This window comes from Pseudomonas sp. MYb541, from assembly GCF_037479595.1.
GTDB lineage: Bacteria > Pseudomonadota > Gammaproteobacteria > Pseudomonadales > Pseudomonadaceae > Aquipseudomonas > Aquipseudomonas canadensis.
Window position 1 is genome coordinate 1 of the sequence record NZ_JBBGYS010000004.1, and the last position, 56983, is coordinate 56983.

A 56983-nucleotide genomic window follows, 5' to 3' on the forward strand; every position below is an offset into this window, starting at 1 on the left:
GTGGGGCGAATTATAGACATCCAGAATCTGCCGTCAATGCCTTTCTTCATATTTCTGTCATATAAGTCAGAAAAGCCCCAAAACCGCGAAAGCCGGCCCCTAGGGGCCGGCTTTCAGCTTGCCTTAAGACAAGCTAGGGAACGCAAACTGCGACGCTTCATGGCTGGCCCGCTGCGGCCAGCGCTGGGTGATCGCTTTGCGACGGGTATAGAAACGCACCCCATCCGGCCCATACGCATGCAGGTCACCAAACAGCGAACGCTTCCAACCACCAAAGCTGTGATACGCCACCGGCACCGGCAGAGGAACGTTCACGCCGACCATGCCCACTTCAATCTCGTCACAGAACAAACGCGCCGCTTCACCATCACGGGTAAAGATACAGGTGCCGTTGCCATATTCGTGATCGTTGATCAGCTGCATCGCCGCTTCCAGGCTATTCACCCGCACGACGCACAGCACGGGCCCAAAGATCTCTTCCTTATAGATGCGCATCTCTGGCGTCACACGATCAAACAGGCTGCCGCCGAGGAAGAAACCCTCTTCATGTCCGGCAACACTCAGGCCACGACCATCAACCACGAGCTGGGCACCCGCCGCCACGCCGTCTTCTATATAACCACTGACTTTGTCTCGGGCTTGCCCTGTCACCAGCGGCCCCATATCCAGGCCGCAGGACGTGCCCGCACCGATTTTCAGCGCCTTGACCTGCGGCACCAGCTTGGCAATCAACGCATCCGCTACCTGGTCGCCCACGCACACGGCTACCGAGATCGCCATGCAGCGCTCGCCGCAAGAACCATAAGCAGCGCCCATCAACGCGCTGACGGCGTTATCCAAATCCGCATCCGGCATCAGCACCGCATGGTTCTTCGCACCACCCAGTGCCTGCACGCGTTTGCCACGCTTGGTCGCTTCCGAATAGATGTACTCGGCAATCGGCGTCGAACCCACGAAGCTCAACGCTTTCACTTCCGGCGCTTCAATCAGCGCATCCACTGCGCCCTTGTCGCCGTGCACCACACTCAGCACACCTTTAGGCAGACCGGCTTCCTGCAAAAGCTGCGCGATCAACAGTGTGGAGCTCGGATCACGTTCCGATGGTTTCAGGATGAAACAGTTACCGCAGACAATCGCCAGCGGATACATCCACAACGGCACCATCGCTGGGAAGTTGAACGGCGTAATGCCAGCAACTACGCCCAGTGGTTGGAAATCCGACCACGCATCAATATTCGGTCCTACGTTACGGCTGTACTCGCCCTTCAGAATTTCCGGCGCAGAGCACGCATACTCGACGTTTTCGATCCCCCGCTTCAGTTCGCCCGCGGCATCTTCCAAGGTCTTGCCATGCTCTTCGCTGATCAACTGCGAGATACGCGCTTCGTTCTGCTCCAGCAATTGCTTGAAACGAAACATCACCTGGGCACGCTTTGCCGCTGGAGTATTACGCCAGGCCGGGAACGCCGCCTTGGCCGAGTCGATTGCTTGTTGAATGGTTTCACGGCTGGCCAACGGCACTTGGTGGATCACCTGGCCGGTGGACGGGTTGTACACGTCGGCACTGCGACCGCTGTCGTTGACCAACTCACCGTTGATCAAATGCTGGATAAGGCTCATGCGGGGCTCCTGAAAAGTTGTTCTATATAGAAGGAGAAATCAGTCGATCTTGTTCAGCACTTCGCCGACCGCATCGAACAGGCGATCCAGGTCCTGTGGCTTGCTGTTGAAGGTTGGCCCGAACTGCAGGGTGTCACCGCCAAAACGCACGTAGAAACCGGCTTTCCACAAAGCCATACCGGCCTCGAATGGGCGCACGATCGCATCGCCGTCACGCGGGGCAATCTGGATCGCACCGGCCAGGCCGTAGTTGCGGATATCGATCACGTTCTTGCTGCCCTTCAGACCATGCAGCGCATTCTCAAAGTGCGGTGCGACCTCAGCGACGCTCTGCACTAGGTTTTCCTTCTGCAACAGGTCCAATGCCGCCAATCCAGCGGCGCAGGCGACCGGGTGCGCCGAGTAGGTATAGCCATGGGGGAATTCCACCGCGTACTCGGGCGTGGCTTGGTTCATGAAGGTCTGGTAGATCTCGCTGCTGGCAATCACCGCACCCATCGGGATCGCGCCGTTGGTGACTTGTTTGGCGATGCACATCAGATCCGGGGTCACGCCGAAGCTGTCAGCACCAAACATCGAACCGGTACGGCCGAAGCCGGTGATCACTTCGTCAAACACCAGCAGGATGTTGTGCTGGTCGCAGATCTCACGCAGACGCTTGAGGTAACCCTGTGGCGGGACCAGCACGCCCGCAGAACCTGCCATTGGCTCGACAAAGACAGCGGCGATGTTCGATGCGTCATGCAGCTCGATCAGCTTGAGCAGCTCATCCGCCAGCGCGATACCGCCCAGCTCCGGCATGCCACGGGAGAAGGCGTTGCTCGCCAGCAAGGTGTGCGGCAGATGGTCAACATCCATCATCGCCTGACCAAACATCTTACGGTTGCCGTTAACGCCGCCCAGGCTGGTGCCGGCGATGTTAACGCCGTGATAACCACGGGCGCGACCGATCATTTTGGTCTTGGTCGCCTGGCCTTTCAGGCGCCAGTAGGCCCGCACCATCTTCACCGCGGTATCGGCACACTCGGAGCCGGAGTCGGTGAAAAACACATGATTCAGGTTGCCAGGGGTCAGGTCAGTGATCTTTTCCGCCAGTTGGAAGGACAACGGATGACCGTATTGGAAGCCTGGCGAGTAGTCCAGAGTGCCCAATTGCTTGGCCACCGCTTCCTGGATTTCCTTACGGGTATGCCCGGCGCCACAGGTCCACAGCCCCGACAACGAGTCATACACCTTGCGCCCCTTGTCATCGGTCAACCAGCTACCCTCGGCCGCCACGATCAGGCGCGGGTCACGCTGGAAGTTACGGTTGGCGGTGTACGGCATCCAGTGCGCGTCCAGCTTCAATTGGCTGGCCAGGGACGATGGGGCGTTTTCGGGCATGTTCATCAGCAAAACCTCGCAGGGCAAAAGGCAGCGTCGGGATTGAAAAGCGTTGTTGCAGCTAAATTGCCATGACGATAAAGTCGGTGAAATTCAACTCTTCTAACCTTCAGTCAGGCCTTCACTAAACTATGAGCAGCCGTCGACCCGATCCCCTGGCCCAAGTCAGCGACTTCGATATCCGCCTGCTGCGCATCTTTCGCAGCGTGGTCGAATGCGGCGGTTTCTCAGCGGCGGAAACCGTGCTGGGCATCGGGCGCTCGGCGATCAGCCAGCAAATGAGCGATCTCGAACAACGGCTCGGATTAAGACTGTGCCAACGCGGCCGCGCCGGCTTCTCGTTGACCGAAGAGGGCCGCGAGGTCTACCAATCCGCCCTGCAATTATTAAGTGCCCTGGAAAGCTTCCGCACCGAGGTCAACGGCTTGCACCAGCACTTGCGCGGCGAGTTGATCATCGGCCTCACTGACAACCTCGTCACGCTGCCCCACATGCGCATCACCCATGCGCTCGCACAGCTCAAAGAACGCGGACCGGACGTGCAAATCCAGATCCGCATGATCGCCCCCAACGAAGTCGAGCAAGGCGTGCTCGACGGCCGCCTGCATGTGGGTGTGGTGCCCCAGGCCAGCGCCCTGTCGGGATTGGAATACCAGCCGCTATACAGTGAGCGTTCACTGCTCTACTGCGCCGTTGGCCACCCGCTGTTCTACGCCGACAACAAGCAGTTGGGCGACGCACGCATCGATGCCCAAGACGCGATCGCCCCAACCTTCCGCCTGCCCGCCGAGATTCAGGCCCATTACCAGGCCCTCAACTGCACCGCGAGCGCTTCGGACCGCGAAGGCATGGCCTTCCTGATTCTCACCGGCCGCTATATCGGCTACCTGCCCGACCATTACGCCAGCCTGTGGGTACAACAAGGACGACTGCGTGCGCTGAAACCGACTACACGTTTTTACGATTTAAGTCTCGCATCGGTCACGCGCAAGGGCCGACGCCCCCATTTGGTGCTGGAAAGCTTCCTGGAAAGTCTCGCGGCAACCCGCTAACTCGGCCTCGCAGCTAAAAGCTGAGCAGTTGGACAGCTTTTTGCAATAACCCAAGGACATAGACCTTGAGTTTGCCCGCCATGCCACCAGAAGCATCCAACAGCAGCGACCTGATCTACGGCCTCAATGACCGCCCAAAACCCGCCCCGGCTTTTCTCGCCGCACTGCAACATGTGCTCGCTGCATTTGTCGGCATCATCACCCCGCCGCTGATCATCGGCTCCACCCTGGGCCTCACTGCCCATTTGCCCTACCTGATCAGCATGGCGCTGATGGTCTCCGGCGTAGGCACCTTCATTCAGGCGCGTAGGCCATTTGGAATCGGCGCCGGGATGATCTGCCTGCAAGGCACCAGCTTTGCCTTCCTCGGCGCAGTGCTGTCGGCCGGATTCCTGGTGAAACAACGCGGTGGCAGCCCGGAAGACATCATGGCGATGATCTTTGGGGTGTGCTTTTTCGGCGCTGTAGTGCAGATCGTGCTGAGCCGCTTTATCGGCCAGTTGCGTCGAGTCATCACGCCCTTGGTGACTGGGATTGTCATCACCCTGATCGGCATCAGCTTGATCAAGGTCGGTATCACTGATCTCGGCGGCGGCTTCAACGCCCCCGACTTCGGCGCGCCCACCAACCTTGCGCTGGGCGTGTTCGTCGTTTTGACGATCATTCTGCTCAACCGCTCCAACACACCTTGGGTACGCCTCTCTGCCATCATCATCGGCTTGGCCCTCGGCAGTCTCGCCGCCTGGTTCAGCGGCAAACTCGTGCCTCAAGCCCTGCCCGACCTGCCTCTGGTCAGCCTGCCCATTCCGTTTCGCTTCGGTTTCAACTTCGACTGGAGCGCTTTCCTGCCGATTGCGCTGATTTATCTGATCAGCAGCATCGAAACCGTCGGCGACCTCACCGCCAACTGCATGATCGCCCGCCAGCCCATCAGCGGCCCTTCTTATATAAGCCGGCTTAAAGGTGGCGTACTCGGCGATGGCGTGAGCTGCATGATCGCTGCGACATTCAGCGCCTTCCCTAACACCACCTTTGCGCAGAACAACGGCGTGATCCAACTTACCGGCGTGGCCAGCCGTTACGTCGGCCTATACATCGGCGTGGTGCTGTTTTGCCTCGGCTTGTTTCCATTGATTGGCGCGATACTGCAACAAATCCCCAAACCCGTATTGGGCGGCGCCACCCTGGTGATGTTCGGCAGTGTGGCCGCCGCCGGCGTGCGTATCCTTGCCCAGGCACCGTTGGACCGGCGTAGCATGCTGATCATCGCCACCTCGTTTGGCGTCGGCCTGGGCATCGCAGCGCAACCGAACCTGCTGCACCTGATGCCGACGCTGGTACAGAACCTGTTCGACTCCGCCATCACCAGCGGCGGGTTGACCGCGATTGTGTTGTGCCTGTTATTACCCGAAGCCAAAGCAACCGCGACTGCCGCAAACCACACTCCGGAAAGCGACACCCTGGAACCGCTTTGACGGTTTTATTGCATCAGGACTTGTCTGAGGCTTGAGGGTGGGTTATCTGTGCACACGTCGCCTCTATCGATCAGCACGGAAACCTCCATGAGCCTCGAAGTTCCTGCCCACAGCAACCACGCCGGTAAGCCCGCCAGCCGCATTCGGCAAAAGAACGAACAAGCGATTCTCCAGGCTGCTGAAGATGAGTTCGCCCGCCATGGCTACAAAGGCACCAGCATGAACACCATTGCTGCCAGTGCCGGGTTGCCCAAGGCCAACTTGCATTACTACTTCACCAATAAGCTGGGCCTGTACATTGCGGTGCTCAGCAACATCCTCGAACTGTGGGACAGCACCTTCAACACGCTGACCGCCGAAGATGACCCGGCCGTCGCCCTCACCCGCTACATCCGTACCAAGATGGAGTTCTCGCGCCGCCAACCCCAGGCCTCGCGAATTTTCGCGATGGAAATCATCAGCGGCGGCGAATGCCTTACCGAATATTTCAGCCAGGACTACCGCGCCTGGTTCAGTGGCCGCGCCGCAGTGTTCCAAGCCTGGATAGACGCCGGCAAGATGGACCCGATCGACCCCGTGCACTTGATCTTCCTGCTGTGGGGCAGCACCCAGCACTACGCCGACTTCGCCACCCAGATCTGCCGCGTCACCGGTCGCACCAAGCTGACCAAGCAGGATATGGAAGACGCCGGCACCAACCTGATCCACATCATTCTCAAAGGCTGTGGCGTCAAGCCCGCCTATTAAACGAAGCGACTTATGCCTTTCACGCTCACCGGCCTTTGCGAGTTTCGTGAAGAAATACGCAAAAGCCGATTCATTACCCTCGCCGGCCCCATCACCAGCCCACAAGATGCCCAGGCGTTTTTCGAGCAGCACAGCGACTTGAACGCCACGCACAACTGCTGGGCCTGGAAGCTCGCTGACCAATACCGCAGCAATGACGACGGCGAACCCGGTGGCACCGCTGGACGGCCGATTCTGGCGGCCATCGAGGCACAAGGGTTTGATCAGGTCGCGGTGCTGGTGATCCGCTGGTACGGCGGCATCCAATTGGGCACCGGCGGCCTGGCCCGCGCCTACGGCGGAGGCGCCAATAAATGCCTGCAAAATGCCGAACGCATCGAACTGATCAGCCGCGTGCCCTTGAGTTGCGCCTGCGCTTTCGCCGAGCTGAATCTGGTTAAACTGCGCGTCGCTGAACTGGGCGGGCTGGTGGTCGAAGAAACCTTCACCGCCAACGGCGTCGAGTTGCAGCTCGCCTTGGGCGAAGCACATATCGATACCCTGCAAATTCAACTCGCCGACCTCAGCCGTGGGCGTATCCTGCTACAACGCTGAACACCCTGAACCGCGACTCTTAAAGGAAGCTTTTCATGTCTACGCCAAAAACCGCATTGATCATCGGCGCCTCGCGCGGACTGGGCCTTGGCTTGGTCAAGCAACTGTTGCAGGACGGTTGGGACGTGACGGCCACCGTGCGCGATCCGAGCAAGGCCGATGCCCTTAAGGCCGTCGGCCCAGTAAAGATCGAAAAACTCGACATGGACGACCAGCAAGCCGTGATCGCCCTGAGCCAACGCCTGAAGGAACGGATCTTCGACCTGCTGTTCGTCAACGCCGGCGTCAAGGGCCCCGCCAATCAAGAGCCGGGCCACGCCACCTTGGCAGAAGTCGGCCAACTGTTCTTCACCAACGCCGTAGCGCCGATCAACCTGGCCCAGCGTTTTGTCGGGCAAATCCGTAAAGACAGCGGCGTATTGGCCTTCATGAGTTCGGTACTGGGCAGCGTGACCATCCCCGACGGCTCCGACCTGGCGCTGTACAAAGCCAGCAAGGCGGCACTCAACTCCATGACCAACAGCTTTATTACCCAGCTCGGCGACCATAAGTTGACCGTGCTGTCGTTGCACCCAGGCTGGGTGAAGACCGACATGGGCGGTGAAAACGCACACATCGACGTCGACACCAGCGTGCGCGGCCTGGTGGACCAGGTGAACGCCTACACTGGCAAAGGCGGCCATCATTTCATCGATTACAAAGGCGACACCATCGCCTGGTAAATTAGCCCCTGTGGGAGCGGGCTTGCCCGCGAAAAACGCCAAGGCACCGCGTTAATCCAGAAAGCTCGCGATATTGTTGACGTTTTTCGCGAGCAAGCTCGCTCCTACAGAGGTAGACTCATTACCTCGCCCTCACCGGCGACCCTGGATCAGCAGACAGGGCAACACTGAGCTGGCAAACCTGAACCCATCATTCAGAGGAGCCGGCCAATGCCTGCGACCCGTATCTGGTTAAAAAACCCCCTCGCGATTTTCACGGCCAACGGCCTCGACGCCCGTGGCGGCCTGGTGCTGCAAGACGGTGTGATCAGCGAAGTGCTAGCCCAAGGCCAAGAACCCGCGCTGCCCTGCGCCCAAGTGTTCGAGGCGCGTGAGCATGTGGTCTTGCCGGGGCTGATCAACACTCACCACCACTTTTATCAAACCCTGACTCGCGCCTGGGCGCCGGTGGTCAATCAGCCATTGTTTCCCTGGTTGAAAACCCTGTACCCGGTCTGGGCACGACTCACCCCGGAAAAGCTCGCTCTCGCCAGCAAAGTCGCATTGGCCGAATTGCTGCTCTCGGGCTGTACCACAGCGGCGGACCACCACTATTTGTTCCCCGACGGCCTGGAAAACGCCATCGACGTACAAGTGGAAAGCGTCCGCGAGTTGGGCATGCGCGCCATGCTCACCCGTGGTTCCATGAGTTTGGGTGAAGCCGACGGCGGCCTGCCACCGCAACAGACGGTGCAGCAGGGCCAAGTCATCCTTGAAGACAGTCAGCGTCTGATCCGCGAATACCACCAGCGTGGTGACGGCGCGCAAATCCAGATCGCCCTAGCGCCCTGCTCACCGTTTTCCGTCACCCCGGAAATCATGGAAGCCAGCGCCGAACTGGCCAACCGCCTGGATGTACGCCTGCACACCCACCTGGCCGAAACCCTCGACGAAGAAGATTTCTGCCTGCAGCGCTTCGGCCTGCGTACCGTGGACTACCTCGACAGCGTCGGCTGGCTCGGCCCACGTACCTGGCTGGCTCATGGCATTCACTTCAACCCGGATGAAATTGCGCGCCTGGGCGCTGCAGGCACCGGCATCTGCCATTGCCCAAGCTCGAACATGCGCTTGGCGTCCGGCATCTGCCCGACCCTGGACCTGCTCGCGGCCGGCGCGCCTATCGGCCTGGGTGTGGACGGTTCCGCGTCCAACGACGCGTCGAATATGATCCTTGAAGCGCGCCAGGCTTTGTACATCCAGCGCCTGCGTTACGGCGCGGAAAAGATCACCCCGGAAGGCGTGCTGGGCTGGGCAACCAAAGGATCGGCGCAGTTGCTGGGCCGTACGGATATCGGTGAATTGGCCGTCGGAAAACAGGCCGACCTGGCGCTGTTCAAGCTCGACGAGCTGCGCTTCTCCGGTAGCCATGATCCGATTTCGGCGCTGCTGTTGTGCGGCGCCGACCGTGCGGACCGGGTGATGATTGCAGGCAAATGGCGCGTGATCGAAGGCCAGGTCGAAGGCCTGGACCTGAAAGGCCTGATCGCCGATCACACCCAGGCCGCGCGGCAGTTGATCGCTGGCTGATTACAACCCCAACAGCGACAGCATGATAAAGGTCGCAAACAGCACGAAATGGGTCATCCCTTCGATGGCGTTGGTTTCGCCATCGTTGAGGTTGATCGCGCTGACGATCAGCGTGATAAACACCATCACCGTTTGTACCGGCGTCATCGCCATCTGGAACGGCTGGCCGGTGTAGAGCGCCATAGCCTCCATCACCGGCACCGTCAGGATCACCGTCGACAGCGAAGCACCCAACGCAATGTTGACTACCGACTGCATGCGGTTGGCCAACGCGGCGCGCAATGCTGTCAGAATCTCCGGCGCTGCCGAAATGGCCGCGACCACAATCGCCGTAATCACCGGCGGCGCCCCCGTGCCTTCCAGGCCAAGGTCCAGGGTCTTGGACATCACCTCGGCCAGCGCACCGATCACAATCACCCCAAACACCAGGGTACCGATGGAGAACGCCAGGTTGACCGGCGGCGCCTGCTCGTCTTCCGGCAACTTCTTGCGGCGTTTTTCCGGGTAGCTGTAGCTGAAGAAGTAACTGTGCGGCCCAACCTGCATGCGCAGGAACAGGGTGTACAACACCACCATCGCGCCAATGGTGAAGGCCGAATAGATTTTCCAGTCGGCTTCGGGGATGAATTCCGGCACCACCATCGACACACCCATGGCGGTGAGGATCATCACGCTGTAGGTGCGGGCCGAATCATCGTTGTAGGACTGTTCGCCATGCTTGATGCCGCCCATCAGCGCTGCCAGGCCGAGGATGCCGTTGATATCGAGCATCACCGCCGAATAAATGGTGTCCCGTACCAGGGTGGGCGACGGCTCGTTGCTCATCATGATCGCCAGGATCACCACTTCCACCAGCACAGCGGCGAGGGTGAGGATCATGGTGCCGTAGGGGTCACCGACCTTTTCCGCCAGTTGCTCGGCATGATGGGCCACGCGCATCGACGCCACCACGATAAAACCGATCAGCACCACGCCGGCCAACAACGCCGTGATCTGCCCGCTGTGCAGCATCCAATGCTCCAACGGGTAGGCGGCGATGGCAGCAATCAGCGCCAGCAGCATGAATTTTTCTTGCTTGAGGGATGTGAGCATTCCGGGCCTTTTAGTGCGGCAAATCAGTCATTGATGGGGTACAGACTGCGTCACGCCGCTAACGTTTCGTTACACCTTAGTTCACGCGGCCCTTGCGCGAATACAACGAAAACGATCCTGCTGGTCAGGTTTTGCCGATTATTTCGGCCATGGCCTGTAGAATGCCGCCATTGCACCTGATGAGAATTTAGAAAATGTACGATTGGCTCAACGCCCTGCCCAAGGCTGAACTGCACCTGCACCTGGAAGGCTCGCTGGAGCCTGAGCTGCTGTTTGCCCTGGCCGAGCGCAACAAGATTGCGCTGCCGTGGAACGACGTCGAAACCCTGCGCAAGGCTTATGCCTTCAACAACCTGCAAGAGTTTCTCGACCTGTATTACAAGGGCGCCGATGTGCTGCGCACCTCCCAGGACTTCTACGACCTGACCTGGGCCTACCTGCTGCGTTGCAAAGAGCAGAACGTGATTCACACCGAACCCTTCTTCGATCCGCAGACCCACACCGACCGTGGCATCCCGTTCGAAGTGGTGCTCAACGGCATCGCCGCCGCATTGAAAGATGGCGAGCAGCAACTGGGCATCACCAGCGGCTTGATCCTCAGCTTCCTGCGCCACCTGAGCGAAGCTGAAGCCGAGAAAACCCTGGACCAAGCTCTGCCATTTCGCGATGCGTTCGTGGCCGTGGGCCTGGACAGCTCGGAAATGGGTCACCCACCGAGCAAGTTCCAGCGTGTGTTCGACCGTGCCCGCCACGAAGGTTTCCTCACCGTGGCCCACGCCGGCGAAGAAGGCCCGCCCGAGTACATCTGGGAAGCCATCGACCTGCTGAAAATCCAGCGCATCGACCATGGCGTGCGCGCTATCGAAGACGAGCGCCTGATGCAGCGCATCATCGACGAGCAGATCCCGCTGACCGTGTGCCCGTTGTCCAACACCAAGCTGTGCGTGTTCGATGACATGGCCCAGCACAACATCCTCGACATGCTTGAGCGTGGCGTGAAGGTGACGGTGAACTCGGATGACCCGGCCTACTTCGGCGGTTATGTCACCGAGAACTTCCACGCGCTGTACACCTCGCTGGGCATGACCCAGGACCAGGCCAAACGCCTGGCGCAGAACAGCCTGGATGCGCGCCTCGTAAAGCCGTAACTGAGTAGAAAAGGATTGGCCATGTCATGCAGACATGGCCAATCGGGTGATTTTCCTGTGTCCTGCGGCGTTGACCCGTAAAGCCTGGGAGTCATTGACCACGCTGATCCAATTGGACTGTAGAAACAGTTGCAACAACCCCGCCCCCAACGCGCCGCCCAGGTGAGGTTGGGGCTGGCTCCAATCGAAACAATTACACACCAGCGGCGACGCCAGGGCTTGGGTAAAAATCCCCAGGTTTGCCAGGCGCTGCGCGCCCTTGACCGTGATATCGGCGCGCTGCTCATGGCGCTCGATCCAACACGCGTCCAAAAGATGCTGATACAGCTGCGCGCCCAATTCCCCGCCGAGGTGGCCATGGCACAACCGCGCATGGCGTAACAACGCCGGGGCAACTAGGGCCGGGGCAACCAGGGCGGGCGTTAGAGCCTCCGGCCCACGGCGTGCGGCGCACGCCATGGTGGTCCTGGCCAAGGCATCAATAGCGGCGCTGACATCAGGCGCCGCGACACGGAACAAGCGCTTGCCACGCTGGGCTTCGACTCGCAGCACGCCACTTGCCGTCAGTCGCGCCAGATGCGCGTTGGCAGAGGTCGGTGACAACCCGGCAAGTGCTGCCAACTCGACGGGCGACTTGGCCGAGCCATCCATCAAGGCCCACAGCATGGCGGTACGTTTGGGTTCGGCGAGCAAGCTGGCGATCTGACTGATGCAAGGTGCAGCTTCCATCTTTTCACTCCCTGTCGATTTATTTTTCTGCTGAGGTAGGCACCGAAGTATAGGGGCGCAAACCGTCGGTTCCATCGCGTCTGACAGCGTAGAGAGGGACAGGAGCTGAGTGAAATTTCCTACTTTGATGGAGTCCGTTACGTCGCACTGGATCGCACTGGCAATTGGGCGGTCAATGTCGTACAGCGGGAAGCGAGCATTTCCCGCAGCAGATTGATGGGCTTGCTCAGTTGCGCACGATGGGCACACAACAGATTGAGCGGCGTGCGCTCACCCCGCAGCTCCGGCAGGATAAGCCGCAAGCGCCCGGCCAGCACGTCGGTACTCACATCCAGCCAGGACTTGTAGGCAATGCCCACACCCGCCACCGCCCAGCGGCGGACCACATCGGCATCGTCACTGAAGCGGTCGCCGGTGACGGTCAGGCTGATCTCGCGCTTGCCGTCGTGAAAGGTCCAATGATCGTGGACCCGGCTGCCAAGCATGTACAACAGGCAATTATGCTGGGCCAGTTGCTCCAGGTGCCGAGGCTCGCCATAACGTGCGAGATAGCTGGGAGAGGCACACAGCACACGCACATTGTCTGGGGCGATGGGCAGCGCAATCAGGCTGGAGTCTTCAGGCTCACCATAGCGCAAGGCGATATCCACCGGCTGGCGGAACAGATCGGCAATCCGATCACCCAGCAACAGCCGCACGGTGAGTTGCGGGTAGTCACGCTGGAACTCATCCAACCACGGCAATAGCTGATTGCGCCCGAAATCCGACGGAGCCGACAATTGCAGCACACCGCTGACATGGTCCTGCCCGCTGGCCAATAAGCGTCGCCCTTCATCCAGCGAGCTTAAGGCCGCACGGGCATATTCCAGGAAGCCCTCGCCTTCGGCCGTTAGCCGCAGGCTGCGAGTGGAGCGCGCCAGCAAGCGTGTACCCAGTTGCTGTTCGATCCGCTTGAGTGCCGCACTCGCCACCGCAGGCGACAGGTCCATCACCCGTGCCGCAGCGGACAAGCTGCCAAGGTCTGCCGCACGCACAAACAACTGCAAATCATCAAAACGCAGCATGCACTTGCACTCATTATCAAAGTTTTGTTGAAACAGACTGCTGTTTTAGCGGGTTTTATCTGCGCAGGAAATAGCCAATCATCTGTGCATCCGTTCATTACGTGTCTGGAGTTGAATATGACCACCGCCTTTAACGTCATCGCCACGCTGATCGCCAAACCCGGCCAACAGGCCACCCTGGAAACCTTGCTGCGCGGCCTGTTGGAACCCACTCGCCTGGAGGCCGGTTGCGAGCAGTACGACCTGCACCAGGATCTGCAACACCCGGAAACTTTCTACATGCTCGAACGCTGGAGCGACGACGCGGCGCTGGCCGACCACGACCAGAGCGCACATATCCAGAGCTTTCGCGCCAAGGCCGCTGATGTGCTCGAACACTTCGAGCTCAAGCGCCTGAAATTTCTCGCCTGATCCCCCCTTTTCTGGAGCCATCATGAAAGCCATTGCTTACTACGCCTCACTGCCGATCAACGATCCAAACGCCCTGCAAGACATCGAACTGCCTGCGCCTGTCGCCGGCCCGCGTGACTTGCTGGTGGACGTAAAAGCCATCTCGGTCAACCCGGTGGACACCAAGGTTCGCCAGAACGTCGCTCCGGAAAATGGCGCCGCCAAGGTACTGGGCTGGGATGTGGCCGGTGTGGTCAAGGCCGTCGGCAGCGACGTGACGCTGTTCAAGGCCGGCGACAAGGTGTTCTACGCCGGCTCCCTGGTGCGTCCAGGCGGCAACAGCGAATTGCACACCGTGGATGAGCGCATCGTCGGGCATATGCCGAAAAGCCTGGGTTTTGCCGAAGCCGCCGCGTTGCCGCTGACCGCCATCACCGCCTGGGAATTGCTGTTCGAACGCCTGCAAGTGCAGGAAGGGACACAAGACCTAGGCCAGAGCCTGCTGATCGTCGGCGCTGCCGGTGGCGTGGGGTCGATCCTGACCCAACTGGCCAGCCAGCTCACCGCCTTGAAAGTGATCGGCACTGCTTCGCGTCCGCAAACCCAGGAGTGGACCAGGGCCCTCGGCGCCGACCTGGTGATCGACCACAGCCAACCGCTGAGCGAAGCGCTGAAAGCCGCTGGCCATCCGCAAGTGACCCACGTCGCCAGCCTGACCCAGACCGATCATCACTTGGACCAGTTGGTGGAGGCCTTACAACCTCAAGGCAAACTGGCGCTGATCGACGATCCCAAGGCGTTGGACGTCAGCAAACTCAAGCGCAAGAGCCTGTCGCTGCATTGGGAGTTCATGTACACGCGTTCGATGTTCGAGACCCCGGACATGATCGAACAGCACAACCTGCTCAATCGCGTAGCCGAACTGATCGACGCCGGCACCTTGAAAACCACGGTAGGTGAGCACTTCGGTGTGATCAATGCGGCGAACCTGCGCCGTGCCCATGCACTGCTGGAAAGCGGCAAGGCCAAGGGCAAGATCGTGCTGGAAGGCTTCTGAAAAAACAGCTGTCAGAGTCGTCCATTATTCATGTAAGTAATGGACGACACCGCTAGTCAGACAGTTGACCTTTGTCATATCTCTGAGCGTATTCGGGTTTATATTGGCCGCCTTTGCCACGATTCTTTTACGTGAGGAAGTCAGCAATGAAAATCCTGATAAAAGCGTTAGCAAAATCCGCAGGCAATAAATGGCAAGTCCGTCTCGACCAGGACGCCTTCACCTTCCGCACCGAGGCAGAGGCCCGTGCCTTTGCCGACACCCTGCAAGCCCGTATCCAGGCGCCCCACCGTTTTCCAAGCAGCCAGCAACGTTCCGCCGCTGGCTGATCCGCTGTTCAGACCTGCGCCTGCAAGGCCCGTTTGCGTTGCAGGCGCTGGGTCGACATTGCGATCGTCACCGCCAACACACCGCACAAGCTGATGACCATCGCCATCGGCATCGCCGTGCCGTCGTGCAAAACTCCGACCAACGACGCCGCTCCCGCCGCCACGCCAAACTGAATGCAACCGAGCAACGCCGAAGCGCTACCGGCCCGTGCACCCTGCCCGCTCATGGCACAGGCCGACGTATTCGGCAAAATGCAGCCCAGGCTGGCGATGCAAATAAACAGCGGCACCAGTAATGGCCACAACGCATCGGTGCGCAGCGCCGCGATACCCAGCAAGCTCAACGCGGCCACCAGATAGACCCACACACTGCGCGACAACAGGAACGCCGGGCCACGCTTGGACAGCAACCGCGCGTTGACCTGCGCCACCAGGATAAAGCCCGCAGCGTTGGAGCCGAACAGCCAGCCGTAATGCTCGGCAGGCACGCCGTAGAGCTGGATGAAGACGAAAGGTGAACCGGCGATGTAGGCAAACATCCCGGCAATCGAGATACCACCGGTGAGGGCGTAGCCGAGGTAGACCCGGTCCGACAGCAGCGCAGCATAGCGACGCAGCGACCCGGACAACGGCTGGCGCGGCTGATGGCCCGGGAAGGTTTCCGGCAGCCCGACGGCCACGGCGATGGCCGCCATCACGCTGAAGATCGACAGGGCGAGGAAAATCGACTGCCAGCCCCATATTCCCACCATCAGCCCACCGGCCAGCGGTGCAAGGATCGGCGCCAGGCCGGTGACCAGCATCAACTGGGAAAACACTTTGGCTGAGCCGACCGCGTCGCATTTGTCACTGACCACTGCGCGGGAGATCACCATGCCAGCGCAGCCACCAAGGGCCTGCACAAAACGCGCGCCGATCAGCCATTCCAGGGAAGGTGCAAAGGCGCAGGCAAATGAAGCCAGGGTAAACAGCGTGACCCCACTGAGCAGCGGGCCGCGTCGGCCAAAGCGGTCAGCCAGTGGGCCATAGATCAATTGGCCGATGGCCAGGCCACCGAAATACACCGCCAGCGTCAGTTGGATGTGTTTTTCGTCGGTCGCGAAGGCCTTGGCCATGGCCGGGAAGCCGGGCAGGTAAAAATCGATCGCCAAGGGCGCGAAGGCGCTCAAGGCACCCAGAATCAGGATTATGCGGAGGTTCATCGGGCACCCAAGTGAGACGGCAGCCCGATAGTCTAGCCGCGCTTGGGTGCATTGAACACGATAGCTCGCTAACTATTTACCTGTATCAGGCAAGCTTGGCGCTGTAGCCCTCTTCGGTGATCGCCTCGATCACCTGTTCGGCAGACAAGCGGCTTTCGACGCCCACTTCCTTCGCGGCCAAGTCGACCGTCACACTGGCCGCCGAATCCTGGTTCTGCACTGCCTGGGTCACCGCTCGAACGCAATGGCCGCAGGTCATTCCTTCAACGCTGAATACTTGCATGACATGACTCCTTTGATGAGGTTGGACCCAGTCTCGACCTTGCCACGATGGCAAGGTCAAGTTCCGGGAATTTCTGCCGGGCTGGTATTTGGCCGCTTCAAAGGCCAAGCTTCACCCATCTTTGATTCACACCACGGAGCATTCGCCATGCGCTGGTCGTTTTTTGCCCTTGCTGGCCTGATGAGCTTGTCGGCCGCTGCGCCCCAAGCCTTCGCCGCAGAAGACTATGCGGTGCTGATCATTTCCCGGGAACGCCTGGAAGTGCCGACCAACTGCGAAATCGGCCTGTACCTGAATGACCAACTCGCGGGTAGGCTGTTCCAGGAACAGGCCACATCGTTCAACTTGCCGGCGGGCAATCTGTCGTTGCGCCTGAAGCTGCTGCCGGGCCAATCCCCTGGCTGCCTGCCGGGGATGTTGGCGCCGCCGGCGCAGAACATCACGCTCAAAGTCGGTGACGTGCGCAAACTGCGCATTGCCCAGGGCCCGGATGGGATGTACCTGAAAGCTGCCAAATTGGAATATTAAAGGCGCTTGACCTTCCCCACAGGTCAAGGTTGATCCTAAGGGCAACTTCTCTTGGAGGACTGCCCCATGAATGGATCCACCACCTTTGACCTGCCGATCAGCGGCATGACCTGCGCCAGCTGTGCCGGCCGGGTCGAGCGGGCGCTGGGCAAGGTGCCGGGGGTGCAAAGCGTCAGCGTCAACCTGGCCAATGAACGCGCCCATATCGAAGTGCTCGGCCAGATGGACCCCGGCGTGTTGATCGCCGCTGTCGACAAGGCCGGCTACACCGCCACGTTGCCCCAGAGCGAAACAGCCACCGACGCGGACCAAGCCCAGCGCCTGCACCGCGAACGTTGGTCGCTGGTGCTGGCGATCCTGCTGGCATTGCCATTGGTGCTGCCGATGCTGGTGGAGCCGTTCGGCCTGCACTGGATGCTGCCCGCCTGGGCGCAGTTCGCCCTGGCCACCCCCGTGCAGTTCATCTTTGGCGCACGCTTTTATGTCGCCGCCTGGAAAGCCGTGCGTGCCGGTGCTGGCAATATGGACCTGCTGGTGGCGATCGGCACTAGCGCCGGTTATGGCTTGAGTATTTATGAATGGCTCACCGCGCATCCTGGCATGGCACCGCACCTGTACTTCGAAGCCTCGGCGGTGGTGATCGCTCTGGTGCTGCTCGGTAAATATTTGGAGAGCCGCGCCAAGCGCCAGACCGCCAGCGCTATCCGCGCCCTGGAAGCCTTGCGTCCGGAGCGGGCGATTCGGATGATTGAGGGCCGTGAAGAAGATGTCGCCATCAATGCCCTGAAACTCAATGATCTGGTGCTGGTAAAACCCGGCGAACGTTTCCCGGTGGACGGTGAAGTGGTCGAGGGGCAGAGCCATGCGGACGAAGCCCTGATCAGTGGCGAAAGCCTGCCCGTGCCAAAACAACCCGGCGATAAGGTTACCGGCGGCGCCATCAACGGCGAAGGCCGGCTGCTGGTGCGCACCCTGGCCCTCGGCGCCGAAAGCGTACTGGCGCGAATCATCCGCCTGGTGGAAGACGCCCAGGCCGCCAAGGCTCCGATCCAGAAACTGGTGGATAAAGTCAGCCAGGTCTTCGTCCCGGCCGTGCTGGTGCTGGCGTTGGTGACTGTGGTGGGTTGGTGGCTGTATGGCGCGCCCCTGGAAACCGCAATCATCAATGCCGTCGCGGTCTTGGTGATCGCCTGCCCTTGCGCCCTGGGCCTGGCCACGCCAACTGCGATCATGGCCGGCACGGGTGTTGCCGCGCGCCACGGTATTCTGATCAAGGATGCCGAAGCCCTGGAACGCGCTCATGAAGTAAGCGCGGTGGTCTTCGACAAGACCGGCACCCTCACCTCCGGCGCGCCGAAGATTGCGCACTTGGCAGCCGTGGATGGCAACGAAACCTTGCTGCTGCAACAAGCCGGAGCGTTGCAACGTGGCAGTGAGCACCCGTTGGCAAAGGCCGTGCTGGACGCCTGCAAGGAACAAGGTCTGACAGTGGCGGACGTGACCGCCAGCCAATCCCTGACCGGGCGTGGCATCGCCGGCACGCTGGACGGTCTGCAACTGGCTCTGGGCAATCATCGCCTGCTGGAAGAAACCGGCTTGAACGCGGGCCATCTGGCCGACTCCGCCAAGGCTTGGGAGGCAGAAGGCCGCACCTTGTCCTGGCTGATCGAGCAAGGCGCACAACCCCGAGTGCTTGGGCTGTTCGCCTTTGGCGACACGCTCAAACCCGGTGCGCTGGAAGCGGTGGAGCAACTCAAGGCCCAGCACATCAGCAGCCACTTGCTCACGGGTGACAATCGCGGCAGTGCCCGCGTGGTGGCCGAGGCATTGGGCATCGACGATGTGTACGCGCAAGTACTGCCTGCCGACAAAGCCGCCACCGTCGCCGAGCTGAAAAAAACCGGGGTTGTCGCAATGGTCGGCGACGGCATCAACGACGCCCCGGCCCTGGCCGCCGCCGATATCGGCATCGCCATGGGTGGCGGCACCGACGTGGCCATGCACGCCGCCGGTATCACCCTGATGCGCGGCGATCCGCGCCTGGTACCTGCGGCACTGGAGATCAGCCGAAAGACCTACGCCAAGATCCGCCAGAACCTGTTTTGGGCCTTTGTGTATAACTTGATCGGCATTCCCCTGGCCGCCTTTGGCCTGCTCAACCCGGTACTGGCCGGCGCGGCGATGGCCTTGTCCAGCGTCAGCGTGGTGAGTAATGCGTTACTGTTGAAGACGTGGAAGCCCAAGAACCTGGAGGATCAGCGCCCATGAACATCGGCCAAGCCGCACGCCAGAGCGGGTTGAGTGCCAAGATGATTCGCTACTACGAATCCATCGGCCTGCTCAAAGCCGCGCATCGCACCGACAGTGGCTATCGCGTGTACGGCCAGGATGACTTGCACACCCTGGCGTTTATCAAACGCTCGAGGGATCTGGGGTTTTCATTGGATGAGGTCGGCAAACTGCTGACCCTGTGGCAGGACCGGCAGCGGGCTAGCGCCGATGTAAAGGCGTTGGCACGCCAGCATATCGATGAGCTGAACCAGAAGATTCTTGAGCTGGGACAGCTGCGCGATACCTTGCAGGACCTGGTAGAGCACTGCCAAGGCGATCATCGGCCGGATTGCCCAATCCTCAAGGAATTGGCGTCCGGTAGCTGTTGCGCCTGAGGGAGTCTATCTGAATACATACAAACCAAATGTGGGAGCGAGCAAGCCCGCTCCCACATTTTTAGATCTCCATGTATCTGGAGATCACTGCATCCACGGTGGTGGCGGTGGCTCGTCCGGCACCTTGCTCGGCGGCGCATCATCCGCCGCGCGGATCGCCTGGCGACGCTCTTCATCGAGCCGCGCCGCTTCGATCTCGCGGATCACACCGCCGACATCCGCCAGCTCTTCCGGCTCGTCGAACTCGCCGGTCAATACACTGGCCGGGTGCAGGGTGCCGGCTTCGTAAAGCGCCCACATCTCCTTGGCGTACTTGGTCTTCTTCAACTCCGGAGCAAAGCGCCCAAAGTAGGAGGCCATGTTGCCTACATCCCGCTCCAGCATGCTGAAGGCGTGGTTGTTGCCCGCCGCATCCACCGCCTGGGGCAGGTCGATGATCACCGGACCGGTCGGCGTGAGCAGCACGTTGAACTCGGACAGGTCACCGTGCACCAGGCCGGTACACAGCATCAGCACGATCTGGGAAATCAGGAAGGCGTGGTATTCGCGCGCCTGGTCCGGTTCCAGCGTGACGTCGTTCAGACGCGGTGCTGCATCGCCATACTCGTCGGCCACCAGTTCCATCAGCAGCACACCTTCGAGGAAGTCGAACGGCTGGGGCACGCGAACGCCCGCACCGGCCAGGCGGAACAACGCCGCCACTTCGGCGTTCTGCCAGGCATCTTCGGTTTCTTTCTTGCCGAACTTGGAGCCCTTGGCCATGGCCCGGGCCTGCCGGCTGTTACGGACCTTACGGCCCTCCTGGTATTCGGATGCCTGACGAAAACTTCGTTTGTTCGCCTCCTTGTAAACCTTGGCGCAACGCAATTCGTTGCCGCAGCGCACCACATAAACAGCTGCTTCTTTACCACTCATGAGTGGGCGCAGCACTTCGTCGACCAGACCGTCTTCGATCAGGGGTTCAATGCGTTTAGGAGTCTTCATCAGCTTTTATTGTGGGTCCTTTATTACCAAATACGCGTATGGCACTCGTTATACGGCAATCAGCGCGTCGGTGGGAGGGGCTACCGACCGTTGATCACTTAAGAATGCAACCAATAGGCCAGTTTCAGCGCTCTATGATCGCTGTAACCCCTTGCCCGCCCGCCGCACAGATGGATATCAGCCCGCGGCCTTTGCCCGCCGCATCCAGCAACTTGGCCAGATTGGCGACGATACGCCCACCCGTGGCGGCAAACGGGTGCCCGGCGGCCAGGGAGCTGCCTTTCACATTGAGCCGGCTACGGTCGATGGCGCCCAAGGGTGCGTCGAGTCCCAGGCGTGTCTTGCAGTAGTCCGCGTCTTCCCAGGCCTTGAGCGTGCACAACACTTGGGCAGCGAAGGCTTCGTGGATCTCGTAGTAATCGAAGTCCTGCAGCGTCAGACCATTCCTCGCCAGCAAGCGCGGCACCGCATACACCGGCGCCATCAGCAGGCCTTCGGCGCCGTTGACGAAATCCACTGCCGCCGCTTCGCCATCGCGCAAGTACGCGAGGATCGGCAAACCGCGCTCTTTAGCCCAGGCTTCACTGCCCAAGAGCACCAGCGAGGCGCCATCGGTGAGCGGCGTGGAGTTGCCGGCGGTGAGCGTGCCCTTTTCGCTGCGCTCGAAAGCGGGCTTGAGGGTCGCGAGTTTTTCCAGAGTCAGGTCTGGCCGCAGGTTGTTGTCGCGGGTCAGGCCCAGAAACGGGGTGAGCAAATCGTTATGCCAGCCTTCGGCATAGGCGGCGGCCATTTTCTGGTGGCTTTCCAGCGCCAGCTGGTCCTGCTCGGCGCGGGGAATTTGCCAGGTCTGCGCCATCAATTCGCAGTGTTGCCCCATGGACAAACCCGTACGTGGTTCGCCATTGCGCGGCAGTTCCGGCTTGAGGTGATGAGGACGAAGTTGTAACAGGACTTTTAATTTATCCGCCACGGATTTGCTGCGGTTGGCCTGCAGCAGGATCTTGCGCAGGCCTTCATTCACCCCGATCGGAGCGTCGGAGGTGGTGTCCACCCCGCCAGCAATCCCGCATTCAATCTGACCCAGGGCGATCTTGTTGGCCACCAGCAACGCCGCTTCCAGACCGGTGCCGCACGCCTGCTGGATGTCATAGGCCGGCGTTTGCGGCGACAGGCGCGAGCCCAGCACGCATTCGCGGGTGAGGTTGAAGTCGCGCGAATGCTTGAGTACTGCGCCAGCGGCCATCTCACCCATGCGCAGGCCGTGCAGGTTGTAGCGTTCGATCAGGCCTTCCAGGGCGGCGGTCAGCATGGCCTGGTTACTCGCCGTGGCGTAAGGGCCATTAGAGCGAGCGAAAGGAATGCGGTTACCGCCGATGATCGCCACACGGCGCAATTGAGTCATGGAAAGCTCCCTGAAGGTTGTGGGTGGAATCATTCAGCCTAGCCTAGGCTCAATCGAACGACTGCCGCCCCGGGGTGGTCAACCCTTTGAACCCCAGCCTTCGGAGAGCGTTCCATGTCTGACCGTTATATCGACTTCGCCAACTCAAGCCTCGGCCATCGCCTGGTCGCCGCCATTGGCCTGCCGTCACCGGTACGCCTGGAACGCTGGCAAGCCGGGCGCCTGCGTCCAGTGGAAGGTGCTTTGCTGCTGGGCGGCGGCGCGCTGGCGAGCAACGTGCAGGCGTTTGCCCACAAGCTCACCGACGCGATTTATACCTACGGCGCGCAGACGTCGACGTGGATTCCCGGTCACGGTCCCAAGCTCAAGGCCGTGGTGTTCGACGCCAGCGACTTGCAGCACACTGATCAACTCAAGCAACTGCGCGAATTCTTCCAGCCGCTGCTGAAAAACCTGGATAACAGCGCCCACCTGGTGATCCTCGGCCGCGCGCCGGAAAGCCTCAGCGACCCCTTCGCCGCCAGTGCCCAGCGCGCCCTGGAAGGCTTCAGCCGCTCGCTGGCCAAGGAACTGCGCAATGGCGGCGTGCTGCAATTGCTTTATGTGGGCGACGGTGCCGAAGACCAACTGGAAGGCGCGCTGCGCTTCTTCCTCTCGCCCAAAAGCGCGTATATCTCGGGGCAAGTCATTCGCCTGGACGCTTGCGCCACACCCGTCGAGGACTGGACGCGGCCCCTGGCCGGGCGCAAAGCGCTGGTCACTGGCGCAGCCCGAGGCATCGGTGCCTCCATCGCCGAAACCCTGGCCCGCGACGGCGCCGAGGTGATTTTGCTGGACGTGCCCCAGGCCAAGGCCGACCTCGAAGCCCTGGCCGCGCGCCTGGGGGCACGCACTGTCACACTGGATATCTGCGCTGCAGATGCCGCCAGCCAATTGGTCGAACAGCTGCCTGATGGCCTCGACATTCTGGTACACAACGCCGGGATCACTCGCGACAAGACCCTGGCCAACATGACCCCGGAATACTGGGACGCGGTGCTGGCGGTCAACCTCAATGCGCCGCAGGTACTGACCAAGGCGCTGCTCGACAGCGGCACCCTGCATGACAACGCCCGCGTGGTGTTGCTGGCGTCGATCAGCGGCATCGCCGGCAACCGTGGGCAGACAAACTACGCCGCAAGCAAAGCTGGATTGATCGGCCTTGCGCAGGCCTGGGCACCGCTGCTCCAGGAGCGCGGCATCAGTATCAACGCCGTGGCGCCCGGCTTTATCGAAACCCAGATGACTGCGCATATTCCGTTTGCCTTGCGTGAGGCCGGACGACGCATGAGTTCGCTGGGCCAGGGCGGCCTGCCGCAGGACGTCGCCGAAGCGGTAGCCTGGCTCGGCCAACCGGGCTCCGGGGCCGTTAGCGGTCAAGCGCTGCGGGTGTGTGGGCAAAGCCTCTTGGGAGCATAAACATGCAATGGAAGACGCTAGGCACTACGCCATTCCTGCCGCCGTTGTATTGGCGCGCCGCGCTCAAGCGCAAGATCACCGGCAACACGTTGCCCGAGCAGGGGTTGCGCTGTCGGGTGAGCATCAACGTCGAGCAAGTAGCGGCGTACCGCAAGGTCTGCGGTTTTGCCGACAGCCCGATCCTGCCGGCGACTTATCCGCATATCCTGGGGTTCGGGTTGCAGATGCAGTTGCTCACCGACAATAGTTTTCCCTTCCCGCTGCTGGGGTTGATTCACCTGAGTAACCGCATCCGTATCCATCGCCCGCTCGGGGGTGTAAGCGAGTTGTCCATCGCTGTCCACACGCAGAACCTCAAGCCCCATCCCAAGGGCGCGACCTTTGATCTGATCACCACCGTCGAGGACTCCCTCGGCCTGCTGTGGGAAGCCGAAAGCCGCATGCTTTGCCGAGGCGTAAAGCTCGAAGGTGAACCCGAGGATGACGCCCAGCCTTCCCCCACTCAGGTCAGCGAACTGACCCGCTGGAAAGCCCCCGCCGATATCGGCCGCCGTTATGCGCGGGTCTCCGGCGACTACAACCCGATCCACCTCAGCGCCCTCACCGCCAAGCTGTTCGGTTTTCCCCAGGCCATCGCCCACGGGCTGTGGAACAAGGCGCACACCCTTGCCGCCCTCGGCGAACACCTGCCCGCCGCCAATATCGAGATCAGCGTCGAGTTCAAAAAACCCGTGCGCCTGCCCGGTGAAGTGACGTTGTTGACCAGCGCCGCCGGCTCCAGCGGTGAGTTGTGGTTAAAAGGCGCGGGCGATATTGAACATATGGTAGGCAAGTGGTGGCCGATCGCCTGAAAGAAACCGATTAATTGTATATATATACCCTAAGTAATAGCGGACTTTTTTACGTCCGCTTTTTTATTCAAGTCATTGATTCAAAACATATATACATCTTGATACATCCTTGCCTTATACCCTTGGTATTAGTTACTTAACCGGTACACCCGTGCCGTATATAAATCGTTAATACCAAGTAGAGCATTGAGCGAACGCACCGCCGGGGCTGTTATAGCCATACGGACAAACACATTGCTACCCCGAGAAGTAGCGAGTGTTTGAAGACAACCAAGGTTGTACAGGTGCAAGGAACTCAATCATGAAAACTCAAGTCGTGTTTTGGAAAGCAAGTACCGCGCTGGCCCTGGCCGTAGCACTGGCACTCGGCGGCTGCAGCAGCGGTGGTGGTGGGCACAAATCCAGCGTGGCATCGTCCTCACCCGATGCGGGTGCAGGAACAGGTGGCGGTACGGGTGGCGGCACAGGTGGTGGCACCGGCGGCGGTACGGGTGGCGGCACAGGTGGTGGCACCGGCGGTGGTACTGGTGGCGGCACAGGCGGCGGTACCGGTGGCGGCACAGGCGGCGGTACTGGTGGCGGCACCGGCGGTGGCACCGGCGGCGGCACCGGCGGCGGAACAGGTGGTGGCACGGGTTCGACAACCACTCCCCTGGTGACTGGCCAGATTGCCGGCACTCTGGGCGGTACTGTCGGTAACGTGGGCGCTGCGGTCGGCGACCTTGGCGACACCTTGAACAACGTTCCCATCGTTGGCACTACGGCTGGCGGTCTCGTCACTGCTACCGGCAACGCCGTCACCAGCATTGGCACTGGCGTCACTGCCGGACTGGGCTCTCTGGGTACCAACAGCAACTCCCTCGGCATTACCGTGGCGGGGGTCGGTAACGGCGTTGCCGACCTGGGCGACGGTCTTTCGACGACCGGCAAATCCCTGTCGACCACACTGGGCGGCATTCCGGTGGTGGGTGGTTTAACCGGCGGCGTCGGCGGTGCTGCCGGCGGCGTGGTCGATAAGGTGGGCCAGACCGTCACCATGCTCGGCGATACCTTGAGCACTGCCAGCACCACCGGGCCGCTGGGTTCTCTCACTAACACGGTCGGCGGTAAAGTGTTGGTGCCTGTGGTCTCGCTGGTGGAAAACACCACGGGCAACCTCGGCAAGGCCACCGGCCTTGGCAACCCGGTCAATGGCCTGCTGGATAAAGTCGGCTCCACTGTGACCGGCCTGGGTGGTCAGGTTGCCAGCGCAGGGGGCACCGGCAACCCGGTGACCAATATCGTCGGCGGTGCATTGACCGGCGTCGGTGGCGTGCTCGACAAGTCCGGTGGCTATGTCGCCCCAGCGGGCGGCGCTTCGAAACCCGGCCTGCCTGAGTTGGTGGGTGGCCTGGTAGCCAACGTCGGTAATGGCCTGAATGCCGGCAACACCAATGGCGCCGTGAGCGCGGCAGGCGTGACCGGTGGAGCATTGGGTGGCACTGTCGCTTCCCTCGGCACAATCATTGGCGGCAATGGCGTCGCCAATACTGCAGCGACGTCGCCCGTTGCCGGCTTGGCGACCAACGTCGGCGCGGCCCTTAACCCAGTGACCTCCGGTGTCGCCAGCCTGACGCAAAACATCGGAAACACCACGGGCATCGGCGCTCCGGTCAATGGCCTGGTGACTCAAGTCGGTGGCGCCGTCAGCGGTATCGGTGCCAACCTGACGGCGGCCAACGCCAACCCGATCACCAATGCCCTCGGCGGCACCGTCAGTGCGGTTGGCAGTACCGTAGGCTCGGTCGGTGGGTTGGTCACAGGCGGTACCGGCACCAGCGGCGGTCTGCTTGGCGGACTGAACGTAGGCGCCAACACCTCGGCGGGTGGCAGTGCGAATACAAATACCGGCGGCGGCCTGGGCGGTTTATTGAACGGCCTGACCGGCAAAAAATAGAATTGCACCTGGCCGATTAGACGGCCTCCCCTACAGCGCCTACGCTTGGTTGAGACGAGAGACCCAATAAGTCTCTCGTCTTTTTTATGGGGCCTGGAACATGCCCCACCCGAACCGAGTCCCAGAACCGGGCGGGCCCGAAACGCTGCTGCAGTTGACCATGGAGTGTCCTATGCGCGTGTTGACGCCGTTGTTATTGCTTACTCTCAGTGCCTACGCCCAAGCCGAGACCCTTCCCAGCTTCCTCAACAGCAACGACACCATCCGCAACCTGCCAGTGCCCAACCTTCCCGCCGACGCCTATCGACCGGCCACGCCACAGACCCAGGTGCCCGAAACACCATCTACTCAGGGCCAGCCGCTGTTGATGGACACCAAGGTCACGATTCGCAAGCTGCAGATCGAGGGTGGCACCATCTACCCGCTCGACGAGACCGCCAAGGCCTACGAACCGTTGTTTGGTCATGAGACCAACCTGGCGCAACTGATCGAAGCCACCCGTGGGGTTACCCGTCGCTACCAGCAGGACGGCTACCTGCTGTCCTACGCATTCCTGCCCCAACAGAGCTTCGAAAATGGCCTGGTGCGCGTGATTCTGGTGGAAGGCTATATCAAGGACTACCAGCAAACTGGCGATATCGGCTCGGTCTCGGCTTACGTCGACAAACTGGCCAATAAACTCCTGGCCGAACGCCCGCTGACCCGCAAGACCTTCGAGCGCTATACCACGCTCATGGGCCGTATCCCAGGCGTCACACTGCAAGCGCAAGTACCCGCGCCGGGAACCACCGACGGTGGCACACACATGCAGATCACTGCCAGCCGCAAGCCCTTCACCAGTAGCATGAGCATGACCGATGACAGCCGCGGAGGCCTGCAGGCCCTGCTTACCGGCACCAGCAACTCCCAGACCTCAATGGGCGAGCAACTCAACGTCAGCGGGCTGTTCCCGCCTGGCGAAGATAAAGAGCACTACTACCGTGTGGGCTACAGCCAGTTCATCAATGCCGAAGGCACCCAGCTGGCGCTCGCCGCCGAACGCTACCGCGCCGACCCCAAAACCAACGTGCAACTGGACGGCGGCTTCGAGCTCAAGCCGCACCAGTCCATCGATCGCTATTCCATCGGCCTCAGCCACCCGCTGATAGCCTCACCGAATGAATCGCTGACCCTCGGCACGCGCCTCTACGCAGTGGACCAAACCACAAGCTACAAACTCTTGGGCTACCCCCAGCGTTTCGACGTTGAAACCAACCTGCGCGCCCTGGCCTTCGAGGGTGACTGGCGCAAGTCCGACACCCGCCAACTGCGTATCCTCAGCGCCGGTCTGTACCAGGGCATCAACGGCATGGGCGCCAGAACCCACAGTGATTTCGAAGGGCTCAAGCCCGACCTGGACTTCTTCCGCCTGCGCCTGTCCGGCGTACAAAGCGACAAGTTCTTCGATAACTGGCAAGGCGTCCTGTCGGGAGCGTTTTACTGGAGCAATGACACCCTGCCGGACAGCGAACGCGCCACGTTCGGTGGGCAGAACTTCGGTCGTGGCTACCCTGACGACCAGGGTTCCGGTGACAAGGGCTGGGGGCTGGCGTATGAGGTCAACTACAGCTACAACCGCGCTGGCGACTGGGTGAGGATTCTGCAGCCCTATATTGTGTTCGACCGCGCCAAGACCTGGTTCAACGATCTGCCTGTCAGAAGCAGCGACCTGTCATCGGCTGCACTCGGGCTGCGCTTCGGGGACAACAAGTACTACAACATAGCCCTGGAAGCGGCCAAGCCGATGTCGGATATCGCGCTGGACAGTTTCAACCGGCGGCCACGGTATACGTTGAGCTTCAGTTATCAGCTCTGATCCTACCCTTTAGGCGCTAGTGGGGCGCCTAAAGCCTGGTTTTCGGGAGGGGAAACAGATTGTTCAACGTATCAATCAACCGAACCAGATAGATCGGCTTGCGAAACAGGTCCAGCACTTGCAGGCGCAGCATGTCGCTCACATCGTCCATTTCGGCGTGGCCCGACATCACAATCACCGGCAGGTGTGAGCGTGAGGTGTGTTCGCGCAGGCGCTTGATCAAGGAGATACCGCTTTCCTCGGGCATGCGCAGATCGGTGATGACCAAGGCGATGTCGGGGTGAAGTGTCAATTCTTGCAGGGCGAAGGTGACGGAGGTGGCGGTAAAACAGACAAATCCCTCGTTTTCGAGGGATTCGGCGAGTTCGATCAAGGCGTCCTCTTCATCGTCCACCAATAGAATTTGCTGGCGTGAAGACGCGCTCATGGCATCACCTTCAAGAGGGGATCATCATAACGGCCACCACAACTAAATCATGTTCCGGTCGGCATATTAGTGGTCATATTGGTGAAAATGGTTTTTACCTTAGTTCCAAGCCCCGTCCCGGCACCCACTATAACGAGCGCTACCAACGCTACGACAATGGCGTATTCGATGCCTGAGGCTCCTTCTTTGCGACTGAAGAATAGTTGGGTTTGGACATACAGCTTCAACACCAGGTCAAGGAACATAAGACTTCTCCCTAAAACGCCACTGGAAGCCGGAACGGCTCTAGTACCAGATAATCGCGGCGTGCCATTAGAGCATTGTCAACAAACCCCAGCCTCACAACTGTAATAACGAATTAATCATAAAGTATTAGTCGTAACGTCAGCCCCTATAAACGCGCCGTATAAAGGCAGCGTTTATAAGCTCACATAATTTTTCTCCAGGGTAATGGCATTTCGTCCTAGCTGAGCTACCTTCAAATAGCCAAATCGTTAGATGTTCATCACAGCCAGGTTGCGGATTAACCCATTCGAATTAATCGGGTGTGCAGTGCAACGGGAAAGGGAGAGCCGTCATGAACAGTCGCATCAGCATGGTCCTGGCCGGCTTGTTGCTGATCGGGGCCTTGATCGCCGGGTACTGGGGGCTTGTTTTAAGCCGCGCTCCGGAGCCTGTCGCAGCCCCCGCCGTACCTGTCGTTTCCGTTGATAACACTGTCGCTGCGGTGGAAGACCAGACCCGCCAACCGGTGGTGGTGCTGGCGCATGACGTGCCCGCTTTTGTGCCACTGACCGACGCCGACCTGATCCTGGAAAAACTGCGCACCGCGCCCGCCGGCAGCCTCACCCAGCTCGATCAAGCCATCGGTCGCATCCCCCTGCGGACCTTGGGCGCAGGCACTTGGCTCACCGAAGAAAGCTTCAGCGGCGGCGGCCCGCTCGCCCGCATGATTCGCCCGAATGAGCGCGCCCTGGCCGTGGCCGTGGATGAGGTGAGCGGCGCTGGGGGCCAACTGACGCCAGGCGATTACGTGGATGTGCTGCTGTTCCTGCGCCAGGATGTCGGTAACGTCGAGCAGTCGGCGCAGATCGTCCTTCCGGCCATGCGCCTGCTCAGCGTCGGTGACCAGTTGGGCCTGGCCAACGATGGCAAACCCGCTGTGCCACCCCCGGTCACGCCTGAAGAACGCGCCCAAGCCGCCCAACGTCGATACGGCGCACGCACCGTGGTGCTGGCCGTGCCGGAGCCACTGCTAAGCCGACTGATGCTCGCGGCGCAAGCCGGCGTGTTGCGCCTGGCGGTACGTAGCGCCGAGGAACAACTGCTCAGTCGCTACTGGGCTGGCGAAAGCGACGCATCAGAGAGACTGGAAAGCGCCAACCGCAACCTCTACCAATTCACCCAATTGGCCTTGACCGGCCCGCCCAAACGCGTGGTCCAAGCCAGCACCACTGGGCCTGGCGTACGCCGTGGCGTTGAAGTGATTCGCGGTGCCCAAGCGGCACCACAAACTCCGTGATCGAGCAAGGATGCCTTGAATGAGCCATCGCTACGCACCCCTGTTCACGCACATGGCCTGGGCCCTGATGCTGTCGAGCCTGCCGGTCGGCATGGCCTTGGCAGCGCCGGGCAACTGCGGTGCCCTGGGTCAGTTACCCGCCGTGGTCGAGGTGGGAGAAGGCCTGCAACAAGAGCTGCAATCACCGGTGGCCATTACGCGCCTGGCCATCGGCGACCCGAAAATCGCCGATGTGCGGGTCAACGGTGACCGGAACTTTCTGCTGACCGGTGTTTCGTCCGGCGCTACCAGCCTGATGGTATGGACCGCCTGTGCCAGCGCGCCGCGCCAAAGCATGGTGTTCGTCAAGGGCAAGGCCACGTCGGCGCTGACCAGCGTGTCGCTGCCGCCGTCGGAAGACCCGTTGTTGCCCAGCCAGGTGCAGACCGATATCCGCTTTGTCGAGGTCAGCCGTACCAAGCTCAAGGAAGCCAGCACCTCGCTGTTCGGTCAGGGAGGTAACTTTCTGTTTGGCAGCCCCGGCAATGGCACGGCACCTGTTGCGCCGGCCAATAGCTTTCGCGGACAGGGAGTGAATAACGGTTTTTTCAATATCGGCTTCGGCGGTGGCCGCATCTCGGCCATGATCAATGCCCTGGAGCAAAGCGGCTTCGCCTATACCCTGTCGCGTCCCAGCCTGGTGGCGCTCAGCGGACAGAGTGCAAGCTTCCTTGCGGGCGGTGAAGTCCCCATTCCAGTGCCCAGTGCCGGCAGCGACAGCATTTCCATCGAGTACAAAGAGTTCGGCATTCGCCTGACCCTGACCCCGACCGTGATTGACCGCAACCGCATCACCCTCAAGGTGGCGCCAGAAGTCAGCGAACTGGACTACAGCAACGCGGTGCAGATCGAAGGCATTCAGGTGCCGGCGTTGACCGTCCGCCGTACCGACACCAGCGTGTCCCTGGCCGATGGCGAAAGCTTTGTGATCAGCGGCCTGATCAGCAGCAACAACCGCTCCACCATCAGCAAGTTTCCGGGGCTGGGCGACATCCCGATCCTCGGGGCGTTTTTCCGCGACTCCAATATCAGCCGCGAAGAAAAAGAGCTGCTCATGATCGTCACGCCGCATCTGGTGCAACCGTTGGCGGCCAACGCCCAACTGCCCTCCTTGCCCGGCGAGAAACTACGCAGCTACGACCCAAACTGGTATCGGCTGTTCTTCCTGGAAAACGGCAACTTTGACCGTCGCAGTGGACTTTCCCAATGAGCGATAGCCTGAGCCAGACCTTTCTCGCCATCACCCGCAACACCACTGACCTGGAGTGGCTGCAGGGCGCCCTGGCGCCGCTTGGCCAAGTCGTCAGCGCCGGCACCGGCAGCCTGGACGAACTGCTGGCGCTGGTGGATGTGACCTTCGCCAACCTGGTGTTCGTCGGCCTGGACCGCGAAAACGTCGTGGCCCAGAGCGCATTGATCGAAGGCGCCCTGGAAGCCAAGCCGATGCTCGCCGTCGTCGCCCTGGGCGATGGCATGGACAACCAGCTTGTGCTGAACGCCATGCGGGCCGGCGCCCGCGACTTCGTGGCCTACGGCTCGCGCTCCAGTGAAGTGGCGGGCCTGGTGCGACGCTTGAGCAAGCGCCTGCCCACCGTCACCAACAATGCACAACTGGGTGGCCTGACCGTGCTCTTTGGCACCCAGAGCAATGCCGATGGGGCGATGCTGGCCACCCACCTGGCGCTGGTCGTGCAGAAAAGCGGCCAGCAAACTTTGTTGCTCGACCTGGGCCTGCCGCGCAGCGACAGCCTGGCCTTGCTGGGTCTGCAAAGCACCTTCAATTTCGGTGACGCGTTGCGACACTTGCGCCGCCTCGATACCACCCTGATCAACAGCGCCTTTACCCCCGCCCTGGACGGGCTGCGCATCCTGGCCTACGCCACCGGTGACGAACCGCTCAAACTCACCAGTGCCGCCGAGCTGTTCATGTTGCTCAGTGCACTGCGCCAGCACTTCCAGCACATCGTCGTGAACATTACCGGGCAACCCGACAGCGAGGCCCTGCGCACCTTTGTCAGCCACTGCGACAAACTGCTGTGGTGCACCGACCAGAGCGTACTGGACTGTCGCCGCAACCTGGCAATACTCAACCGCTGGCGCGAAAAAGGCATGAAGCTGGATCACGCCAAACTGGTGGTGGACCGCTACATCAAGGCCTGCGCACCCGATACCGAGGCCCTGGAAAAAAGCTTCGGCCTTGAGTGCATCGCCGTACTCCCGCTGAGCGCCGAGCTGCGCCTGAATGTGAAAAACCAAGGCCAGACCCTGTTTGCCCTGGCCCCCCGTGAACCTTTGACCCAAGCCGTGCGCACCTTGGGCGAGCGCCTGGCAAAACGCTCCGAGGGCCTGGCGAAGCCGTCGATGCGCTGGTTTGAACGCTTCCTGGGGTCAGGACGATGAACGGCGAAAAACTGTTTGGCGGCCCAGCCCGCGCCGCTGGCGGCAACAGCGATCACGATGGCCTGAAGCTGGTGCTGCACCGCTACATCATCGACGCCATCGAGGAGTCGGGTAAAAACCTGCTCGAAGGCACACGCCAGTCCCTGGCGCAATTTGTCATCGACAAGGTTTCCGAATACATCACGCGCATGCGCCTGGCGATCTCGCGTTATGAGATAGAGCGCCTGGCCGAAGAGATCGTCGACGAACTCACCGGTTTCGGCCCGCTGGAAGTGCTGCTGCGTGACCCTGCGGTGACAGAAATCCTGGTCAATGGGCCGCACCGTGTGTTTATCGAACGCGATGGTTTGCTGCACCAAAGTGACCTGCGGTTCATCGACGACCACCATGTGGAGCGCGTGATGCAACGCATCCTCGCGCCATTGGGCCGGCGCCTGGATGAATCCTCGCCGATGGTGGATGCGCGCTTGCCCGACGGCAGCCGGGTCAACGCAATCATCCCGCCGATTGCCCTGGACGGGCCGTGCCTGTCGATTCGGAAATTCCGCAAGGACATGCTCAAGAGCAGCGACTTGGTTGCCATGCAAACCATTGATCAAAGCATCTTCGAGTTCTTCCAGGAGGCCGTGGGCAAGCGCTGCAACATCTTGATCAGCGGCGGCACCGGCACCGGCAAGACCACGCTGCTGAACATCCTCAGCCAGTTGATCAACCCCCATGAGCGCCTGGTGACCATCGAAGACGTCGCTGAACTGCAACTGGGCCACCCCCATGTGGTTCGCCTGGAAACCCGCCCGCCCAACGCCGAAGGCCATGGCGAAGTACGCTCCAGCGACCTGATCCGCAACGCCCTGCGGATGCGCCCGGACCGCATCATCCTCGGCGAAATCCGTGGCGTGGAAGTGCTCGACGTGATGACCGCCATGAACACCGGCCACGACGGTTCCATGAGCACCGTGCATGCCAACAATGCCCAGGATGCGTTGCTGCGCCTGGAAACCCTGGTGGGTCTGACCGGCCGTGTGGTCGCGGAAAAAACCCTGCGCCAGATGATCTGCGCCGCGCTGGACGTGATTATCCAACTGACACGCATGCCCGATGGACGCCGCTGTGTGAGTGAAGTGGTGGAAGTGGTCGGCGTGCGCGAAGACGTGTATGTCACCAACACCCTGTTCCGCCTGGACCGGCGCACCGGCTTCGGTTTCCTGCGCGAAGCCATCAACCCGGCCGGCGACAAACTGCGCCGCGAATCGGCCTTGCAATCCTAGGGAGCGCCAGATGATCGGACCTGTGTTGCTCCTTATCTGCCTGCTGCTGATCGGCCTGTCGTTCTGGCAATTTCAGCACGGCCTGCGCAAGGCCCAGACGGACCGCGTGCTCGAACGTCTCGGCGACGGTCAGCCCGAAGTACAGGACACCGACACCCGTTGGACGGGCCTTGAGCGGATGTTTCAACGTGCCGGGCTGGGCAAACCCACGGACCGCCTTGGCCTATGGCTGAGTGCCTGGGTGACCGGCGTACTGTTGGGCTGGCTGTTCGCCGACGGGTTGGGCCTGATCACAATGATCGTCGGACCGCCTTTGTTTCTGAGGGTGTACATCAGTTGGTGTTATCAACGCCGCGTGCAACGTATGGTCGAGCAACTGCCTCAATTGCTCGACCACAGCGTGCGCAGCCTCAAATCCGGCAGAACCTTGGCCGACGCAGTACTGGGCGGTGTCGAGAGCACTGAAGATCCGCTCAAGGAAGCCATGGGCCGCGTTCAACGCAATGTGCGCATGGGCGTCAGCCTGCCGGACTCGGTCAGCGACTTTGCCGAGTTCTATGAACAGGATGAATTCCGCCTGTTCGCCCTGGGCCTGAAGGTCAATCACCGCTACGGCGGCAATGCCAGTGAGCTGCTGGAAAACCTGATCAAGATGATCCGCGAACGGGAACAGGGCGCCCGTCAACTCAAGGCCATGACGGGTGAAACCCGCATGACCGCGTATGTGCTGGGCGGGCTGCCGATACTGATCGTGGGGTATTTCATCCTGGTCAATCCCGATTACCTGATGAACATGTGGAACGACGATACGGGACGCATCATGCTGTTCAGCGCGCTGGTCATGGACATCAGCGGCACCTTGCTCATGTGGCGCATGCTGAGGAGTGTCTGAGATGGCGCTGCTGGCCTGTGTCTTGTTGTTGCTCGCCGCCTTGGTATTGTTCGGCGGCCAATTGCTCGAGAATCGCCGACGTGACCGCCGGGTGGCTGAGCGCCTGCAAGGGCGTATGGGCGGCGATGCCAAGCTTGGCACGTTCATGCGTCAACTCGGCGCCAGCACCCTGGCCCAGCGTTCGGTCAGCCTGGACAACGAGACCCAGATACTGCTCAACCGCATTGGTTGGCGCAAGGCCAGCCAACGTTCGCTGTTTGCGGCCTTTCAGATCGGCTTGCCCATCGTGTTCCTGGGCCTGACCGTCATCGGCCAGCAGGTTTTTTTCCCTGAAATGGACCCCGCGTGGATTGCGCCCCTTTTTGGCCTGGGCATTGGCTACCTACTGCCCAAACGCGTGCTCGCCGCCGCCGCCAAACATCGTCAGCAAACTATCGCCAAGGAAATCTCGACCTTCATTCCGCTGCTGCGCATCCTGTTCGAATCGGGGATGGCGGTTGAACAGTCATTGCGCGTCCTGGGCACCGAAGCCCAGCGCTTGCTGCCCGCGCTGACGCATGAGCTGCGCCTGATCCTGGCGCGGGTCGATTCCGGCCTGGAACTGGGCGAAGAACTGGGCAAGACCGCGCGTTTGCTGGAAGTCGATGAGTTCACCGACACCTGCATCATCCTTCAACAATTGATCCATCAGGGCGGCGGCGCGATGAAGTCCTTGCTGGCCCTCAAGCAACTGCTCGACGACCGACGCCTGACCCGCCTGCAGGAATACATTTCAAAGATGTCAGCAAAAATGTCGGTGGTGATGATGGTGTTTCTGTTCCCCGCTTTGCTGATCGTGCTCGGCGGCCCGGCCTTTATCGGCATCGCACGGGCGATGGCCAACTTTTGAGGAGACCTTGATGAGAGTAATGATTGCCGGCTTGGCCATGCTGATGCTCGGCGGCTGCGCCACCAATGGCCAATCACCCTGGGCAGCGTTGACCTCACCGGGCAGTTGCGCCAAGCCAAGCTCGGAACAGGAACTGGCGCTCAACCTGTCTGATGATTTGGCCAACGAAGGCAAGCTGCACGCCAGCCTGGCCAACCTGCAAAGCCTGCCCGAAGCCTTGCCCCAAGTGCGCCAGCGCAAGGCCCGCACTTACCGCCTACTCGGGCGCAGCGAAGCTGAACCGTTGTACCGCAGCCTGCTCGGCACCTGCATGACCGCCGAAGGCGAGCACGGCCTGGGGCAATTGGCGGCCGCGAAGGGCAACAGCGCCCTGGCCATGGCCCACCTGCAGCGGGCGGCGCAGCTGGCGCCCACTGATGAGAAAATCCGCAATGACTTGGGCGTGGTTTACCTCAACCAATTGCGCGTGGAAGAAGCCCGCTTTGAATTCATGACGGCCATCGAACTCAAGCAGGGCGACCCGTTGGCCGCCGTCAATCTGATCACGCTGTTGATCTACCAGGACGACTGGGGGCAAGCGGCCAAGGTCGTCAGTCAGCTGGGCCTGAGCCGCGAGCAAGTCTCCGATGCCCAGGCCCGCGCAGAAAAACTCAAGGGCGCCCGGACGGCGGCGCGCAAAGTCGCGACCGTGCGCGATGCCCTGCCGGTGAGCCTCAAGTAAGGAGTGATCGATGAAAGCACATTACCTGATCGGCCTGGTGCTGTTACCGCTGGGCGCCATGGCCATCGAACCCGGCCCGTCGTCCCCGCAGCAGGCGGAAACGGAAAACTGGATGGTCTTGCAGATCAACGGGCGAGCCGCTTCGCCGACGCCACAAAGGGCCACGCCCGCGGAACGGGAGCAGGCCTCGCAGCGTTGGCTGGACACTTACAAATATCCGATTCCAGAGTTTTTCGAAACGGGCACCAGTGGGGACTCTAAAGGCGGCCAGAGTCAATGAGGTCCTGGCGCTTCAGTGCGCCGTCACTCGCTGGCGCATCGCCGAGTTGCTCGGCGACAAGGCCAGTGCCAGTTGGGTACGGTTATGCATATGGGTCAGGCGCAGTACTTGGGACACGTACAGCTTGACCGTGTTCTCGGTGATCCCCAGTTCGCAGGCGATCTGGTAGTTGGTCTGGCCCTTGCCCACCAGGCGCGCTACATCCAGTTGGCGTGGCGAGAGCTGGTTGAAGATGCTCGGAATTTCCACCGGGCCGGCTTCTTCGGCGACCAGGTCGGCCTCATCCGCCACGCCGGCACCTGGGCTGCGGCGCACTTTGTCGAGGTCCTGGTACAGGTCGTTGATGGATTCGGAAAGGTATTGCAGCTTCTGGTTCAGGTGCCCCAGTTGCAGCTCCTTGCGTCGCTCTTCCAGCGCTGCTTCCTGGCGTTGTAGACCTTCGAGCAACTCGTCGAGATTGATCGGCTTCTGGTAGTAGTCCGAGATCCCTGCACGCAGGGCCTTGATCACGTCCTGTTTATCGGCGCGCCCAGTGAGCATGATCGCCTCGAATGCCCGCGCCTTGCCTGCCACCTTTTGCATGGCCTTTACAAGCTCGATGCCGTCCATGTCCGGCATGTGCAGGTCGCAGAGCACCAAGCCGATCTCGGCGTCTTCGCTGAAGCGCTGCAAGGCGTGTCGGCTGGACTCACAAGGGACGCAGCGATAACCACTGCTTTCAAGAAATTCGCAGAGCTCTTCCACGATCAATGGCTGATCGTCGACCACGAGCACTTTTACCGCCGAGGTAAGCTTGTTCACGCGTTACTCCATGCCTGGCCAGCCAAAAGATTGACCTATCCTTTTTGACGAAGAATCCTACACATCCACTCAATAAACGTAGACCTACTTTCCGACTATGTACATAGCGATAGAGGCCTAGTGCGACTAATGGATCCAAAACCAGTACAGCACAAATCCTGTCAATACAAAGGGGGCAAAAGGCTGCTTTGTTGACACGCCCGGTGAAGGTACCTCTCGGTGCGCGCTAAACCTTTGATGGATAAGCACCCAGGCGCCCTGGAACACGGCGGCACCGATCAACGACCATAACAAAGCATCCAGATTGCTCGACAGGGCCAGGGCGGCCAACAGCTTCACATCCCCCGCGCCAAAGCGGCCCAGTGCATAGCCCGGCAAGGTCAGCAGCAGTGCCACGGCAAAGGCCCAGCCTCCGTCGCCAGCGGGTGCCCCCAACCAGGTCGTGCCCCTCCACAACAGGTATATCAACGCCAACAGCGCCACTCCAAGGGTCAAGCTGTTGGCGATTTGCCGTTGACGCATGTCCTGCAACGCACAGAGCCCCAGCCAGAGCAGTATCACCACGCTATGAATCACGTAAAAAACATCCCTTTTCGCTGATTGATTCTATGCTGATATCAAGTAGTAGCCGTCAGGGTAGACGCAGTCATGAAAACAGGCCTCCCTAGAAAGCAAAAAGGTGCAGCGGCGATTGAGTTCGCCCTGGTCTTCGGGATCTTTTTTGCAGTGTTCTATGGGTTGATCAGCTATAGCCTGCCGCTGCTGATGTTGCAGTCGTTCAACCAGGCGGCGGCTGAGGGCGTGCGCCAGGCCATGTCGGTGGACCCGGTAGCTGCCGGTTCCGCTTATACCAACCAGGTGACCACCCTCGCCAAAACCACCGCCTTAAAACAGTTGCAATGGATCCCGACCAGCTTCCAGTTTACCGATGACCTGGTCACCGCCACCTACGCCGGCACCGGCACCACGCTGAAAGTCACGATCAAATACCCCTCCAGCCGCCTCTATTCGGTGTTCCCGGCGCTGGTGTTGCCGGTCATTGGCACCGTGCCGAATCTGCCGGCCAACCTGTTCGCCAGTTCGAGTCTGCAGCTTTGACCTCGGGGGACAAGCTCTTCGGGCGACTGCTCGGCCGCAGCGGCGCGCTCACGCTCGACATGCCCGGCGCCCCCACGCCAGGGCTGCACCTGCAACTGGACGCTCTGGGCCACGTGCTGGGGATCAACGGCACCCTGCGCTCACTGCTCGCGCCGCATGAAGCCCGACCGCTGCTGCGCGAGCTGTTATGCGCCAGCAGCGCCTTGAGCATCGAAGGCCCCCCCGCCGACTGGCAACGCCAGAGCCTGGACCTGGACTTTCAAGGCGCCGCCGGCCAGATCCTGCACACCCGTGGCTGGGTCGAACCCGAGGGCGATGGCTGGAGCTTGCGCCTGCAGGACGTCAGCGACTTGCTGGCCAGCCGGCAACTGGCCCAGCACCGCGAACAGAACCATCAACTCGCCTGCCAGATGAGCGAACAACTGCGGGTATGCAGCCTGACCCGCCTGCCCGAGGTGTTCAACGAGCACCTGCGCAGCCTGGCCCAGCGCTGGCGAATCCCCTGCGTGGCCATGGCCTTGCTCGATGAAGAAGACCAGGGCTGGCGGATCTACAGCCACTACGCCGCCCACGATGCGCCCACCTTGTGGCAGACCGGCCAGTCCTTGGGCATCAGCCTGGACAGTGCCAGTGGCAATACGCCGTTGAGCCTGGCCCAGGAGCGCAGTGACAACCCGCGCCTGCAGAGCATTTTCGGGAATGCCGATGGATTCCTGGTGCCTTATCGTGACAGCCAGGGCGTCGCCGCTTGGTTGCTCTGCGGGTTCTACAGCGGCCAGCAACACACTAGCGAACGGGACTGGTTGAACCTCACAGCCGCCCTCGCCGCCCCGCTGCTGAGTCGCCTGCGCGAGCAACGCAACCACCAACAGCTTGACCGCATGGAAGCCCTGCAAGGCCTGCTCGGCACCGGCTGGTGGGAACTGCTGCCAGCCACTCAGGAGATCCAGTTGGCCCCGCAGTTGCTGCACAATCTCAGCCTGGAAGACGGCCCGACCCGCCAGCCGCTGGACCAGTGGCTTGAACTGATCCATCCCGCCGACCGCCAGGCGCTCAACAGCCGTCTGCACGACCTGCAAGCCCTGGGCAAGCCGCTGCTGACTAGCGTGCGCTTGCAACGTACCGACGCCGAGCACAACCCGGTGTGGTATCGCGTCCAGGGCCAGGTATTGGGCGTGGGTGACAACAGGCGCTGGATCGGCTTCATGCTCGACATCAGCGACATCAAGAACCAGCAACTGCAAGCCGCCGCCGCCCATGCGCGCCTGGACAACCTGATCGCCAGCTCGCCGGCGGTGATCTACGTGCAACGTTATGTCGGCGGCGCCCTGCTCCCTGCGTTCTTCAGCGACAGCTTGCTGCCGCTGCTGGGTTGGACTCTGGCCGACTGCACCCCTGACAACCTGGCGTCACTGATCCACCCCGAAGACCGCGAGCTGTACTTCGAGCGCAGCCGCCAATTGCTGCGCGAAGGCAGCGTACGCAGCCGCTACCGTCTGCGTGATAAACAAGACCATTACCATTGGCTGCTGGACGAAGCCAAGCTGTTGCGCGACGACCTCGGCCTGCCGGTCGAAGCCGTCGGTTTATGGCTGGATGTCACCGAGGCGACCCTGGCGGCCGAGCAGATCAAACAGAGCGAAGAACGCTACCGCATCCTGGTCGAAGACTCTCCGGCGATGATCTGTCGCTATCGCCCTGACCTGACCCTGACCTTCGGCAATACACCGCTGGCCAACTACCTGGAATGCCTGCCGGCGCAATTGCCGGGGCTGAACCTGGGGCACTGGCTGTCGGACGAACAACGCCAGGCCTTTGTGCAGCGCATCGAACAACTGACCCCGGAATTCCCGGTCAGCACCGCCGAGATCAGCCTGGAATTGCCCGGCCGCGAACATGCCTGGTGGGTGTGGTCGGACCGTGGCGTGTTCGACGAACAGGGCACACTGGTGGAGGTGCAAGCGGTGGGCCGCGACAACACCGAAGTGCGCCGCTCCCAGCAGCAACTGACCCAAAGCGCCAAGATGGCCACCCTTGGCGAAATGGCCACCGGCCTGGCCCATGAGATCAACCAGCCGCTGAACGTGATGCGCATGGCCATCGTCAATGTGCTCAAACGCCTGAGCAACGGCGATGCGCAGATCGACTACCTCACCGAAAAGCTCCAGCGCATCGATACCCAGGTACAGCGCGCGGCGCGGGTGGTGGACCACATGCGCGTGTTCGGCCGCCGCTCGGAAATCGAACAACAGCCCTTCGAACCGTCGCAGGCAGTGGAAGGCACCTTGTCGCTGCTCGGTGAAGGCCTGCGCGGCAAGGGCGTGGAGCTGCGCATCACACCTGCGGACTTCAAGGTGCAGGTCAAAGGGCATGTCGACCAGCTTGAGCAAGTGCTGATCAACCTGATGGTCAACGCCCGTGATGCGCTGTTGAGCAAGCGGGAAAAGGATCCCGGGTTCCGCCCGTGGATCGCCCTGCACTGCGAGCATGACAGCCGGCATGTGCGCATCTGGGTTGAAGATAACGGTGGCGGCATTGACCCACGGCTGCTGGAGCGGATTTTCGAGCCGTTCTTCACTACCAAGCCCATCGGCGTGGGCACGGGGTTGGGCTTGTCGGTGAGCTATGGGATCGTGGAAAACATGGGCGGACGCCTCAGCGTCGCCAATGGCGAGCACGGCGCGAGGTTCTGTGTGGAGTTGCCGGTGAGTTAGATCACCAGATAGGCGCGGCCCATGTGGCAACTGAGATTGGCGCCGACTTCGGCGTTGCCCAGGCTGATGCCCAACGCCGAGAGCAGTGTGTTGACGATAGGATCGAGTATCGGCGACAGGACGTTTTGGACTAGGCCCACCACCGAACTGATGATGGTCGCCAGCGCGTTGGTAACGGTGCCATTAGCCGGGTTGGGTGTACTGCCGCTGGGCGGCACGTAGGTGACCTGCAGACCGTTCAGGGTATTGCCCAGGCTTAACACGATATCGGCGGTGCCGGGTGGTTTTTTGTAGATCGTTGCCGCGTTGATGTCATTCACCGGATTAAACACCAACGTATTGGTTTGCGCGCCTATGGTGGACAACGCTCTCAGATTCAGGCCGCCGCCAACGCCGGGTGTGCGCGGACCACACACCAACGTCAGCAGGCAAAAGCGTTGGCCAAAGTCGATCAGCCTCACCGGCTGCACATTCACTGGCGCAGACGATGAAAATGCCGACACCGGATCAACATAACCCACGCCCAAGGTGGCGATTGAAGTGGTGGCCTGCACCGTCAACGACTTGGTGGCCGGCGTGGCGCAACTGAAGTCTGTGACGTGGCTCTCCGCACTGGCCGCCTCGATATAGATGGACAAGGTCTGAGTGATATCCACGTCAGCGACATTACACCCCACTAAGCACACGACACCGGCCACCACGTCGAGGAGATTCAAGTTCAATAAACCACCGACCACCTTGGATACCGGCGTCGCAAGCCCGCTCAGAATCGATGAAACCCCCGACACCACCTTGATGATCGGCGCATCAATCGTAACCAAGGTGCGTACCTGGGCGGTTCGAACAAAAATCTGATCCGTCGGCGGATTATTCAACAGCCCCATCTTGGCCTTGAGTGGATTGCCAATCGCCGACAATTGCGGGGGTTCAATGACTTTGGTCTGGATCGAGACGGTGCCTACCAGCGGAATATTCACTTGGGCTGCCGCACTGACCGCACTTTTGCTGCTGGAGAGCTGTGCCACGGTCTCCAGCAACTGAAACAACTGCACACTGGTATTCAAGGCCGCCGCCGGCGTTCCGGTGGCGACTTTCAGCAAGTCTCCAACCTTCAAGAGTTGGGTATTCGGCGCGATGGCTTTCACGCTAATCAAATCGTTGATGACCGCCGTGGCGACCGCGCCGTTTTTTTGCAGGACTTTCACCGCGGCGTCGAGCAACTGGCTGGCGGAAACTGCGGTACTCAGCAGCGCGTCGTAGTCACCCGCCTTCACGTTCAACTGAATCGCCAACTGATCCAGATAACTGAGCAGGTTCACGTTCGTCGTCAGCAAGCCATTCCAGCCTGCGGCCGTCAGGGACAGGCTGCCGCCCAATAGATTGCCGACAACCATGTTCAGCAACGGGGAATTGGCCGAATTCACGGAGGCCAGGCCGCTGCGAATGGTCAGTTGCGCCACCGGTGGCGCAGCCGCAGCCACGGCGGTGGCACTCAATATCGTCTGGGTTGCAACCGGCGCGCCGCTGAACATGTTCCAGATGCCGTTGGCAAGACTGGTCATCACACTGCGCGTTGCGACCACGCGCACGGCGTCGTTCTTGGTCGCGTCGGCGACGAACACACGGATATTGCTGGCATTGGTGGGCAAGGTGCCGCAGGTCACGGCCAGGCCCCGGCTGTTGTCGCCGGCGACCACGGTAAAGCCGTTGCGCGCGGCGTTTTCCTTGGCGTAGTCATTGGCCGTGGTAGTGGGCGTGCACTGGCCGCCACGACCGGCGGCTTCCAACGCCGCTGTGTCGGCGATGGACTGCAACCTGCGCTTTTCCAGGTACAGGCGACCGCTGTCCAGCGCCAACAGCATGAACACCATGGCCACCGCCAAGGTGCCTGCCGCCATCAAGCCAATCGCACCACGCTGCCGGGAACCAAGTCGGGGAGACATCAGGCACTCCTTAGCGCTTACTCTCCGTAGTTGAATTGGAGTGTAGACAAGGCTTCAGGTGTGCGCTGGCCAGTCGCCACATTGACGACTGGCGGAAGGTATTTCTAGTGTGGAGGGTAGCTGGAGAGGACGCGGGTGACGGTGGTGCGGATGGCTTTGTCACGGTCCTGGGGGTTGGGCGAAGTGGCCATCATCTGTTCGTCGCTGCCGCGCCACACCAATTTGCCGTCCTTGCCGTCGAGCAGGTCGATCTGGATGGTGGCGACTTTGTAGGTGATGTTGCGCGTTTCGTTGTACATCGGCGCGCCCCAATAGCCGTTCCATGGGCCGCCCCAGGCGCCGCCGTAGTTGGTGGTGACTTGCTGCTGGCGGTCCTCCACGATCAGGTAGGCCTGCACGTTCAGGTCAGCCTTGCTGCCCGGCGCCGCTGGGCGCAGGCCGCGCTGGTCGAGTTGTTCACCCACGGCCTGGCGGATGCGCTGTTCGGTCAGGTCGCTCTTGATGCGCGGATCATCCGGACGATATTGCAACGCCGGGTCTTTCCAGGCCCAACTGCGGTAGGCACCAAAATCCCGGCTGGCGTCGAAATCGTGGTTGACCTGGCTGGTCTGGCAACCGCCCAGCAGCACTACAAGAGCAAGCGTAGCGATACGACGAAACATGGTTTTTCTCCAAAGAGCGACCGCGCTAAAGATGAGAATAGCTGTTAACTGGGAGGATACGCCGTCATTGCCTTTTGCACCGCCTGGCGCAAGGCATCTCCCCGCTCACTGAGGCTTCCCTGGCTGCCGGTTTCCGCACTGGCACTCCACACCGGCTGGCCGGTGCGGGCATCGAACAGATTGACGCGAACCACCACGACCTGCACTTCATAGGTGCGCACGATCGGCACCGAGTTGTACATGCCGTAACCATTGCCATAGCGGTTGTAGCCGCCATAACCGTAGCCGTAGTCATCCTGGACCTGCTTGAGGCGCTTCTCCAGGCGCACATCGGCGCTGACAAAAAGGTCTGCCGGGCGATTGTCATGCAACGGGCGCAGCCCGCGTTGATCAAGGGCACCGCTGACCGCTTCGGCAATCTGCGCCGAATCCGCCCAGGCCGTGCCCGCCGGCAACTGGCCGTTGCGCCAGGCCCAATTGCGGTAGGCGCCGTAGTCGCGCACGGGCGCCGGGTAGGCGCTGGCATCAAAGGTGTTGGCCGCCTGGGGCGGCGCCGGAGGAATCGGCGCCGAAGCGGCAACATAGGGGTTTGGGCTGGAACACGCGCCCAAACCCAGGGACAACAGGATCAAACAGAGACGACGCATTTCGACCTCCGCAGACTGGGCCGCTTAAACCGGACGGCAAATCCAGTGCAAATAACGCCCAAGTCCGGCAAAGCTTGGGTGACGACGGTGAGCGAGTTCCATCTCCAAAAGGTCCTGCAAATCGGCGCGGGCCTGGAATTCTACCGGCATATAGTCGTGGAACACCCGCACGCCGCTTTGGCTTTCGACCTGCCAAAGGCCTTCGAGTTGCGCCGCCAACTCACGGGGATCGAGGGGTTGTTGCGGCGTCAGACTCTGCTTTTCGCCGGCCATGTCATTCTTGCGCATTTTGCGGAAGTGGCCTTTGAGCAGGTTGCGGTAAATCAGCGCATCGCGGTTGTAGAAGGCCAGCGACAGCCAGCCGCCAGGTACCGTGAGTTGGTGCAAAACCGGCAGGATTGCATGGGGCTCGGCCAGCCATTCCAGTACGGCATGGCACAACACCAAGTCATAGGGTTCGGTGAGTTGGCCGAGCAGGTCTTGCCACGGCGCATGAATAAAGGTGGCGGTTTGCCCGGCATCAGCGAAACGTTGACGGGCGCCTTCCAACATCGGCTCAGCGGGCTCGGCCAGGGTGACCTCATGGCCTTGTTCGGCCAACCACAGCGACATATGGCCCAGGCCCGCGCCGATATCCAGCACGCGCAAAGGGCGTTTCGGCAGCGCTTCGGTCAGGTCGGCCTGGAGCACCGCCAGGCGGATCGCGCCTTTGGCACCGCCGTAGATTTTTTCGGCGAAACGCGTAGCCAGTTGGTCGAAATGACGATCACTCATGGGCAAACCGCCGTTCACTGTCGGCCAACTTGGCGCGCACCACCTCGTTCATGTCCAGGCCCAACTCGCTGCACAGCAACAGCAGGTACAACACGATATCGCCGACTTCCTGCCCGGCATGGGCGAGTGAGTCGGCCGGCAACTGGCGCGACTGGTCTTCGGTCAGCCATTGGAAGATTTCCACCAGCTCGGCCATTTCCACGCTGGCGGCCATGGCCAGGTTTTTCGGGCTGTGGAACTGCTTCCAGTCGTTGTTATCGCGGATGCGGTGAAGGCGTTCGGTGAGGTGTTCGAGGTTCATGCGGGGGCTCCTGAAGGTGGATAGCTTCGGGGGGATTAGCCTTGAAGGCAAGTGAACCTTTGAGCCGCTATCGCCGGCAAGCCGGCCCCTACAGTTTGGAATGCGTTCCCTTGTAGGAGCCGGCTTGCCGGCGATGGCGATTCAATCGACGACGCTGAACTCAAGCCGGGCCGTTTGACCGGCTTCATCGAGGACGCTGAGCTGGTAGCGGCCCAGGCGCTCGAAACTGGCGTTGATAAAGTCCTGGTTGGCGCTATCTCCTAACGGCGCACCATTAAGGAACCACCAGCGCCGGCCGCTGCCGCCCAAGGCGGAGATTTTCAGGCGCAGGGCCTGTTGGCTGGTGGCGGGCAGGCGCAATTGGTCGCCTTCGCGCACGCCGACAATCGACAGCGGTGACGACGCGGCCAATGCCGGAGGCGGGCAATCGGGGTCGGCGGCCGGGATGCGCGCTTCGCGGCGTTCGGCCCGTGGCAGCCAGGGTTCCAGCGGTGCGGGCCACAAGGCGATGTTTTTCGGCTCGGCGCCGGGGCAATGGGCGTCGACCCGCAAGCCCTTGGCATTGACCCAGACGCTTTCCATCAAGCCCACGCTCAACGGCTGATCCAGTGCCTGCAACGTCGGCGGCGTGGTGTGATCCAGGGTCCAGGCAAAACGCTGGCGGCGGCAATTGGGATCGCTGCGGCTCATGGGCTGGCCCAGCGGCCAACAGATCGCCGCCACGCCGACATTGGCCGGCACCGGTTTCACGGGGGCGCTGATACCGCGCTGGCTGTCGCGGTTAGTCAGCACATCGTGCACCTGCAACATCAACGGCGCTGCCGAGGCCAGGCCGAACTGGCCCGGCACTGGCGTGCCGTCCGGGCGGCCGATCCACACGCCGATCAGATAACGCGGGCCCACGCCAATGGCCCAGGCATCGCGAAAACCGTAGCTGGTGCCAGTCTTCCAGGCCAGCACCGGGCGTTGCACCAACTCGGCACGCGGGTCACGGTCGGGCCGCGCCTGGCCGCTGAGGATACGCCGCACAATCCAGGCGGACCCTGGCGACAGTAAGGGTCGTTCCCTGAGCGTATCGTCCGGCTGTAATCGAATAGCGGCGCTCCTGCCGTCCCGTGCGAAGGCGCTGTAGCCGCCTACCAGGTCTTCGAGACGACTGCCTGCACCGCCCAGGATCAGTGCCAGGTTCGGTTCGGCCAACGCCGGCAGCGCCAGAGGCACGCCGCCGATGCGCATTTCGGCGGCAAAGCGCTTGGGCCCATAGGCCTCGAGCAACTGCACCGCCGGCAGGTTGAGCGAACTGGACAGCGCCGTACTTGCCGGCACCGCACCGGTAAAGCCCATGGAGAAGTTGCCCGGCCGGTAATCGCCATAACGCCGGGGCACGTCCTGCAGCAGGGATTCGGAATGAATCAACCCATCATCCAGGGCCATGCCGTAGAGGAAGGGTTTCAACGTGGAGCCCGGCGAACGCAGCGCGCTGATCATGTCCACATGGCCAAAGCGCTTGGTGTCGTTGATGTCCACCGAGCCGAGGTAAGCGCGCACGGCCATGCTTTCCTCTTCCACCACCAGGATGGCGGCGGACGTGTGTTCCGGCAGACGCGCGCGCCACCCCAGCAGCAGGTCTTCAAGACGGCGTTGCAAGGTGGCATCCAGAGTGGTGCGGATCAGCGGCGGGCTGTCGGGACGATTCAGGCGCCGCGCGAGCAACGGCGCCAGGCTCGGCTCCAGGCGTGGGGCGAGCAGCAACGGTTCTTCCAGGGCTTCATCGACGGCAGACTGCGGCCAGACCTGGAACTCCGCGAGGCGGCGCAAGACTTTGTCGCGGGCTTCCTGAGCGCGCTGGGGATGGCGATCCGGGCGCAAACGGCTGGGCGCCTGGGGCAGAACGGCGAGCAAGGCGGCTTCGGCGTGGGTCAGTTGCGCAGGGGATTTGCCCAGGTACGCCCAACTGGCCGCCGCCACGCCCTGCAACGTACCGCCGAACGGCGCGCGATTCAGGTAGAGGTTGAGAATTTCGGCCTTGGACAGGTGCCATTCCAACTGCGCCGTGCGCCACAACTGGCGCAACTTTCCATGGAAGGTGCGCGAATGCGGATCCAGCAACCGCGCCACCTGCATCGACAGGGTGCTGCCGCCCGATACCACCCGCGTGCCCGTGAGGTTCTGCCAGGTCGCACGCGCCAGCGCCAGCGGATTCACACCGGGATGCTGGTAGAACCAACGGTCCTCATAAGTCAGCAGCGCGTCCAGGTAATACGGCGACACTTCGCTGGTTTGCACCGGGTAGCGCCACACGCCATTGGCATCGGCAAACCGCCACAACGGCGTGCCATCCTCGGCCAATACCACACGCGCCAGGTCATCCTTGGGCAACGGGAGAGGCCAGATGCGGTCGGCCAGCCACAGCAAGGCCACCACCAACAACAGGCTGGCCAAGGTCCAACGGGCAACTAAACGCAAACTCAAACGGGCAAACCTCTATGCTGGTAGGGAACTAGCCTGTTGCAATAACAACCAAAGGCACAGATTCGCCCACCTTCTCATCAGGACACACATATGCAGGTAGAAAGCTTTTTCGGCTGGTTGGGCCAGGCGCTCGGTTCCATCATCCGTTTTATCGTCGACGGCCTCAGCGGCCTGTTCGGTGCACTGACCAATGCCGGCGGCAACTTCATCGATGGCTTGTCCCGCACCTTGGGCATGGACACCTCGATCATCAGCATCATCACCCTGATCATCGGCCTGATGCTGCTGTACTCGGCGGTGCGCGCCTTCATGCGGGCGTCGATCATCATGGGGATTATCTGGTTGCTGTTGGGACTGTGGCTACTGAGCTGGGTTGTGCATTAACAAACGGGGCCATGATGAACAGGGCCCCGTTTTACATTAACGCCCCTTGATCACCAGATCCGCCGGCGTCTCCCCCACCGCCTGCCAGTTCGGCCGGTACATCGACTCCACCTGCGGCGGTGGCACGCGGTAAGTGCCCGGCGTCACGGCACGCGCCAGGTACAGCAGGTGCGTGGTGCCGGAACCTTCGAGGTTGATCGCCGCCACGTAGCGGTCATCGCGGAACTCCTGGTGCTTGAGCGATGCGTTCTGCATCGACTCACGCCACTCCTTCACTTGGCTGCTGGCGTTTTCCAGGCTGGCGGCGCTTTGTGCCAGGTTCTGGTTCTCCAGTTCCAGGCCAGCCGGCAACAGGTCCACCACCAACGCATCCGGCACGCGCTGCTTGGCACTCACCGCCAAATGCACCAACACCAGATCGCCACTGTTGAGGCTGCGCAGGTTCAATGGTTGGCCGTTCATGCCCAGGTATTCGCGGCGGATGCTCAGGTTGTCGCCACCCGGTGCCGGTGGCACCTGCGGATAACCCGAAATCGTCAGTTGCTGGTACACCGGCGTCTCGCCCTGATTGCTCAAGGTCAGATCACTGGACAGCCACTTGCCTTCCAACTCCAGCGTCGACTGTTGAGTGTTCAGTTCCTGCACACCGCCACTGCCCGTCAATGACACCTGCCAGTTCGCATCAGGCTTGGCAAACCCGAGACGCCCGGCCAGGAACAGCGAGTTGCGCTCCTGGGTCGACAGATACGGGCTGGCCGCCAGTTGATCCGACAGCGTGAACAAGCGCTCCTCACGCTTGCCCTTGGCCAAGTCGTTCTCTTCCAGCAAGGCCAGGATCATCGCCTGGTCGCGCAACGGGCTGCCGTAGTCGGCCAGCCATTCATTGGCATTGCGTTGCGCGGCCAAGCCAGCGAGCAGGGCTTGGTCCGCACGCGGCTGGTCGCCCATCTTCTGCAACGCGATGGCCAACTGCACCAGCGGCAGACCAGAGCGCGCATCGCTGCGACGTTCGAAGATGCTGCGCAACGCGCCCAACGGCGCCTGCTGACTGCGCGCCAGGACCATACCGGCGTAGGCCTGCACGGCAAAGCGGGTGTGGTCGGCATTGTCGCTGTAATCGACGTCGATCAGGTTGCGTTCCTGCACGTAGCGCAGCAGACGCTCGCTGGCCTTTTTCAACGCTTCAGGCGGCACGGCAAAACCCTGATCGCGAGCGCGCAACAGGAAGTCGGTGACGTAAGCCGTCAGCCAGTATTCTTCTTCACCGTCCGCGCCCCACAACCCGAAGCTGCCGTTGTAGCGCTGCATGCCCAACAGGCGCTCGATGCCCAACTCGATCTTGCGTTTGCGTTCGCTGTCCGACTCGCCTTTGATCGACAGGCGCTTGAGCAGCGCATCATCGGCGTACAGCGACGGATACAGGCCGCTGGCGGTCTGCTCCAGGCAACCGTAGGGGTAGGCATTGAGTGCACTGATCTGCGCACCGAGGTTCAGCGGCGGCCGACTCGACAGGCTCAGCAGCGCCTGGCGCCCCGAGGCGTCGAACTGATCCAGCGTCCCCGCCGGCAAGCTCCACGGTTGATCCTTCAGCACCGCGCGATAGTGCTTGAGCAGCGCCGGATAGGCCGGACGCACCCCCAAGGTCCATTCGCGCGTAAACGGCGGCAGGTTCTCGCCCGGCAGGTCCAGGCCATTCACCGTCACCTTGACCTTACCCTGCCCCAACCCGCCCCAGGCTTTCACCGGGATACGCAGGGTGGTGCGCTGGCCTTGCTTGAGTTCGACGCTTTGCGCGCCGCTGCTGACCAGTTCCAATTGCCCATCGGCGCTCAGTTGTACATCGAGTTTCTGCGGTTTTCCCGATAGGTTGGACAGGTCCAGCGCCAACGTGGTCTGGTCACCACCCGCCATGAAGCGCGGCGCCGACAGCTCGGCAATCAGCGGTGCGGCAATCACCGTCTTGGCTTCGGCCATGCCGTAGCGATCGTCGCTCCAGGCCTGGGCCATCAGGCGCAGTTCGCCGTTGAAATCGGGAATATTGACGCTGACTTCGCCCTCGCCTTGCTCATTCAAGGTCACCGGCGCGCTTTGCAGGGCGACGATGGTCACACTGGTGTCCGGGCGCTTGCCGCCTTTAGCCAGCGCCGCATCACCACCAAATGCCAGGCTGGCCAATCGGCCCTGGCCGGCTTCGATCAACTGGCCATAGATATCGAATTGGTCCACACCATAGGCCTTGCGACCGAACAGGCTGGAATACGGATCCGGCGTCGGGTATTCGGTGATATTCAGGATGCCCACGTCCACCGCTGCAACCAGCACATGTACCTGTTTCGGCACGCTGCCATCGGCATTCTTGGCGGCGATTTTTACGGTGAGCGGCTGTTTGGGACGCATTTTTTCCGGCGCGCTGAGGGTCACGCCAAGCTTGCGCTGGGTGCGATCCAGCGGCAGGTGCAGCAGGCCCACCGCACGTTTGGGCGTGATGTTGGCTTTGCGCTCGCCGGGGCGGATCACCAAGGCGCTGACATACAAATCATGGCGCGACCATTTCGGATCGAGTTTCACGGCGAAGCTTTTGCCCTCGGCCGGCACGTCGATTTCCTGCCACCACAACGGGCCTTCCGCGGACTCCACCAGCAGGTAGCCCTTACCGGCTGCCGGCGGCGTCACGGTGACGTTGGCGGTGTCGCCATCGCCATACGCGGGTTTATCCAGCGCAAGCTTGACCTGGTCCGGGCGCACGGCACCGCCTTCGGTGTTGTCCTGGGCCTGGTAGCCGGCCCAGAAGCGCAGGCTGCTGACCAGGCCGGTTTGCGGGTCTTCGACTTCGACGCGGTACGGGCCCCACTCCACCTGGAAGCTGACCTTGGCGGTATCGCCGGCCTTGATGTTCAGGGTCTGTTCGTCGAGGTTGAGGAATTTCTCGTTGAAGTGATAGCTCCAGCCATCACTCTCGGAGTAGTTCCAGTAGTAGTCACGGCGCTCGCGTACCAGGCGCACCTTGAGGTTTTGCGCGGCGAGTTTCTGCCCGTCCTGGTTGGCCAGCAGCACTTCGAATTCCGCGGGGCCGTCGCCATTGGTTTCCTTGCCGTCGAACAGCCCGCGCAGGCCCGGCAATTGCTCGGCCGGCCAGATCGGCTGCACCAGGCGCCGGGTGATCGGCCGTCCACCCGACTCTTGCAGGCTGGCCTGCACGATCAGTTGCAGCGGCGACTTGGCCTCGGCCCATTTGCTTTCCAGGGTCAGTGCTTCCTGGCCCTTGGCGTCGAGCACGCTTTCTTCCAGTTCGAAATCCTGACTCAGTTCTTCTTCGGTAACGGAGCCGAACTGATAGCCCGGCAGCGCTTTGACCGCTTCGCGCAACGGCCGCACATAGACTTGGCCGCTGACACGATTGCCCGACGCGGGGGCGCCGTACAGGTAACGGCCGGTGACCTGAATCACCGCGTCATCCGCTGGTTTCAACGCGGTGTCGCTGCCCTTGAGTTCCAGCGCCAGGCGCTCGGGCAGGAAGTCTTCGACAAGGAATTCATACAGCTGCGGCTTGCCATCACCCAGGTCGAACACCAACTGCCAACGTCCGGTCGGTGCTTCGCCGGCCAGTTGCAGTTGATATTGATAGAGGCCAGAGGCATCGGCGTCCCAGACGAATTTGCGGCTGACCTGCTCATCCGGTCGACGGACTTCGACGCTCACCGGCTGCGGCTTGACGGCATTGCCGTCCTTGTCCCGCAGCAGGGCGTTGAGTAGCACGGTTTCGCCAGGGCGATACAGGTCGCGCGGGCCAAACACAAAGAACTGCAAAGGGTGGGAGGGTTGGCCGCCAATGTCGAACTCGGCCAGGTCCAGCGCCGCGCTGTCGAGGCGCAACATACTGGTCTGTTCGCCCTGCTTGGCCAGCAGCACCTGGGCCTTCTTCGGCAGCGGCAATTCAGCGTGGCCGCCCTTCTCGGTCTTGCCCTGGCCCAGCACACGACCTTCGGCGTCGAGCACTTCAAGGTCGATGCCATCCAGTGCCTTGCCGCCTTCCAGCGCCTGGGTAAACACGTCCAGGCGATTGGCGTAACGGTGCACCGACAGGCCGATATCACTCAGGGTAAATAGCGTGGCCGGTTGGGAGTAGTTGTAAGTGCCCGAAGCCCGCATCACCGCCAGGTACACGCCAGGCTGCTGCAGTTGCTTGAGGCCGGCGATCGGTAGCAGCAGGGTTTCACGGGTGTTGCGCGCCGGGTTCAGGTCGAAACGGCCGCCGTAGACCAAGTCGGCCAAGGGCAGCAGTTCGCGGGATTCATAGCTTTGCAGGCTGGTGTTGCGGCCCCACTGCGCGAGGAAGGTAGGCAGGGATTCGGGTTTGATGCGGAAGAATTCGACATCGATCTTGTCGACGTTCAACGCGATCACCGGCAGGCCTTCGGCCAGGCGTGTCGGCAGCAAGGTGCCACGGCTGGCAAAGCCGACGGTGGCTTGCAGGTCGCGAGTTTCCAGGCGGGCTGTGTATTCGGCGGCGAGCATGTTGTCGTTGACCGCCTTCACACCGGCGTCGACTGTCAGCACCAGCTTGCGCTGTGGCTCCAGGTGGCGCAGGCGCAATTCCATCAGGTTATCGGAGATTTCCCAGGCGCCATCGACCTTGCCGGACTTGCTGTCCACCAGGTGAAGTTTGTCGGCGAATTTTTGATCGGGATCCAACGGAATGGAAAAGCTCACAGAGAGCGTGCTGGCGCCGTCGAGCTGCACTTCGGACACGTCCACCACACTTAACTCACGCCCGGCATAACGCTGTTTCAGCGCCGCCACATCCACTGCGGCCTTGGCCGGTTTGGGCGCCACTGTCGCTGCTGCGGGAGCGGTCGGGGCCGCTGGTTTATCGGAGGAATCGCAGGCGCTCAGCAGGGCCAGCGCGCAAGCAAGGAACAGTCCTTTGTTAAGCATGGGGCACTCGTAGTGGGAGGGGCCGAGGGATGAACTATATATCAGCCTGCGGAAGGCCGATGCGGTGCTGGTCACATTGACCGACGGAGGGTGGTTTGGTTCTGAAGACGGGGCCAATCCAACCAACTCCCACAAATTATGTGACGACAACCTGGATGTTCGTGGACACCAACAAGACGGCGGCCGATTGCTTGGTACTGCATACCTCGCGGTACTGCATTGAAGCCTCACGGCGACCACGATTAAGTCCCAAGATTAACCCCGACAGGAGAAAAGCAGCCAATAGTCACCACTCGTCGGCACTGTCGACTTTGACAGTAGCCGCTTTCTCACCTCCCCGTTACGGTAATTGCGTACATCCAAAATACCCCTAAGACACTTACGTAAGGTGGTGACCATGAGCAAACCAACTCAACTTACCGTTTCCACACAATTGCCCATCACTGTCGACGCATGGAACTCTACTGAATACCTCGCTCTCAGTCCGGAACTACAACAACGTTTGTTTCTTCCCAATGGGGATAATCAATACATAACCGTTAGCGGCTTGGATACAGGATTCACTGGTGGACACTATTCAACCGCAGTCAAATCAAACCAACACGGACGAGATTTTCTCTATGTAACAGAGTCCGCGACACTGACTGCAACTGGTGCTTCAACACACTGCTCAATTTCAATCGAAAAAAATGGAAAAGATGCAACCTACACTTCGACCACACCCGATGCATCGGTAACCCCCTTCACCGTTCTTTTTGAAGAGTATGTGGGCGGCGTGCGTCTTACGATAAACCCAGGTAATAATGTCGGTCAGCTCAAGCAACAAACCTCACCTCCTATCGCAACTCATGGCGTTTACTCATTCGATGAAAATACGCAAGAGATTAAACCGCTCTCATCGACAATAGGCAGTGCCAGTAAAACATTTTCGAACAAAGAGCCTTTTTCTCAATTAAACACGGCAAGCATCTATTATGAAAAACCTATTTATCAGCTTCAACCTGATAACTATGTAGCGATCGACAAACTCATACAAAACGCCTTCGGCACCGTCGGGGGATACTACTCACTCACGGGAGATAGCGCCAACCTCTACCCAGCTGGAGTCACCCAACTGACATTTAAAGACGGCTATTCTGACAATTACGCAACCATCGAGTTTTATAACAACACAACAAAGGGAGAAGTAACAGTAACAATACTTTCTCATAACTATAGAAGATGTGAAATCCGCGACATACAGACAGAGTTCCTAAACTTCCCCAATACTTTGTGCTTTGCAGTGTAGCGTTAGAAAATCTGTAGAGCTCGCGCATGAAATGCCGAGCTCTTTTTCGAGAGCATGAGTTAAGAAGCTTCAAAGCCGAACTACATAGCCCACCCCAAATTTAAAATCCCGTACGCACCTCATTCAAACTCATGCCTCCTGGGACTCCGCGCTCATCAAAAGCATTGCGACACTTCATTAGCTCTATCGTGTTAGCGAGGGACAGTTACAATGCCGCTCCTCCAAGGAGCCTCAATGACCACCCTGCTCACCGACTGGCGCCACCGCCCCACCCACCGCCGCGTCTGGGCCCTGGCCGCGCCGATGATTCTGTCGAATATCTCGGTGCCACTGGTGGCGCTGGTCGACAGCATGGTCATCGGCCACCTGCCTCACGCTCACCAGTTGGCCGCCGTGGCCGTCGGCGCCAGCCTGTATACCTTTCTCGCCTGGGCCATGGGGTTCCTGCGCATGGGCTCCACCGGCTTCGCCGCCCAGGCTGCCGGGCGCAATGACGGGGCTGCGCTGCGGCAAATCCTGCTGCAAGGCCTGTTGCTGGCGCTGGGTTTGGCGGTGCTCCTGGGCACGGTGGGTATTCCGCTGAGCCATCTGGCGCTGGAGTGGATGCAGCCTTCGCCCGAACTGAATCAACTGACCCGCGAATTCTTCCACACCCGCCTGTTCGGTTTGCCCGCCGCGTTGGCCAGCTATGCGCTGGTGGGCTGGTTCCTCGGCACGCAGAACGCCCGCGCGCCGCTGGCGATCCTGCTGACCACCAACCTGGTCAACATCGCCTTGAACCTGTGGTTTGTACTCGGCTTGGATTGGGGCGTGGTCGGCTCCGCCCGCGCCTCGGTGATTGCCGAATGGACCGGCGCCTTGCTCGGCCTGGCGATGACGCAAAAAGCCCTGCGCGCCTACCCTGGTCATATCGCCTGGGCGGCGCTGAAGCTGTGGGAAAGCTGGCGCCCGCTGCTGGCGGTCAACCGCGACATTTTTATCCGCAGCCTCGCGCTGCAATCGGTGTTTTTCATGATCACGGTGCAAGGCGCGCGACTGGGCGATGCCACCGTGGCGGCCAATGCACTGCTGCTCAACGGCCTGCTGCTGACCGCCCATGCCCTGGATGGATTGGCGCATGCGGTCGAAGCCCTGTGCGGCCACGCCATCGGCGCCCATGACCGCCAGGCCTTGCGTCGTTCATTGGTGGTGGCCGGCGGCTGGTCGTTGATCGCCAGCGTTGGCTTTGCGCTGCTGTTCACCGTCGGCGGCCACCTGTTTATCGCCATGCAGACCAACATCCCCAGCGTGCGTGAAACCGCCGACCTCTACCTGCCTTATCTGGCGGTTCTGCCGTTGATTGCGGTGTGGAGTTACCTGCTGGATGGCCTGTTCATCGGCGCAACCCGCGCGCGGGAAATGCGCAACGGCATGCTGCTGACGGTGCTGCTGACATTGCCATTCGCCTGGGCATTGCAGGCCTTGGGTAACCACGGGCTGTGGATAACCTTCCTGCTGTTCATGGCCCTGCGCAGCCTCACTCTGTGGGCGATTGCCTGGCGCTTGAACCGGCAGGATCAGTGGCTTGGATAAACGCTGTCACCCGGTCCAATACCGGTGCCAACCAGCGCAGCGGTTTAGCGATTGCAGCCACCAGCGTCTGGTGGTTGGTCTTGCCGAAACAGAACACCTCCACTGGAACACCTGCCGCCCGCAACTTGTCAGCCAACCCGCCGGTATTGCGTGTGGGGTTGACCAGCTTGTCGTCCGTCGAGGCCATCAACAGACTCGGCGGTGCGCTGGCGCTGACATGATTGATCGGCTGAGAATCCGGCGGTGAATCAGGGAAGAAAAACACTGGCCTCACCTCTGGGTTTTCAATTGGCAGGAAGTCATAGGGGCCGGCCAGGCCGATCCAGCCTTTGAAGATTGACGGCGTCAGGCCAACCTCTTTCAGCCAACGTGCATCCAGCGCCAGCATTGACGCGTTATAGGCGCCGGAGCTATGCCCCATTACATAGAGCTGGTGGGGATCACCACCGTGTTCGGCGATGTGTTGATAGGTCCAGGCAACGGCGTGGGCGTTGTCTTGGAGGAAGGTGGGATATCGCACTTGAGGGTAAAGCCGGTAATCGGCGATCACCACCACGATGCCGCGTGAGGCCAGGGCTTCGCCGACGAAACCATAGTCGTCCCTGGAGCCGCTGTTCCAGCTGCCGCCGTAGAAGAACACCACCACGGGGGCGTTGGAGATAGCAGGAGCTGGCCGGTAGATATCGAGTTTCTGGCGGGGATCATCGCCGTAGGCGATGGCAGAGGTTTTGGTGAAGGTGTTGGAGGGGGTGAGTGCATTGAGCACTTTGATGGGAGAGCAGGCCGCGAGGAATGCCGCGACGGCCAGGGTAAACGCTTGC

General features: G+C 61.1%; 51 protein-coding genes (1 of these 51 cut by a window edge). 30 read left to right on the forward strand and 21 right to left on the reverse strand.

Going from position 1 to position 56983, the window contains the following annotated elements; translation table 11 throughout:
* Window positions 1-123 precede the first annotated feature (123 nt).
* Both WH299_RS03415 and WH299_RS03420 read right to left on the reverse strand, forming a co-directional pair.
* Complete coding sequence (locus WH299_RS03415; RefSeq protein ID WP_122730728.1) at window positions 124-1620, reverse strand: CoA-acylating methylmalonate-semialdehyde dehydrogenase; 1497 nt, start codon at window positions 1618-1620, stop codon at window positions 124-126.
* Between the two features lie 39 nt (window positions 1621-1659).
* Window positions 1660-3009, reverse strand: coding sequence for an aspartate aminotransferase family protein (locus WH299_RS03420; RefSeq protein ID WP_032887096.1), 1350 nt, complete (start codon window positions 3007-3009; stop codon window positions 1660-1662).
* A gap of 125 nt (window positions 3010-3134) precedes the next feature.
* Here WH299_RS03420 and WH299_RS03425 point away from each other — a divergent pair, with 125 nt between their 5' ends.
* The 6 genes from WH299_RS03425 (at window position 3135) to WH299_RS03450 (ending at window position 9159) form a co-directional block, all read left to right on the forward strand.
* Complete coding sequence (locus tag WH299_RS03425; protein ID WP_028615621.1) at window positions 3135-4055, forward strand: LysR family transcriptional regulator; 921 nt, start codon at window positions 3135-3137, stop codon at window positions 4053-4055.
* An 80-nt stretch (window positions 4056-4135) separates the two neighbouring features.
* Complete coding sequence (locus tag WH299_RS03430; protein ID WP_323623325.1) at window positions 4136-5530, forward strand: uracil-xanthine permease family protein; 1395 nt, start codon at window positions 4136-4138, stop codon at window positions 5528-5530.
* A gap of 87 nt (window positions 5531-5617) precedes the next feature.
* The gene (locus WH299_RS03435) at window positions 5618-6277 is read left to right on the forward strand and encodes a TetR/AcrR family transcriptional regulator (RefSeq protein ID WP_028615619.1); all 660 of its coding nucleotides are present in this window, start codon (window positions 5618-5620) and stop codon (window positions 6275-6277) included.
* A gap of 12 nt (window positions 6278-6289) precedes the next feature.
* On the forward strand, window positions 6290-6871 hold the full coding sequence (locus WH299_RS03440; RefSeq protein ID WP_028615618.1) for an IMPACT family protein: 582 nt from the start codon (window positions 6290-6292) through the stop codon (window positions 6869-6871).
* A 35-nt stretch (window positions 6872-6906) separates the two neighbouring features.
* Window positions 6907-7593: an SDR family oxidoreductase gene (locus tag WH299_RS03445; protein ID WP_339549608.1), complete on the forward strand. Its 687-nt coding sequence runs from the start codon at window positions 6907-6909 to the stop codon at window positions 7591-7593.
* A 210-nt stretch (window positions 7594-7803) separates the two neighbouring features.
* Window positions 7804-9159, forward strand: a complete 1356-nt coding sequence (locus tag WH299_RS03450) for an 8-oxoguanine deaminase (RefSeq protein ID WP_122730723.1) — start codon at window positions 7804-7806, stop codon at window positions 9157-9159.
* Here the strand turns inward: WH299_RS03450 and WH299_RS03455 are convergent, their stop codons facing one another.
* A complete protein-coding gene (locus WH299_RS03455; RefSeq protein WP_016977045.1) occupies window positions 9160-10251 on the reverse strand; it encodes a calcium:proton antiporter in 1092 nt (363 codons plus the stop codon).
* Between the two features lie 194 nt (window positions 10252-10445).
* On the opposite strand from WH299_RS03455, the gene WH299_RS03460 reads away from it, so the two are divergent.
* Window positions 10446-11399 carry an adenosine deaminase gene (locus WH299_RS03460; protein ID WP_012722045.1) on the forward strand — a complete coding sequence of 318 codons (954 nt, stop codon included), beginning with the start codon at window positions 10446-10448 and terminating at the stop codon, window positions 11397-11399.
* Between the two features lie 24 nt (window positions 11400-11423).
* On the opposite strand, the gene WH299_RS03465 is transcribed toward WH299_RS03460, so the two are convergent.
* On the reverse strand, window positions 11424-12128 hold the full coding sequence (locus tag WH299_RS03465) for an ArsR/SmtB family transcription factor (protein WP_122730721.1): 705 nt from the start codon (window positions 12126-12128) through the stop codon (window positions 11424-11426).
* 137 nt (window positions 12129-12265) lie between these two features.
* On the reverse strand, window positions 12266-13192 hold the full coding sequence (locus WH299_RS03470; RefSeq protein ID WP_122730719.1) for a LysR family transcriptional regulator: 927 nt from the start codon (window positions 13190-13192) through the stop codon (window positions 12266-12268).
* Window positions 13193-13309: 117 nt separating this feature from the next.
* Here WH299_RS03470 and WH299_RS03475 point away from each other — a divergent pair, with 117 nt between their 5' ends.
* The 3 genes from WH299_RS03475 (at window position 13310) to WH299_RS03485 (ending at window position 14968) form a co-directional block, all read left to right on the forward strand.
* Window positions 13310-13603, forward strand: a complete 294-nt coding sequence (locus tag WH299_RS03475; RefSeq protein ID WP_028615612.1) for a putative quinol monooxygenase — start codon at window positions 13310-13312, stop codon at window positions 13601-13603.
* Window positions 13604-13625: 22 nt separating this feature from the next.
* Complete coding sequence (locus WH299_RS03480; RefSeq protein WP_323623050.1) at window positions 13626-14639, forward strand: zinc-binding alcohol dehydrogenase family protein; 1014 nt, start codon at window positions 13626-13628, stop codon at window positions 14637-14639.
* Between the two features lie 146 nt (window positions 14640-14785).
* Window positions 14786-14968, forward strand: coding sequence for a hypothetical protein (locus WH299_RS03485; protein WP_016977039.1), 183 nt, complete (start codon window positions 14786-14788; stop codon window positions 14966-14968).
* Window positions 14969-14976: 8 nt separating this feature from the next.
* On the opposite strand, the gene WH299_RS03490 is transcribed toward WH299_RS03485, so the two are convergent.
* Window positions 14977-16170, reverse strand: a complete 1194-nt coding sequence (locus WH299_RS03490) for a multidrug effflux MFS transporter (protein ID WP_339549609.1) — start codon at window positions 16168-16170, stop codon at window positions 14977-14979.
* Window positions 16171-16255: 85 nt separating this feature from the next.
* Complete coding sequence (locus WH299_RS03495; protein WP_122730714.1) at window positions 16256-16453, reverse strand: heavy-metal-associated domain-containing protein; 198 nt, start codon at window positions 16451-16453, stop codon at window positions 16256-16258.
* A gap of 147 nt (window positions 16454-16600) precedes the next feature.
* Here WH299_RS03495 and WH299_RS03500 point away from each other — a divergent pair, with 147 nt between their 5' ends.
* The 3 genes from WH299_RS03500 (at window position 16601) to cueR (ending at window position 19647) form a co-directional block, all read left to right on the forward strand.
* Window positions 16601-16981, forward strand: a complete 381-nt coding sequence (locus WH299_RS03500; protein WP_122730712.1) for a hypothetical protein — start codon at window positions 16601-16603, stop codon at window positions 16979-16981.
* A 66-nt stretch (window positions 16982-17047) separates the two neighbouring features.
* Window positions 17048-19249 (forward strand): heavy metal translocating P-type ATPase, encoded by a 2202-nt coding sequence (locus WH299_RS03505; protein ID WP_323623052.1) that lies wholly within the window; start codon window positions 17048-17050, stop codon window positions 19247-19249.
* The gene (gene cueR / locus WH299_RS03510) at window positions 19246-19647 is read left to right on the forward strand and encodes a Cu(I)-responsive transcriptional regulator (RefSeq protein WP_323623053.1); all 402 of its coding nucleotides are present in this window, start codon (window positions 19246-19248) and stop codon (window positions 19645-19647) included. Before WH299_RS03505 ends, cueR begins: the two co-directional genes overlap by 4 nt.
* Window positions 19648-19731: 84 nt before the next feature.
* On the opposite strand, the gene WH299_RS03515 is transcribed toward cueR, so the two are convergent.
* Window positions 19732-20631, reverse strand: a complete 900-nt coding sequence (locus WH299_RS03515) for a PA4780 family RIO1-like protein kinase (RefSeq protein ID WP_016977033.1) — start codon at window positions 20629-20631, stop codon at window positions 19732-19734.
* A gap of 124 nt (window positions 20632-20755) precedes the next feature.
* Window positions 20756-22033, reverse strand: a complete 1278-nt coding sequence (locus WH299_RS03520) for an acetyl-CoA C-acetyltransferase (RefSeq protein ID WP_339549611.1) — start codon at window positions 22031-22033, stop codon at window positions 20756-20758.
* Window positions 22034-22147: 114 nt separating this feature from the next.
* Between WH299_RS03520 and WH299_RS03525 the strand changes: the two genes are divergently transcribed.
* The 4 genes from WH299_RS03525 to WH299_RS03540 all read left to right on the forward strand — a co-directional run bounded on the left by WH299_RS03525 (window position 22148) and on the right by WH299_RS03540 (window position 28133).
* Window positions 22148-23491: a 3-oxoacyl-ACP reductase gene (locus WH299_RS03525; protein ID WP_339549612.1), complete on the forward strand. Its 1344-nt coding sequence runs from the start codon at window positions 22148-22150 to the stop codon at window positions 23489-23491.
* Between the two features lie 2 nt (window positions 23492-23493).
* Entirely contained in the window at window positions 23494-24342 is an 849-nt protein-coding gene (locus tag WH299_RS03530) for a MaoC family dehydratase (protein ID WP_339549613.1), read from the forward strand.
* Window positions 24343-24643: 301 nt separating this feature from the next.
* Window positions 24644-26278: a collagen-like triple helix repeat-containing protein gene (locus WH299_RS03535; protein ID WP_339549614.1), complete on the forward strand. Its 1635-nt coding sequence runs from the start codon at window positions 24644-24646 to the stop codon at window positions 26276-26278.
* 172 nt (window positions 26279-26450) lie between these two features.
* Window positions 26451-28133 (forward strand): ShlB/FhaC/HecB family hemolysin secretion/activation protein, encoded by a 1683-nt coding sequence (locus WH299_RS03540; RefSeq protein ID WP_339549616.1) that lies wholly within the window; start codon window positions 26451-26453, stop codon window positions 28131-28133.
* A 28-nt stretch (window positions 28134-28161) separates the two neighbouring features.
* Here the strand turns inward: WH299_RS03540 and WH299_RS03545 are convergent, their stop codons facing one another.
* On the reverse strand, window positions 28162-28560 hold the full coding sequence (locus WH299_RS03545) for a response regulator (RefSeq protein WP_016977027.1): 399 nt from the start codon (window positions 28558-28560) through the stop codon (window positions 28162-28164).
* A gap of 47 nt (window positions 28561-28607) precedes the next feature.
* A complete protein-coding gene (locus WH299_RS03550) occupies window positions 28608-28805 on the reverse strand; it encodes a Flp family type IVb pilin (RefSeq protein WP_016977026.1) in 198 nt (65 codons plus the stop codon).
* A gap of 332 nt (window positions 28806-29137) precedes the next feature.
* Between WH299_RS03550 and cpaB the strand changes: the two genes are divergently transcribed.
* The 8 genes from cpaB to WH299_RS03590 are packed head-to-tail and all read left to right on the forward strand — an operon-like array spanning window position 29138 to window position 36571.
* Window positions 29138-30082, forward strand: a complete 945-nt coding sequence (cpaB, locus tag WH299_RS03555; RefSeq protein WP_339549618.1) for a Flp pilus assembly protein CpaB — start codon at window positions 29138-29140, stop codon at window positions 30080-30082.
* A gap of 19 nt (window positions 30083-30101) precedes the next feature.
* The gene (locus WH299_RS03560; RefSeq protein WP_123474007.1) at window positions 30102-31331 is read left to right on the forward strand and encodes a type II and III secretion system protein family protein; all 1230 of its coding nucleotides are present in this window, start codon (window positions 30102-30104) and stop codon (window positions 31329-31331) included.
* The gene (locus WH299_RS03565) at window positions 31328-32521 is read left to right on the forward strand and encodes a pilus assembly protein (protein WP_028615598.1); all 1194 of its coding nucleotides are present in this window, start codon (window positions 31328-31330) and stop codon (window positions 32519-32521) included. Before WH299_RS03560 ends, WH299_RS03565 begins: the two co-directional genes overlap by 4 nt.
* Window positions 32518-33789 (forward strand): CpaF family protein, encoded by a 1272-nt coding sequence (locus tag WH299_RS03570; protein ID WP_028615597.1) that lies wholly within the window; start codon window positions 32518-32520, stop codon window positions 33787-33789. Before WH299_RS03565 ends, WH299_RS03570 begins: the two co-directional genes overlap by 4 nt.
* A 10-nt stretch (window positions 33790-33799) precedes the next feature.
* Window positions 33800-34681, forward strand: coding sequence for a type II secretion system F family protein (locus WH299_RS03575; protein ID WP_338573190.1), 882 nt, complete (start codon window positions 33800-33802; stop codon window positions 34679-34681).
* Window position 34682: 1 nt separating this feature from the next.
* Window positions 34683-35570 (forward strand): type II secretion system F family protein, encoded by an 888-nt coding sequence (locus tag WH299_RS03580; protein WP_028615595.1) that lies wholly within the window; start codon window positions 34683-34685, stop codon window positions 35568-35570.
* A 10-nt stretch (window positions 35571-35580) separates the two neighbouring features.
* The gene (locus WH299_RS03585) at window positions 35581-36291 is read left to right on the forward strand and encodes a tetratricopeptide repeat protein (protein ID WP_305383474.1); all 711 of its coding nucleotides are present in this window, start codon (window positions 35581-35583) and stop codon (window positions 36289-36291) included.
* A gap of 10 nt (window positions 36292-36301) precedes the next feature.
* Window positions 36302-36571 carry a DUF3613 domain-containing protein gene (locus WH299_RS03590; protein WP_028615593.1) on the forward strand — a complete coding sequence of 90 codons (270 nt, stop codon included), beginning with the start codon at window positions 36302-36304 and terminating at the stop codon, window positions 36569-36571.
* 12 nt (window positions 36572-36583) lie between these two features.
* Here the strand turns inward: WH299_RS03590 and WH299_RS03595 are convergent, their stop codons facing one another.
* Both WH299_RS03595 and WH299_RS03600 read right to left on the reverse strand, forming a co-directional pair.
* Window positions 36584-37372, reverse strand: coding sequence for a response regulator transcription factor (locus WH299_RS03595; RefSeq protein WP_339549619.1), 789 nt, complete (start codon window positions 37370-37372; stop codon window positions 36584-36586).
* Window positions 37373-37498: 126 nt separating this feature from the next.
* Window positions 37499-37948, reverse strand: a complete 450-nt coding sequence (locus WH299_RS03600) for an A24 family peptidase (RefSeq protein ID WP_339549620.1) — start codon at window positions 37946-37948, stop codon at window positions 37499-37501.
* A 72-nt stretch (window positions 37949-38020) separates the two neighbouring features.
* On the opposite strand from WH299_RS03600, the gene WH299_RS03605 reads away from it, so the two are divergent.
* Together WH299_RS03605 and WH299_RS03610 are read left to right on the forward strand one after the other, a co-directional pair.
* Window positions 38021-38470: a TadE/TadG family type IV pilus assembly protein gene (locus WH299_RS03605; RefSeq protein WP_339549621.1), complete on the forward strand. Its 450-nt coding sequence runs from the start codon at window positions 38021-38023 to the stop codon at window positions 38468-38470.
* Complete coding sequence (locus tag WH299_RS03610; RefSeq protein ID WP_339549622.1) at window positions 38467-41184, forward strand: ATP-binding protein; 2718 nt, start codon at window positions 38467-38469, stop codon at window positions 41182-41184. Before WH299_RS03605 ends, WH299_RS03610 begins: the two co-directional genes overlap by 4 nt.
* On the opposite strand, the gene WH299_RS03615 is transcribed toward WH299_RS03610, so the two are convergent.
* The 6 genes from WH299_RS03615 to pbpC all read right to left on the reverse strand — a co-directional run bounded on the left by WH299_RS03615 (window position 41181) and on the right by pbpC (window position 47983).
* Window positions 41181-43127: a pilus assembly protein TadG-related protein gene (locus WH299_RS03615; protein ID WP_339496517.1), complete on the reverse strand. Its 1947-nt coding sequence runs from the start codon at window positions 43125-43127 to the stop codon at window positions 41181-41183. The two genes, WH299_RS03610 and WH299_RS03615, sit on opposite strands and share 4 nt — an antisense overlap.
* 104 nt (window positions 43128-43231) lie before the next feature.
* On the reverse strand, window positions 43232-43789 hold the full coding sequence (locus WH299_RS03620) for a DUF4136 domain-containing protein (protein ID WP_028615587.1): 558 nt from the start codon (window positions 43787-43789) through the stop codon (window positions 43232-43234).
* A 44-nt stretch (window positions 43790-43833) separates the two neighbouring features.
* Complete coding sequence (locus WH299_RS03625; RefSeq protein ID WP_016977011.1) at window positions 43834-44436, reverse strand: DUF4136 domain-containing protein; 603 nt, start codon at window positions 44434-44436, stop codon at window positions 43834-43836.
* A gap of 24 nt (window positions 44437-44460) precedes the next feature.
* Window positions 44461-45210, reverse strand: coding sequence for a methyltransferase (locus WH299_RS03630; RefSeq protein ID WP_010213471.1), 750 nt, complete (start codon window positions 45208-45210; stop codon window positions 44461-44463).
* Window positions 45203-45511, reverse strand: a complete 309-nt coding sequence (locus WH299_RS03635) for a MazG-like family protein (RefSeq protein WP_122730679.1) — start codon at window positions 45509-45511, stop codon at window positions 45203-45205. Before WH299_RS03635 ends, WH299_RS03630 begins: the two co-directional genes overlap by 8 nt.
* 141 nt (window positions 45512-45652) lie before the next feature.
* Complete coding sequence (gene pbpC, locus WH299_RS03640) at window positions 45653-47983, reverse strand: peptidoglycan glycosyltransferase PbpC (protein WP_339549623.1); 2331 nt, start codon at window positions 47981-47983, stop codon at window positions 45653-45655.
* A gap of 90 nt (window positions 47984-48073) precedes the next feature.
* Here pbpC and WH299_RS03645 point away from each other — a divergent pair, with 90 nt between their 5' ends.
* Entirely contained in the window at window positions 48074-48367 is a 294-nt protein-coding gene (locus WH299_RS03645) for a hypothetical protein (RefSeq protein WP_016977007.1), read from the forward strand.
* Window positions 48368-48403: 36 nt separating this feature from the next.
* On the opposite strand, the gene WH299_RS03650 is transcribed toward WH299_RS03645, so the two are convergent.
* On the reverse strand, window positions 48404-53302 hold the full coding sequence (locus WH299_RS03650; protein ID WP_339549624.1) for an alpha-2-macroglobulin: 4899 nt from the start codon (window positions 53300-53302) through the stop codon (window positions 48404-48406).
* Between the two features lie 397 nt (window positions 53303-53699).
* On the opposite strand from WH299_RS03650, the gene WH299_RS03655 reads away from it, so the two are divergent.
* Window positions 53700-54590 (forward strand): hypothetical protein, encoded by an 891-nt coding sequence (locus WH299_RS03655; RefSeq protein WP_339549625.1) that lies wholly within the window; start codon window positions 53700-53702, stop codon window positions 54588-54590.
* Between the two features lie 234 nt (window positions 54591-54824).
* Window positions 54825-56162: an MATE family efflux transporter gene (locus tag WH299_RS03660; protein ID WP_339549626.1), complete on the forward strand. Its 1338-nt coding sequence runs from the start codon at window positions 54825-54827 to the stop codon at window positions 56160-56162.
* Here the strand turns inward: WH299_RS03660 and WH299_RS03665 are convergent.
* Window positions 56107-56983, reverse strand: the 3' portion of a protein-coding gene (locus WH299_RS03665; RefSeq protein ID WP_323623066.1) for an alpha/beta hydrolase. It continues 17 nt past the right edge of the window; 877 of the gene's 894 nt are visible here — the last part of the coding sequence; its start codon lies beyond the right edge, outside the window — the gene reads right to left on this strand; the stop codon is at window positions 56107-56109. The two genes, WH299_RS03660 and WH299_RS03665, sit on opposite strands and share 56 nt — an antisense overlap.

Bases quoted from the DNA above. Each gene is read 5' to 3' on its own strand.
- WH299_RS03655 (WP_339549625.1), top strand. From the start codon at position 53,700: ATGAGCAAACCAACTCAACTTACCGTTTCCACACAATTGCCCATCACT.
- WH299_RS03540 (WP_339549616.1), top strand. From the start codon at position 26,451: ATGCGCGTGTTGACGCCGTTGTTATTGCTTACTCTCAGTGCCTACGCC.
- WH299_RS03570 (WP_028615597.1), top strand. From the start codon at position 32,518: ATGAACGGCGAAAAACTGTTTGGCGGCCCAGCCCGCGCCGCTGGCGGC.
- WH299_RS03470 (WP_122730719.1), bottom strand. From the start codon at position 13,192: ATGCTGCGTTTTGATGATTTGCAGTTGTTTGTGCGTGCGGCAGACCTT.
- WH299_RS03525 (WP_339549612.1), top strand. From the start codon at position 22,148: ATGTCTGACCGTTATATCGACTTCGCCAACTCAAGCCTCGGCCATCGC.
- WH299_RS03435 (WP_028615619.1), top strand. From the start codon at position 5,618: ATGAGCCTCGAAGTTCCTGCCCACAGCAACCACGCCGGTAAGCCCGCC.
- WH299_RS03475 (WP_028615612.1), top strand. From the start codon at position 13,310: ATGACCACCGCCTTTAACGTCATCGCCACGCTGATCGCCAAACCCGGC.
- WH299_RS03520 (WP_339549611.1), bottom strand. From the start codon at position 22,033: ATGACTCAATTGCGCCGTGTGGCGATCATCGGCGGTAACCGCATTCCT.
- WH299_RS03425 (WP_028615621.1), top strand. From the start codon at position 3,135: ATGAGCAGCCGTCGACCCGATCCCCTGGCCCAAGTCAGCGACTTCGAT.
- WH299_RS03625 (WP_016977011.1), bottom strand. From the start codon at position 44,436: ATGCGTCGTCTCTGTTTGATCCTGTTGTCCCTGGGTTTGGGCGCGTGT.
- WH299_RS03485 (WP_016977039.1), top strand. From the start codon at position 14,786: ATGAAAATCCTGATAAAAGCGTTAGCAAAATCCGCAGGCAATAAATGG.
- WH299_RS03565 (WP_028615598.1), top strand. From the start codon at position 31,328: ATGAGCGATAGCCTGAGCCAGACCTTTCTCGCCATCACCCGCAACACC.
- WH299_RS03650 (WP_339549624.1), bottom strand. From the start codon at position 53,302: ATGCTTAACAAAGGACTGTTCCTTGCTTGCGCGCTGGCCCTGCTGAGC.
- WH299_RS03605 (WP_339549621.1), top strand. From the start codon at position 38,021: ATGAAAACAGGCCTCCCTAGAAAGCAAAAAGGTGCAGCGGCGATTGAG.
- WH299_RS03615 (WP_339496517.1), bottom strand. From the start codon at position 43,127: ATGTCTCCCCGACTTGGTTCCCGGCAGCGTGGTGCGATTGGCTTGATG.
- WH299_RS03560 (WP_123474007.1), top strand. From the start codon at position 30,102: ATGAGCCATCGCTACGCACCCCTGTTCACGCACATGGCCTGGGCCCTG.
- cueR (WP_323623053.1), top strand. From the start codon at position 19,246: ATGAACATCGGCCAAGCCGCACGCCAGAGCGGGTTGAGTGCCAAGATG.
- WH299_RS03545 (WP_016977027.1), bottom strand. From the start codon at position 28,560: ATGAGCGCGTCTTCACGCCAGCAAATTCTATTGGTGGACGATGAAGAG.
- WH299_RS03505 (WP_323623052.1), top strand. From the start codon at position 17,048: ATGAATGGATCCACCACCTTTGACCTGCCGATCAGCGGCATGACCTGC.
- WH299_RS03580 (WP_028615595.1), top strand. From the start codon at position 34,683: ATGGCGCTGCTGGCCTGTGTCTTGTTGTTGCTCGCCGCCTTGGTATTG.
- WH299_RS03550 (WP_016977026.1), bottom strand. From the start codon at position 28,805: ATGTTCCTTGACCTGGTGTTGAAGCTGTATGTCCAAACCCAACTATTC.
- WH299_RS03575 (WP_338573190.1), top strand. From the start codon at position 33,800: ATGATCGGACCTGTGTTGCTCCTTATCTGCCTGCTGCTGATCGGCCTG.
- WH299_RS03590 (WP_028615593.1), top strand. From the start codon at position 36,302: ATGAAAGCACATTACCTGATCGGCCTGGTGCTGTTACCGCTGGGCGCC.
- WH299_RS03585 (WP_305383474.1), top strand. From the start codon at position 35,581: ATGAGAGTAATGATTGCCGGCTTGGCCATGCTGATGCTCGGCGGCTGC.
- WH299_RS03530 (WP_339549613.1), top strand. From the start codon at position 23,494: ATGCAATGGAAGACGCTAGGCACTACGCCATTCCTGCCGCCGTTGTAT.
- WH299_RS03630 (WP_010213471.1), bottom strand. From the start codon at position 45,210: ATGAGTGATCGTCATTTCGACCAACTGGCTACGCGTTTCGCCGAAAAA.
- WH299_RS03420 (WP_032887096.1), bottom strand. From the start codon at position 3,009: ATGAACATGCCCGAAAACGCCCCATCGTCCCTGGCCAGCCAATTGAAG.
- WH299_RS03480 (WP_323623050.1), top strand. From the start codon at position 13,626: ATGAAAGCCATTGCTTACTACGCCTCACTGCCGATCAACGATCCAAAC.
- WH299_RS03440 (WP_028615618.1), top strand. From the start codon at position 6,290: ATGCCTTTCACGCTCACCGGCCTTTGCGAGTTTCGTGAAGAAATACGC.
- WH299_RS03490 (WP_339549609.1), bottom strand. From the start codon at position 16,170: ATGAACCTCCGCATAATCCTGATTCTGGGTGCCTTGAGCGCCTTCGCG.
- WH299_RS03515 (WP_016977033.1), bottom strand. From the start codon at position 20,631: ATGAAGACTCCTAAACGCATTGAACCCCTGATCGAAGACGGTCTGGTC.
- WH299_RS03535 (WP_339549614.1), top strand. From the start codon at position 24,644: ATGAAAACTCAAGTCGTGTTTTGGAAAGCAAGTACCGCGCTGGCCCTG.
- WH299_RS03660 (WP_339549626.1), top strand. From the start codon at position 54,825: ATGACCACCCTGCTCACCGACTGGCGCCACCGCCCCACCCACCGCCGC.
- cpaB (WP_339549618.1), top strand. From the start codon at position 29,138: ATGAACAGTCGCATCAGCATGGTCCTGGCCGGCTTGTTGCTGATCGGG.
- WH299_RS03455 (WP_016977045.1), bottom strand. From the start codon at position 10,251: ATGCTCACATCCCTCAAGCAAGAAAAATTCATGCTGCTGGCGCTGATT.
- WH299_RS03465 (WP_122730721.1), bottom strand. From the start codon at position 12,128: ATGGAAGCTGCACCTTGCATCAGTCAGATCGCCAGCTTGCTCGCCGAA.
- WH299_RS03415 (WP_122730728.1), bottom strand. From the start codon at position 1,620: ATGAGCCTTATCCAGCATTTGATCAACGGTGAGTTGGTCAACGACAGC.
- WH299_RS03495 (WP_122730714.1), bottom strand. From the start codon at position 16,453: ATGCAAGTATTCAGCGTTGAAGGAATGACCTGCGGCCATTGCGTTCGA.
- WH299_RS03635 (WP_122730679.1), bottom strand. From the start codon at position 45,511: ATGAACCTCGAACACCTCACCGAACGCCTTCACCGCATCCGCGATAAC.
- WH299_RS03450 (WP_122730723.1), top strand. From the start codon at position 7,804: ATGCCTGCGACCCGTATCTGGTTAAAAAACCCCCTCGCGATTTTCACG.
- WH299_RS03445 (WP_339549608.1), top strand. From the start codon at position 6,907: ATGTCTACGCCAAAAACCGCATTGATCATCGGCGCCTCGCGCGGACTG.
- WH299_RS03645 (WP_016977007.1), top strand. From the start codon at position 48,074: ATGCAGGTAGAAAGCTTTTTCGGCTGGTTGGGCCAGGCGCTCGGTTCC.
- WH299_RS03460 (WP_012722045.1), top strand. From the start codon at position 10,446: ATGTACGATTGGCTCAACGCCCTGCCCAAGGCTGAACTGCACCTGCAC.
- WH299_RS03620 (WP_028615587.1), bottom strand. From the start codon at position 43,789: ATGTTTCGTCGTATCGCTACGCTTGCTCTTGTAGTGCTGCTGGGCGGT.
- WH299_RS03430 (WP_323623325.1), top strand. From the start codon at position 4,136: ATGCCACCAGAAGCATCCAACAGCAGCGACCTGATCTACGGCCTCAAT.
- WH299_RS03500 (WP_122730712.1), top strand. From the start codon at position 16,601: ATGCGCTGGTCGTTTTTTGCCCTTGCTGGCCTGATGAGCTTGTCGGCC.